Genomic DNA, 56,551 nt, shown 5'->3' with positions numbered 1-56,551 from the left:
CAGCCTCGGCGCGGCCTCCGGCGTGGTGGCCGGCCTGGTCGCGATCACGCCGGCGTGCGGGGCGCTGAGCCCGATCGGCTCGCTGATCCTCGGCGCGGTCGCGGGCGCGCTGTGCGCCTTGGCGGTGGGCCTGAAGTACCGCTTCGGCTATGACGACTCGCTCGATGTCGTCGGGGTCCATCTCGTGGGCGGCCTGGTCGGCACCGTGGGCATCGGGTTCCTGGCGACCGCCGGTGGCCTGTTCTACGGTGACGGTGTTCGATTGCTCGTCGTCCAGGCGAGTATCGCGATCTACGCGATGCTCTGGTCCGGTATCGCCACGCTCATCGTCGGCCTCATCGTCAAGGTGGTCCTGGGATGGCGCGTCGACGAGGAAGAGGAAGTCTCGGGGATCGACTTCGCCGAGCATGGAGAGTCCGCATACGATCTGGCCAACACCGGCGGATCCACCTTCACGACAGGAGCCTGAGCCATGAAGCTCGTGACCGCAGTCATCAAACCGCACAAGTGGGAGGAAGTCCGCGAAGCACTCGCCGCGGCCGGAGTGGCGGGTATGACCGTGACCGAGGCCAGCGGGTACGGCCAGCAGAAGGGCCACACCGAGGTCTACCGGGGAGCGGAGTACGACGTCTCGCTGGTGCCCAAGATCCGCGTGGAGATCGTCATTGACGATATGGAGGCCGAGACGGTCGTCTCGACCATCGCCCAGGCCGCGCAGACCGGCAAGATCGGCGACGGCAAGGTCTGGGTCGTCCCCGTCGACTCCGTCGTGCGAGTCCGCACCGGTGAGACGGATGAGGCCGCGATCTGAGCGCTGATCTCGCAGCGCACCTCGCACGAGGCCGGCGCGAGCGGTCCGACGAGGCCGACCGCCTGCTGACGAGGGTCTTCGGCGAGGCCACCGGGACGAGTTCTCCCGGTGGCCTCGCCCTCGTCGCGGTCGGGGGCTACGGGCGGCGCGAGCTCTCGCCCTACAGCGACCTCGACGTCGTCCTGCTGCACGACGCGGGCGTCGACGAGGCCGAGGTCGCCCGGATCGCTCAGGAGGTCTGGTATCCCCTGTGGGATCGGCGCGTCGTCCTCGATCACGCGGTCCGTTCGGTCGATGAGACGGTCCGCACGGCAGGTGAGGACTACCGGGCGGCGATGGGCATGCTCGATGCTCGCTGTGTCGTCGGCGACGCCGAGGTCGTCGCCTCCGCGCGGGCCCGAGTGCTGGGCGACTGGCGCCGTGAGGCCCGGCGACGGATCGGCGATGTCAGGACGGCCCGCAACGAGCGCATCGACCGATTCGGATGGCTCGCCCACGCGGCCGTGCCGGATCTCAAGGAGTCCGGCGGCGGTCTGCGCGATTCCGTGACATTGCGTGCGCTGCTCGCGACGTGGCTGGTCGACCTCCCGCGCGACGAGGCCGAGTCGCTGCGGGAGCGACTGCTGGATATCCGGGACACACTGCACGAGGTCGCGAGCCGGCGCAGCGACCGGCTGCTGCCCGAGCTCGTCCCCGAGGTCGCCGAGCGGTGGTCGCTCGACCCGGCCACGCTGGACCTGCAGGTGCGCGACATCGGCCGCCGGATCGCGCACCTGGCCTCCGTGACCTGGCGTCGCGTGGACGCGACGGTCGCCCGCGATCCGCACCGCCGCGTCGGCGCCCGGGGACCGGTCATCGAACCGGTCGCATCGGGCGTCGGCGTGCTGGCCGGTGAGGTGGTGGTGACCCGGCAGGCGGATCCCGCGAGCGATCCGGAACTGTTGCTGCGGTTCGCTGCCACGGCGGCGCGCAGATCGCTGCCGATGAACGCCGCGTCCATCGGGCGTCTCGTGCGGCAGCTGGGGGATTGGCCACCGGTCTGGCCGGCCTCCACCCGCCGGTGGATGGTCGAACTGCTGGGGGCCGGGCCCGGCTTGGTCGACGTGTGGGAGGAACTCGATATCGCCGGTCTCATCGAGCCGCTGCTGCCCGAATGGCGCGATATCCGCTTGCGGGGCTCGTCATCGCCGGTCCACCGCTTCACCATCGACCGGCACAGCATCGAGAGCTGCGTGCAGGTGATGCGGTCCAGTCGTGAGGTGGCCCGTCCGGACCTCCTGGTCGTCGCGGCCCTGCTCCACGACATCGGCAAGGGTCGTGCCGGTGACCACAGTGAGGTGGGTGCGCCGATGGCCGAGGCGATCGTCCGTCGTTGGGGCTTCGATGCCGTCGAGAGCACGACGATCGGGCGTCTCGTCCGCTGGCACCTGCTGTTGCCCACCGTCGCGACCCGGCGCGATATCGAGGATCCGCAGACGGCCGTGAATGTCGCCGAGATCGTGCGGACCTCGTCCTTCCTCGATCTGCTCGCCGCGTTGACGGCAGGTGACGCGCTCGCCACGAGCGACCAGGCGTGGAGCCGGTGGAGGAGGGGACTGGTGGAGGGCCTGGTGGGCAAGGTCCGCGCGGTGCTGGCCGGTGCCCCCGATGACGACCTCGTCTCGGCGGGGTGGCCGTCCGGAACGCCGCTGCCCGATCTGTCGGGGGTGGGACCGACCACCCTCGTGGTGTCGACCGAGAACCACCACGACGGCTCGCTGGTGCTCGTCGTCTGCGGCGACCGCACCGGCGTGCTGGGCGATCTCGCCGGTGCCATGTCGTTGGCCGGCCTCTCGATCCGCTCGGTACGCGTGGCGACCGATGGCGCGGGCGCCGCCACCCTGTGGGAGGTGTCGCGGCCCGATCTCGACGCTCAGGTCCTGCGCGAGAGGCTTCGTGCCGTGGTGGACGGCTCGGTCGATCTCGCGCGGCGACTCACCTTCGATCCCGGTGACACGAGACCACGGGTCACCGTCCTCGAGGCGATGGAGCAGACCGCGACGCTGCTGGAGGTGCGGGCGGCGGACCGCCGCGCCCTCCTGTGGGTGGTCTGCCGCGCCATCACCGCGGCGGGATACGGGATCCGATCGGCGCATACCGACACTTACGGGGACGAGGCGCGTGATGTCTTCTACGTCGTCGATCGGTCGTCCCGACCCCTGACAGCCGAGGCCGCGGCGTCGTTGCGGACCCGCGTCACCGCCGCCCTCACCGGCGATCGGTGAGTGTTCCCGCACCTGGACCACACGAGTGCGTGATGGCCCACCGCCCACGCTCCGGCGCCCGGACCGAGCCGAGCCCGGCATACCGGCAGCGACGGGTTCGGCGGCTCGGATACCCTGAAGCCCTATGTTCGATTCGCTCCAAGACCGGCTGCAGTCGGCGTTCAAGACGCTCCGCGGCAAGGGCAAGCTGTCCGAGGCCGACATCGACGAGGTCGCCCGGGAGATCCGGGTCGCGTTGCTCGACGCCGACGTGGCAGTGCCCGTCGTGCGCGCCTTCATCGGCAACGTCAAGGAGCGCGCCCGCGGCGCGGAGGTCAGCCAGGCGCTGAACCCGGCGCAGCAGGTCATCAAGATCGTCAACGAGGAGCTCGTCTCGATCCTGGGTGGGGAGACACGGCGACTGCAGTTCGCCAAGAACCCGCCCACCGTCATCATGCTCGCCGGCCTGCAAGGCGCCGGTAAGACCACGCTCGCCGGCAAGCTCGGCCGCTGGCTCAAGGCGCAGGGCAACTCGCCCATGCTCGTCGCGGCGGATCTGCAGCGTCCCAACGCGGTCAACCAGCTCCAGGTCGTCGGTGGGCAGGCCGGGGTCACGGTCTTCGCCCCTGAACCGGGCAACGGGGTCGGCAACCCCGTGCAAGTCGCCCGCGATGCGATCACCGAGGCCAAGCGGACCCTGCACGATGTCGTCATCGTCGACACCGCCGGACGTCTCGGTATCGATGCCGAGCTGATGAAGCAGGCCTCGGACATCCGCGACGCGGTGAATCCCGACGAGGTCCTCTTCGTCATCGACGCGATGATCGGTCAGGACGCCGTCACCACGGCCGAGGCCTTCGCCGAGGGTGTGGACTTCACCGGTGTCGTGCTGTCCAAGCTCGACGGCGACGCCCGCGGTGGCGCGGCATTGTCGATCCGCTCCATCACCGGCCGCCCGATCATGTTCGCCTCGACGGGCGAGAAGCTCGACGACTTCGATGTCTTCCATCCCGACCGGATGGCCTCGCGCATCCTGGACATGGGCGATGTCCTCACCCTCATCGAGCAGGCCGAGAAGGCCTTCGACGCCGATCAGGCGCAGGCCGCCGCCGAGAAGGTCGCGGGCGGCACCTTCACCCTGGAGGACTTCCTGCAGCAGATGGAAGCCCTGGCGAAGATGGGCTCGATGACCAAGCTGCTGGGCATGATGCCCGGCATGGGCCAGTTCAAGGACCAGCTGGCCAATTTCGACGAGCGCGACATGGACAAGATCAAGGCGATCATCCGTTCCATGACCCCGGCCGAGCGTGAGAACCCCAAGATCATCGACGGCTCCCGGCGAGCCCGGATCTCCAAGGGCTCGGGCACCCAGGTAAGCGATGTCAACCAGCTGGTGACGCGCTTCTTCGAGGCCAGCAAGATGATGCAGAAGATGGCCAAGGGCGGTGGGATGCCGGGCATGCCGGGCATGGGACCGATGCCGGGCATGCCGGGTGTCAGCAAGCGTGCGGGCGCCAAGCAGAAGCCGCAGGCCAAGAAGGGCAAGAAGGGCAAGAAGGTCTCGGGCAACCCCGCCAAGCGTGCGGCGGCCGCGTCCGAGCAGCCCAAGGAACCGGGCAACGGCGCCGGAGCGTTCGGCTTCCCGCAAGGAGGCGCTGACGACTTCGAGCTGCCCAAGGAGCTGCGAGACCTGCTGTGACGGCACCCCGCAATCGCATCCTCATCGGGATCGCGGTGGTGATCGCGGTGGTCGCCGTCATCGGCGGTATCGGGGTCTGGTCGCAGAGCTCGTCCGAACCCCGCGAGGACGCGCCGATCTCGCCGGCCGATGCGTCGCTCATCGCGGACGACACACGTTTCCTCGATCGGCCCGACGACGCGTCGGTCACGGTGGTCGAGTTCATCGACTTCGAGTGCGAGGTCTGTCGCGCGTTCTACCCACATGTCGAGCAGTTGCGCGAGGACTACGAGGGCCGTATCGAGTTCGCGGTTCGCTATTTCCCGATGCCGGGCCATCCGAACTCGGTACCGGCCGCGCTGGCCGCTGAGGCTGCGGGGGAGCAGGACCGCTTCGAGGAGATGTATGCGCGGCTGCTCGAGACGCAGGAGGAATGGCACGGCACCAGTGCTGTCGATCAGACGCCCTATTTCCGCCAGCTGGCTGCGGAGATCGGACTGGATCTCGACGACTACGACGCCGCGGTCGCCGATGACGCCACGGTGATGCGGGTCGCCGCGGACTTCGAGGAAGGACGTGCCCTCGGTGTCGAGGGCACGCCGACCTTCTTCGTCGATGGCGAGGTCGTCGAGTTGACGGCCTTCGAGGATCTCGAACGCGCCGTCGTGGCTGCCCTCGACGACTGATCTCCTCGTCGTGGTGGCGCTTTACCGTCGGCAGTCCTAATGTCAGCACCATGACAGCAGCACCGCTCGTGGTGGTCATGGGCATATCGGGGGTCGGCAAGTCGGCAGTCGGCCATGCGGTGGCCGATCTGGTGGGCATCGAGTACGCCGATGGCGATGATTTTCACCCGCCGGCCAATATCGCCAAGATGTCCGAGGGGATCCCGCTGACCGACGAGGATCGGTGGCCGTGGCTGGAGGACATCGGTCGATGGCTGGCCGATCACGACGAGACCGGTGGCATCATCAGCTGCTCGGCATTGCGTCGCGCCTACCGGGACGTGCTGACCCGGCACGCTCCGCGGACGATCTTCCTGCACCTGGTCGGCGATCACGATCTCATCCGTGAGCGGATGGAGCATCGGGACCACTTCATGCCGGCATCGCTCCTGCAGTCACAGGAGGACACGCTGGAGCAGCTCGCCGCCGACGAGAACGGCGGAGTCTTCGACATCACCCTGCCGCCGGACGACATCGCCCGGGCCTTCCTGCGTCGCTACCGCATCCCTGAGAGGTCAGCATGATCACCGACCTGTTCACCGCCGACCCGGTGACGCCCGCCGCGGGGAGCGTCCAGCTGATCATCGCCGCGTTGATCGGTATCGCCGTCATCGTCGTGCTCATCACCTTCTTCAAGTTCCATCCCTTCCTCGGCCTCATCCTCGGCTCGCTGACGGTGGGAGCGGTGGCCGGTCAGCCGATGGCCGACGTGGTCGAGAGCTTCTCCGGAGGGCTCGGGGACACGGTCGCGAGTGTCGGCACGCTGATCGCGCTCGGTGCGATGTTCGGCAAGCTGCTGGCCGACTCCGGGGGCGCGGACCAGGTGGTGGACACGATCATCGGTCGTTCCAGCGACCGGATGCTGCCCTGGGCGATGGCGGCGATCGGCGCGATCATCGGTCTGCCGATGTTCTTCGAGATCGGTCTCGTGCTGTTGATGCCGGTCATCTTCCTGGTGGCGCGGCGCAGCAACAAGTCGCTCATCGCCCTGGGGCTGCCGGCGCTGGCCGGTCTCTCGGCGATGCACGGCTTCGTGCCACCGCATCCGGGTCCGCTCGCGGCCGTCGACGCCCTCGACGCGGACCTGGGGTTGACCCTCGGTCTGGGCGTGCTCGCGGCGATCCCCACGATCATCGTCGCTGGTCCGCTGTTCGCGAAGGTCGCCGCCCGATGGGTCGATGTTCCGCCGCCGGAGCTCTTCGACAGCAGTGACGAGCGGGGCGGCAAGCGTCCGTCCTTCGCGCTCACCTTGGCGACGGTGCTGTTGCCGGTCGTGCTGATGCTCGGCAAGACGCTCGCGGACGTGGTGGGCCAGGAGGGTGTGCTGAAGTCGGCGCTCGACTTCATCGGCACCCCCTTCGTGGCCCTCTTGTTGGCGGTGCTGGTGGCGATGGCGACCCTGGGGCGTGGTGGCGGCATGTCGTGGGGCGACATCATGGGCAGCATCGAGAAGTCGCTGCCTCCGATCGCGGGGATCGTGCTGATCGTGGGTGCGGGCGGCGGCTTCAAGCAGACTCTCGTGGATACCGGCATCGCGGGTGTGATCGCCGACTGGGTCAGCGACAGCGGGTTCTCGGTGGTCGTGCTGGCATGGGGTGTCGCGGTGCTGATCCGCCTGGCGACGGGCTCGGCGACGGTCGCCACGGTGACGGCTGCCGGCATCATGGCACCGATCGCCGGTGACCTGGCGGCCGGGGAGGTCTCCTTGCTGGTGCTGGCGATCGGTGCGGGCTCGGTGTTCTTCTCGCATGTCAACGACGCCGGTTTCTGGCTGGTCAAGGAGTACTTCAAGCTCTCGGTCGGCCAGACCATCAAGTCGTGGTCGATCATGGAGACCGTGCTCTCGGTGACCGGCCTGATCATCGTCGTCGCCCTCGACCTCGTCGTCTAGGGTCGCCATCGCCCACCGGGGCGGTGACCTACGCACCTCTCGGTTTGGAGGGCAGTGGGTTAGGCACCTCTCGGACGGCTTGAGGGGTGCGTCACTCACCTCTCGGTTCGGGCGCCACTCGGCGCAGGAGTGTGTAGGTCACCGCCCGAGGGCGGGGCGGCTCGGGCCTCTCCGGCCGGAGGGTTCCATCAGACGGGAACCGTCGGTGCCCGGGCGTAGGCTGACCAGGTGCTGATCGGACTCCTGCGCAGGCATCTGCGCCCCTATCGTGGTGCGATCGCCTGGGTCGCGGTCTTCCAGCTGGTGCAGACCCTGGCCACCCTGTATCTGCCGGGCCTCAACGCCGACATCATCGACGACGGTGTCGCCCAGGGTGATGTCGGGTACATCTGGCGGGTCGGCGGGCTGATGCTCGCCGTCACCGTCGTGCAGGTGATCACCAATATCGTCGCGGTCTACATCGGGTCCAAGGTGGCGATGGGCGTCGGACGCGATCTGCGTGCCGGCGTCTACGGGGCCGTCGACGGCTTCGGCGCACGCGAGATGTCGCAGTTCGGCGCGCCGACCCTCATCACCCGCTCCACGAACGACGTCCAGCAGGTGCAGCTCCTGCTGTTCATGGGACTCACGATGCTGCTCGTCGCGCCCATCATGGGGATCGGCGGCATCGTGATGGCGCTCCGTCAGGACGTGCAGCTCTCCGGCGTGCTGGTCATCGTCCTGCCGGTCCTCGTCATCACCCTGTCGCTCATCATCCGTCGGATGCGCCCGCTCTTCCGGCTCATGCAGACCCGGATCGACGGGATCAACGGGATCATGCGCGAGCAGATCACCGGCATCCGCGTCATCCGCGCATTCGTCAAGGAACGCTACGAGACCGAGCGTTTCGGCGACGCCAACACGGCCTACCGCGATGTGGCGATCTCCGCCGGCCGGCTCATGAGCATCTTCTTCCCGTTGCTGATGGGCATCATGAACCTCTCGGTCGTGCTGGCGATCTGGTGGGGAGCCCACCGCATCGAGTCCGGCGACTTGGAGATCGGTGCGCTCACGGCCTTCCAGAACTACCTGATCCAGATCCTGATGTCCGTCATGATGGCCACCTTCATCTTCATGCTGTGGCCCCGCGCCGAGGTCTCCGCCGAGCGCATCACGGAGGTCCTCGACACCGAGCCGGTCATCGACGTGAGCCCCGACATCCCCGCGGTCGCCATCACCGAGGGCAGGCTCGACCTCGACGATGCCTCGTTTCGCTATCCGGGCGCCGAGCACGACGTGGTCCGGCACGCCTCGGTCGTCGTGCGCCCCGGCGAGACCACGGCGATCGTCGGCGGCACGGGCAGCGGCAAGTCGACGGTCCTCGGCCTGATGACCCGGCTCTTCGATGTCACCGGCGGCGCCGTCCTCCTCGATGGTCGCGATCTGCGCGATCTGCGCCCGGCCGATGTCTGGGCGGTGATGGGGCTCGTACCCCAGAAGGCGATGCTGTTCACCGGGACGGTCGCCTCCAACCTGCGGTTCGGGCGCGCGGACGCAACCGACGAGGAGCTGTGGGAGGCGCTCGAGATCGCCCAGGCACGCGACTTCGTCGAACGCATGCCCGGTGGTCTCGAGGCTCCGATCAGCCAGGGCGGCTCGAATGTCTCCGGCGGGCAGCGTCAGCGCCTGGCGATCGCTCGTGCTCTCGTCAAGCGTCCGCTCCTCTATCTCTTCGACGATTCCTTCTCCGCCCTCGACTTCGCCACCGATGCCGCCCTGCGCCGAGCGCTGCGTCCCGTGACGGCCGAGGCGGCGGTGGTGATCGTGGCGCAGCGGATCAGCACCATCCGCGATGCGGACCGGATCGTCGTGATGGACCGAGGCAATGTCGTCGGCACGGGCACGCACACCGAACTGATGGAGGACAACGAGGTGTATCGCGAGATCGTGCTCTCCCAGCTGAGCGAGCAGGAGGCGGCATGAGCCACCAGGCTGGGCCGCCGGCCAAACCGGCCGACTTCCGCGGCACCTTCGCGCGGCTGCTGCGACGACTGTTCGCCGAGCGCGTCGTCGTCTGGGGCATCGTGGCATTCGGGTTCATCGGCACCGCGCTGTCGGTGGTGGGTCCTCGTATCCTCGGACATGCCACCGACCTCGTCTTCGACGGATTCCTCTCCAGCCGTTTTCCCGAGGGAGCCACCAAGGAAGAGGTGGTCGAGCAGCTGCGACAGCAGGGCGACGACCGCCTCGCGCAGCTCATCGGCTCAGTCGATCTGACTCCCGGCCGCGGGATCGACTTCACGGCTCTCGCGTGGGTGCTGCTCGGCGCGGTCGCGCTCTATCTCGTGGCTTCGCTGTTCACCTGGTTCCAAGGTGTACTCGCCACCACCGCGGTCCAGCGCATGGTGGCCGGACTCCGCCGCGATGTCGAGGACCAGGTGCATCACGTGCCGCTGTCCTATCTCGACGGCCAGGAGCGCGGCGAGATCCTGTCGCGCACCACCAATGACATCGACAATGTCGCGCAGTCGCTGCAGCAGACGCTCAGCCAGATGCTCACCAGCCTGCTGATGGTCCTCGGCACTCTCATCATGATGCTGACGATCTCGCCGCTGCTCACCGTCATCGCGGTCGTCACGATCCCGGTGGCCATCGTGGTGACCGGACAGATCATGAAGCGTTCGCAACCCCAGTTCATCGCCCAGTGGACCCAGACCGGTCGCCTCAACGCGCACGTCGAGGAGACGTTCACCGGTCACGAGGTCGTCAAGGTGTTCGGGCGGCGTGAGCGGGCACGCGAGGAGTTCGACGCCAGCAACGGCGCCTTGTTCGATGCCTCCTTCCGAGCACAGTTCATCTCCGGTGTCATCCAGCCGGTGATGATGTTCGTGTCCAACCTGAACTACGTGCTCGTCGCGGTCATCGGGGGAGTCCGCGTGGCATCGGGCACGTTGTCGATCGGCTCGGTGCAGGCGTTCATCCAGTACTCGCGCCAGTTCACTCAGCCGCTGACTCAGGTCGCGGCGATGATCAACCTGCTGCAGTCCGGTCTCGCCTCGGCCGAGCGGGTCTTCGGACTCCTGGACGAGCCTCGCGAACCCACAGAGATCGACGCGCGCGAACCGGTCCAGCCCGTCCGCGGACGCGTCGTCTTCGACGATGTGTCCTTCTCCTATACCGACGAACCGCTCATCGAGCATCTCTCCCTCGTCGCGGAACCGGGCCAGACGATCGCGATCGTCGGGCCGACCGGTGCGGGCAAGACGACGCTGACCAACCTGCTGCTGCGGTTCTACGATCTCGACGCCGGGCGCATCACGCTCGACGGAGTCGACATCGCCGAGCTGCGTCGTGCCGATCTGCGCGATCAGTTCGGTGTGGTGCTGCAGGACACCTGGCTGTTCTCCGGCACCATCGGCGAGAACATCGCGTACGGTGCCGAGGACGCGTCACCGGACGATATCGCCCGTGCCGCCGAGGCCGCCCACGTCGACCACTTCGTGCGGACCCTGCCCGACGGCTATGAGACCCGTATCGACGACGACGGTGGGGGAGTGAGCGCCGGACAGCGCCAGCTGCTGACCATCGCCCGCGCCTTCCTCGCGGACCCGGCGATCCTGATCCTCGACGAGGCCACCAGCTCGGTCGACACGCGCACCGAGACCCTCGTCCAGGAGGCGATGACGCGGCTGCGGAGCGGGCGCACGAGCTTCGTCGTCGCTCATCGACTCTCCACCATCCGCGACGCCGACCACATCGTCGTGATGGAGCACGGGACGATCGTCGAGCAGGGCACCCATGACGAGCTCATCGAGGCCGGCGGGGCGTACCAGCGCCTCTACGCCGCGCAGTTCGCCGCTCCCGCGAGCTGACCCTCGCCCGCGGTGGGCGGTGAGTTGTCACGTACTCGGTCGCCTGAAGTGCGGGATGGCTCACCGCCGTCGGCCCGGTCAGGATTGCGGTGCGTGGTCAACCACCCGGGCCTCCCGGGTGTTGACGGCTCACCGCCAGCCGCCGCTCGCGGTTCGGGCTCCGGGCGTCAGGGGGTGTTTGGAGCCGCCGTGCTCCTCTGGCACAATGGTGCCTTGCGTCCGGTGCCATGCGGTCCCTCTCAACTGCACGGTCCGGCCCCCGACGTCGCGCGGCCTGCCCCACATGCCGTGGCGTCGTCACCGACAGCTCAGATCACAAGGAGACACCACACCCGTGGCAGTCAAGATTCGCCTCAAGCGGATGGGCAAGATCCGCACCCCGTTCTACCGCATCGTCATCGCCGACGCGCGCACCAAGCGCGACGGTCGCGTGATCGAGGAGATCGGCACGTACAACCCCAAGACCGAGCCCTCGACGATCCACGTCGACTCCGAGCGCGCGCAGTACTGGCTCGGCGTCGGCGCTCAGCCGACCGAGGCCGTCACCGCGATCCTCAAGCTGACCGGTGACATCGGCGGGCAGGCGACCCTGAAGCAGCCCGAGCCCAAGCCGAACAAGGCCGACCTGTTCGACGCCGCCCTCAAGGAGCTCCACAGCGAGCCCAAGAAGGGTGCCACGACGGGCAAGAGCAAGCCGAAGGCCGAGGAGAAGGCCGCTGAGCCCGCTGCCGAGGCTCCGGCCGACGAGACCCCGGCTCCCGAGGCCGAGTGATCATGGGTGCGCCCCTGCGGGAGGTCGTCGAGCACCTCGTCGCCAGCATCGTCGAGCATCCCGACGACGTCACGGTCCGCACCAAGCAGACCCGGCGCGGTGACCTGTACGAGGTCCGGGTCCATCCCGATGACCTCGGCAAGGTGATCGGCCGCGGGGGACGCACCGCCACAGCGATCCGCACCGTCAGCTCGGCCATCGCCGGGTCGGGCGGCGCGCGGATCGACTTCGTCGACGTCGACCGCCAGCGCTGACCCGGCCATGCTGGTCGTCATCGGCCGGATCGGCCGAGCGCACGGCGTGCGCGGCGATGTCACCGTCGACGTCCGCACCGACGAGCCCGAGCGACGTTTCGCTCCGGGCTCGTCGGTCGTTTGCGGGGACGGGACCCTGACCGTGGCGTCCGCGCGACCGCATTCTGGACGCTTCATCGTGAAGTTCCAGGAAGTCGCCGACCGCACCGCGGCCGAGGCGTTGCGCGGCAGTGTGCTGGAGGCTCGCATCGATCCCGACGAACTGCCCGACGAAGAGGACGTCTTCTACGACCGTCAGCTCATCGGGCTGGACGCTGTCACCGAGGCGGGAGCGCCGATCGGCGTCGTGACCGATGTCGTGCATCTGCCCGCCCACGACACCCTGGCGATCGACGCGTCCGGACGTGAGGTGCTGGTGCCCTTCGTCGCGGCGCTGGTCCCCGAGGTCGATCTCGACGGCGGCCGTGTGGTCGTCGTGGACGTCCCGGGGCTGCTCGATCCCGACACCGCCGAGGTCTCGCGTCCCGAAGGGGCCTGACCGGCGTGCGCATCGACATCATCACGATCTTTCCCGAGTACCTCGATCCACTCGCCCTGTCGCTGCCGGGGCGAGCTCGCGAGCGAGGGCTGCTCGACATCCAGGTCCACGATCTACGCCAGTGGACGCACGATCGTCACCGCACGGTCGACGACACTCCCTATGGCGGTGGCGCAGGCATGGTCATGCGCCCCGAGCCCTGGGGTGAGGCGCTCGATTCCGTCTGCACCGAGGAGAGCGTGGTCATCGTCCCGACACCCTCGGGCGAGGTCTTCGATCAGGGTCGCGCGGCCGCGCTGAGCACAGAGCGCCACCTGGTCTTCTGCTGCGGACGCTATGAGGGCATCGATCAACGTGTCATCGATGAGATCGCCGATCGCTGGCGACTCGCGGAGCTTTCCCTCGGGGACTTCGTGCTGAACGGGGGAGAGGTCGCCGCGTTGGCGATCACGGAGGCCGTGGTGCGGCTGATCCCGGGGTTCATGGGCAACCCCGACTCCCTGGTCGAGGAGTCGCACGCCGATGGCCTGCTCGAGTACCCCGTCTACACCAAACCCGCCAGCTGGCGCGGGCGCGACGTGCCGGAGGTGCTGCTCTCGGGCCATCACGGCAATGTGGCGCGCTGGCGCCACGAGCAGGCGGTCGAGCGCACCCGAGCGCGCCGCCCGGACCTCGAGCGGTGAGTCACGCACCTCTCGTCGGCTTCGAGGGGTGCGTAGGCCACCACCCAAGGAGGTGAGGGGTGCGTAGGTCACCGCCCAAGGATCCAGGCGTCCTGGTGAACACGCATGAGGGGCGAACTCCCGGGGCAGGCCACCCAGATTTAACCTCAACGCGTTCCGTGTTACCGCGCTGAAACAGCCGCGGCGGGAGTTCGTAACCGCGTCCGATGAGCATCGGTGCAGTGCCAGTCACGGCAGCGCCGCCGTGTCGAGGCTGTACCTTCACCGACACGCAAAGAGGTTGATATGGAACCCGGAACGATCTGGCTGCTGGTCACCGCGGCCCTTGTTCTGTTCATGACCCCCGGACTGGCCTTCTTCTACGGCGGTCTGGTCAAGGCGAAGAGCGTCGTCTCGATGATGATGCTCAGCTTCGGCGCGATGGGCTTGGTCTTCGTGCTGTGGATCCTCTACGGCAACAACCTGGGCACCTTGAGCGGCGAGGGTATCGGCCTCCTGGTCGGCAACCCGTTCTCCGACTTCGGGCTCACCACCACCGCACAGGAGGCCCCGGCGGACCTGGCCGGCATCGCCTTCGGCTCGACCTTCGCGGTCATCACGACGGCGCTGATCTCCGGAGCTGTCGCTGATCGCGCCCGGTTCTTCCCGTGGATGCTGTTCGCTGGCCTCTGGGCGACGATCGTCTACTTCCCCTCCCAAGGCTGGGTCTGGGGCGGCGGCTGGATCGAGCAGTTCGAGGTCGGCGGACGAGCCGTGATGGACTGGGCCGGCGGCACCGTCGTGCACATCAGCGCCGGTGCGGCAGCGCTCGCTCTCGCCATCGTCCTCGGCCAGCGCCGCGTGGGCTTCAGCAAGGAGGACTCGGCACCGCACAATGTCCCGCTGGTGCTGATCGGCGCCGCGGTGCTGTGGTTCGGCTGGTTCGGCTTCAATGCGGGCGCCGCCGAGGACGACGGCTCGGGTGCCATCATCTTCCTGAACACCATCGCGGCTCCGGCTGCCGGCATCATCGGCTTCATCGTGGTCGAGCACTTCAAGGACGGCAAGGCGACCGCGGTCGGCGCCGCCTCGGGTGTCGTCGCGGGCCTGGTCGCGATCACGCCCGCCTGCTTCAATCTCACACCGCTGGCGGCCATCGTGCTCGGTCTCATCGCGGGCGCCGTCTGTGCCTTCGCCATCGACCTGAAGTTCAAGCTCGGCTTCGACGACTCGCTCGACGTGGTCGGACTGCACCTCGTGGCCGGTTTCATCGGCTGCATCTACCTGGGCTTCGTCTCCTGGGAGCCCAATGGCGATGGCGTGGCGCTGCAGGGCGGCGGCTCCGGACTGCTGAACGGCGGCGGCATCGATCAGCTGATCGTGCAGGCTGTGCCGGCCGTGGTCGTGGCGGTCTACTCCTTCGTCATCGCGTACGCGCTCGGCAAGCTGATCGACGCGATGATCGGCTTCCGGGCCAAGGAGGAGGACGAGATCGCCGGCATCGACCTCGCGCTGCACGGCGAGGGATACAAGTTCGACTGACCTCCCAGAGCCCCCGCATACGCTGCGGGTGAAAGAACGATGATGCGTCGTGGTCGCGAGGGCGGCCACGACGCATCATCGCTTCGCGGCTACGGAGCGGTATGCCGATTACCGAGGTCATCGGCTGCTGTGGCAGAATGGACCCTCGGTGCCGACGCCTCTGCCACAGGGGAGACCCGTCGCTTGCAGCACCGTCCAATATCGTTCATCGAATCCGTCGGTGACCTGTGGCATCGATGAGGAGCAGTCATGACCAATGTCGTCGATCAGATCGCTGCCAGCCAGCTGCGCAGCGACATCCCCGAGTTTCGCGCCGGCGACACGCTCAAGGTCCACGTCAACATCGTCGAGGGCAATCGCTCGCGTGTTCAGGTGTTCCAGGGTGTCTGCATCAAGGTGCAGGGCTCGGGCGTCGGACGGACCTTCACCGTCCGCAAGGTGAGCTTCGGTGTCGGCGTGGAGCGTACGTTCCCGCTTCACTCCCCGGTCATCGACAAGATCGAGGTCGCGACGCGCGGTGACGTCCGTCGCGCCAAGCTGTACTACCTGCGTAACCTGCGCGGCAAGGCTGCCAAGATCAAGGAGAAGCGCGAGGACTGACCTCCGCGTTCCCTCCCCGAGACGACCCCGCCGCGGCGGGGTCGTTTCGCGTTCCAGCGCGCCCCCGACAGCGTTGTCTAGGTGCCCGGTACGCTTCATCGAGTGACGACCGAGAAGCGCCAGCTGCCTGTGTGGCAGGAGTCGATCCTGCTGATCGTGACGGCAGTCGTGCTGGCCGTCATCGTCAAGACCTTCTTCGTCCAGGCGTTCTACATCCCCTCCGCCTCGATGGAGCCGGAGATGCAGATCGACGACAAGCTGCTCGTGCAGAAGGTCTCCTACTGGACCGGCGATCCGAAGCGCGGAGACATCATCGTCTTCGACGATCCGGGGGGCTGGCTCGGCTCCGCCGAGTCGGCGGGGCCGGGGAATATCGTCCAGCGCTCGCTCGAGGTCATCGGGTTGTACCCCTCCGGCGGGCATCTCATCAAGCGCGTCGTGGGCGTCGGGGGAGACACGGTCTCCTGCTGCGATGACGAAGGCCGGCTGCAGGTCAACGGCGAATCCATCGACGAGCCGTACCTCGCCGATGCCGAGGCGAATGCCGATCGCACCTTCGAGGTGGAGGTGCCGGAGGGCTATCTGTGGGTCCAGGGCGACAACCGAGGCAACTCCTCGGACTCCCGTTACCACCTCGGTGATCCCGGCGGCGGATTCATCCGCGAGGACGATGTCGTCGGCAAGGCCTGGCTGCGGGTCTGGCCGTTCAGCCGTTTCGGTTTCATCGGAGGGACCGACGCCTTCGAGAAGGTGCCGTGACCACACTGCTCTCCGGGCCCACGATCCGCCGCGATGCCGGCCTGTACGGCTATGAGCGGGCGCTGATCCGCCGTGGGTTGACGCCGATCGCGGGTGTCGACGAGGCGGGCAGAGGAGCCTGTGCGGGGCCGCTGGTGGCCGCCGCGGCCGTGCTCGACAAGCCGATCGACGGCCTGGCCGACTCCAAGCTGCTCACCCCCAAGCGTCGCGAGTCCTGCTTCGAGCTCATCACTCGACGTGCGCGCGCCTGGTCGGTCGTCGTGGTCGAGCCGGGGGAGTGCGATCGCCTGGGGCTGCATCGCGCCAATGTGGCAGCTCTGCGTCGCGCTCTCGCCCGGTTGGAGATCGTCCCCGCCTATGTGCTGACCGACGGATTCAGCGTCGACGGCCTGGGCACACCAGGACTCGCCGTGTGGAAGGGCGACCGGGTCTCCGCGTCGATCGCGGCGGCGTCGATCATCGCCAAGGTGACGCGCGACCGGATCATGGTGGATCTGCACGAGAAGTACCCGCAGTACGAATTCGCGGTGCACAAGGGATACTCGACCGCGCGGCACGAGCAGGCCTTGCGCGAACACGGTCCGTGTGCGGAGCATCGGATGACGTACGTCAACGTTCAAGCGGCGATGACCGCGACAGGAGGGCAGCCATGAGCGAGCGTAGCGAGCGACGTTTCGGGACTATCCCATGCCGCCCTCGACCTATCCTGTCTTTCTTTGAGGTGGTGGCGGCATGAGCGCTGAGGATCTCGAACGCTATGAGACCGAGATGGAGCTTGCGCTGTACCGGGAGTACCGCGATGTCGTGCGGATCTTCAAGTACGTCGTGGAGACCGATCGGCGCTTCTATCTGTGCAATGCGGTCGATGTGAAGGTGCGCTCGGAGACCGGCGACGCCTACTTCGAGGTGACGATGGCCGACGCGTGGGTGTGGGACATCTACCGCCCCGCTCGGTTCGCCAAGAACGTCAAGGTGCTGACCTTCAAGGACGTCAACGTCGAAGAGCTCCAGGACTCGGACTTCAAACTGCCTGAGAGCGACTAGCAGGAGACGGTGTCCTTCTCCTTCCTCCTTCCGGAGTCGCGCGCGTTCCTGAGAGGGCCGGAGACCGGTGACGCGAGCGCGTGGGAGGCCGACCAGGCGGTGCGCCGCCTGCGCGCGGACTATGAGCGCTGGTCCCGTCTGCTCGTGGGCATCGTGGCCTTCGTGGCGGCGGCTGGAGGCGGATGCGTCGCCGTCCTCTTCATCGGGCTGTCCGTCGCCTGGCGGGTCCTTCCTCGCGGGGAGGATCTCGTGATCGGACTCGTGGCATTGCTCGTGGCGCCGTGCGGTGTCGTCGTGCTCGTCCGGTTGCGGCGCACGGGCCGTGTCCTCACACGCGCGGCTGCCGCCTGGATCACGGCGCCTTTCCGATCGGGTGAACGTTCCCCGAGCCTCGGAGGCTGGGTCGCGGCGCGCACGGTGAACCTCGAGCCGCCGATCTTCGCGCGGATCGCGCTGGCGAGCCTCGTGTCGCTCCTTGCGGTCTGTGCCTGGAGTGTCGCGATCGTCTCCTTCGTCTCGCCGCGGGATCTCTCGCTCGGATTCGGTGAGAACGCGGCGTACGGCGCCGCGGCGCTCTATCTCGCGCTGCTGGCGACATTCTGCGGTGGCGGTCTGATCGCCGGCCCCCTGCGCCTGGCGAACGGGCTCGGCGCAGGGGATCCGTTGTGGGTGCGCGTGCGGAGCATGTTCGCGCGCTGACGCACACGGCGGATGGCGGTTCGTCCACAGGATCGACGTGGCGTTCGGTCGTCCACAGATCCGCGGACGGGTCTGGTCCGAGGGCCGCTGCGGCCGCACGATCGCTGCATGACCTACGCACGGAACAAGGCGCTGGGCGCCTATGGGGAACGGCTCGCGTACGACTTCCTCCGAGAAGCGGGCATGGTGGTGCTCGATCGCAACTGGACCTCGCGGTTCGGTGAGATCGACATCGTCGCGCGCGACGGCGACACGCTGGTGATCTGTGAGGTCAAGACCAGGTCGGGAGACGCCTTCGGGACGCCGTTGGAGGCAGTGGGTCCTCGCAAGGCGGCCACGCTACGACGGCTCGCGGCGCACTGGCTCGAGGTCAGCGGGCTGCATCCGCCGGCAGTGCGGATCGACGTGGTCGCGGTGGTGGTCCCGGCACGGGGAGCCCCACGTGTCGAGCGTGTGGCGGGAGTCGCCTGATGGCCGGCGCGACCCGGTCCGTCGCCCTCGACGGCTTACGTGGACGCCCCATCGAGGTCGAGGTCGATGTCTCCTCGGGCATGCCCGGCACGGTCATCGTCGGGCTCGGCGATGCGACGGTCAGCGAGGCCAGAGACCGCGTGCGCTCGGCCGTCGTCAACTCCGGGACCGGCTGGCCCGAGCATCGGGTCACCATCAACCTCGCGCCCTCCTCGCTCCCCAAGAATGGATCCCACTACGATCTGGCGATCGCCGTGGCCGTCTTCATGGCCAAGCGCCTCGTTCCCGCCGAGGGATGCGCCGACACGGTCTTCCTCGGCGAGCTGGCGCTGGACGGCCGTGTCCGCGCCATCCGCGGGGTGCTGCCGGCAGTGTTGGCGGCGGCCGAAGCCGGGGTCGAGCGAGTCGTCGTGCCGGAGGCCAATGCGGCCGAGGCGGGCCTCGTTCCCGGAGTCGAGGTGCTCGGGGTGCGGTCGTTGCGTCACGTGATCGCGGTGCTGACCGGCGAGCAACCCCCGGCGGACGATCCACCGGTCGAGCCGCTGGAGACCACGCAAGAGGCGGGATGGTCGAGCCGTCGGGTCGACCAGCTCGACCTGGCGGATGTCGCCGGACAGGACGACGCTCGACTCGCGACGGTCATCGCGGCGGCAGGCGGCCACCATGTGGCGATGACCGGGCCTCCCGGCATCGGCAAGACGATGCTCGCCCAACGCCTACCGGCCCTGCTGCCCGATCTGGACCTGGCCGCCTCGCTCGATGTCAGCGCGGTCCACTCGGTCGCGGGGGTGCTGCCCGCGGACGCCCCGCTGCTGAGCCGTCCGCCGTTCATCGACCCGCATCACTCGGCCAGCGCTGCGGCGATCGTCGGTGGAGGCAGCCGGCAGATCCGTCCCGGCGCGATGAGTCTCGCGCACCGAGGGATTCTGTTCTTGGATGAGGCTCCGGAGTTCGCGATCAATGTCATCGATGCTCTCCGTCAGCCCCTGGAGAGCGGCACGGTCGTCGTCTCACGAGCCGCGCAGACGGCGGTGTTCCCGGCGCGCTTCCAACTGGTGCTGGCCGCCAATCCCTGTCCGTGCGGCTACAGCGGTTCGGTCGTCGAACGGTGCGAGTGCACTCCGGTGCAGCGCCGCCGATACGGTGACAAGATCAGCGGGCCGGTGCGTGACCGGATCGACCTGCATCGGGTGCTGCGCGCGCCCACCCGCCCGGAGCTCGTCGAGAGCCTGACGTGCCGGCGAACGAGTGCGCAATGGGCGGAAGATGTCGGCTCCGCGCGGGATCGTCAACGGCTGCGTCTGGAGCCGTACGGCGCCCGGCTCAACAGCGAGGTCTCAGGTGTCGTGATCCGCAAGGAGCTCCCACCGACCACCCCCGCCAGGGCCGTGCTCGAGCAGCAGCTCCAGGGCGGCAAGCTCAGTGCTCGAGCGGCCGACCGGGTGCTGCGGGTGGCGTGGACCGTGGCGGATCTGGTCGGCCATGAGCAGCCGGACGATGACGACGTCAGTACCGCGCTCGCCCTGCGGAGGGGCACGTCGATCGGTGGGGCACTGCGTGAGCGACTGCAGGCAGCCTGACATGGGCGACGCGAGCGAACATGTGCGGGAGGCGCGGCTGCTGCTCTCCCTGGCGATCGAGCCCGGTGATCCGCGACTGCCGTCCGCGCTCGAGGCCTCGGGCGGTGCCATCGGACTGCTGGAGCGGCTCAGGTCGCCTACCGCAAGCTGGCCCGAGACGTGGATCAGAGGCCTGCGACGGGCGGAACGTGATCGTGCCGGGGTCGAGAGTGCCGGTCGCGACAACGGGGTGCGATGGGTCACGCCCGAGGACGAGGAGTGGCCGGTGCAGCTGGACGACCTCCAGCACACCGAGGGGACATCGGGCGCGGCAGGCGCACCCCTCGGGCTGTGGTGCCGAGGCACGGGGGACCTTCGGCTCCTCAGCGACCATGCTCTGGCCGTCGTCGGCGCCCGCGACTGCACGACCTACGGTGCCGAGGCCGCGGCGGATATCGCGGCGGTGGGTGCCGATGCCGGATTCAGCATCGTCAGCGGTGCGGCCTTCGGCATCGATGCCTCAGCCCATCGCGGCGGGATCCTGGTGGGCGATCCGGGCATCGCCGTCCTCGCCTGCGGGGCCGACCTGGATTATCCGCGCGCCCACGCCTCCCTCCTCGGACGCATCGCCGAGCGCGGGGTGGTGATCTCGGAGTACCCGCCGGGTGCGCCGGCGGCCCGCTCGCGCTTCCTCGCGCGCAATCGGCTCATCGCGGCCCTGAGCGACGGACTCGTCGTCGTGGAGGCGGCCCGGCGCAGCGGCTCGCTGAACACGCTGCACTGGGCTGATCGGCTGGGTCGGGTCACGATGGCGGTTCCGGGGCCCATCAGCTCAGCGCAGTCGCAGGGCACGCACGAGGCGATCCGCGGCGGCAAAGCCGTTCTCGTCGGCAGCGGCACCGATGTCGTGGCCGAGCTCCTCGGCTTCTCCGCACAGGTCGGCGGTAGCGAGCTGCCCGACCCGGTCGCCGGAGCTGTGCTCGATGCGCTCGATCGGGTCCCGGTTTTTCCCGCGGAACTGGCACGACGGCTGCGCATCGGCACGTCCCATGCACTGCGTGCCTTGAATCGTCTGGAACGTGCTGGACTGGCCTGGCAGGCCGATGCGGGCTGGTGTCGTGTCGAAGCTCAGGGTGAGTTGACCCAGTCGTCCGATCCGTCGGCGTAGAACTGGTGCTTCCAGATCGGGACGGTCGCCTTGACATCGTCGATGAGGTCGGCGATCGCGGCGAAGGCCTCGCTGCGGTGCGGGGCCGACACCGCAGCAGCGATCGCCGCATCGCCGATCGCCAGGCTTCCGGTCCGATGCAGGACCGCCACAGAGACCCCGCGTTCGGCGATCCGCGCCGCCGACGCCTGCAGGCGGGCGACCGCCTCCGGATGCGCCTCGTAGACCAGGCGGGTCACCGACCGGCCGCCGTCGTGATCGCGTACACAGCCCGTGAAGGTCGCCACTGCGCCGTGCCCGGGGGTGCCGACGAGGGCGACGAGCTGGTCGAGCTCGAGGTCGTCGTCCCAGATATCGGCCAGCTGAACGCTCATCGGTCTTCTCCTCGGGGTGGGTGCGGGTCGTCGTCGGTGAGATGTCCGAGCTGCGCCAGGAGATGATGCACCAGGGGCTCGAGGACCTCCAGGCCGTCACGGACCCCTCCAGGCGAGCCCGGCAGGTTCGCGATGAAGGTCCGCCCCGCGACGCCGGCGCGTCCTCGGGACAGCGCCGCGAAGGGTGTCGCCTCGAGGCCACGGGCCCGCATCGCCTCGGCGATTCCAGGCAACGGTCGCTCCAATACGGCGTCGGTGGCCTCGGGAGTCAGATCGTCCACGGTGATCCCGGTCCCGCCGGTCGTCAGCACCACCGCGATGCCGCCGCCGACGGCATCGCGCAGCGCGGTCTCGACCGGAGGCCCGTCGGGCACCACCACCGGATCGCCGCAGGACACCCCCTGCTCGCGGAGCCAGTCGGCGATCACCGGGCCGGTGCGGTCCTCGGCCTCGCCGCGCGCGGCACTGGTGGAGGCCACGACGACGAGGCCGGTGGGCTCACGCATCCCCGGCCTCCCAGTCGTGCGTGCCGCCCTGTTTCGAGATCACCCGGATGCCCTCGATCGAGGCGGCGCGATCGACGGCCTTGACCATGTCGTAGAGCGTCAGTCCCGCCACGCTCACCGCCGTCATCGCCTCCATCTCGACCCCGGTCGGAGCCGTCGTGCGGACGGTGGCGCGGATGACGACCGTATCGGTCTCGGGAAGGAGGTCGATCTCGATCTTCGACAACGGCAGGGGATGACAGAGGGGGATGAGCGTGGGAGTCTGCTTGGCGGCGAGCACACCGGCGATGCGTGCGGTGGCGAGTGCCTCACCCTTGGGGAGTCGGCCGTCGGTGATCTGGTCGACCACATCGGGGCGCGTCACGAAACGGCCTTCGGCCACCGCGGTGCGAGTCGTGGACTCCTTGGCCGAGACATCGACCATATGTGCCGAGCCGTCGTCCCGGTAATGGCTCAGAGCGCTGCGATCCTCCACCACGACACTGTATCGCCGGCCGCTAACTCCTCGATCTCGGCGGGCACGAAGATCAGATGGGTGGCCACAGCGTAGGCGGCCAGCAGATGCGAGCCCGCTCCACCGATCACCCGCGCCTCTCCGTGCTCGTCGAGGGTCCCGCGCCGCACTTGGAGCTTGCCGGGGATCGAGGTCAGCGGCGCAGCCAGAGGCGCTGTGCCACAAGGGCGATCAGGATCGACCTGCCCGCATCGACGTGCGAGCCCAGGACGGATGAACAACTCGAAGGACACCAGCGAACTGACCGGATTGCCCGGGAGGCACAGGATCGGCAGTCCGGCGCGTACGGCGCGACCTTGGGGGCCGCCTGGTTGGAGGGGAACGTGATCGAACCATGCCTCGGCGAGTGGCGAGAGGGCTTGGCGTACGACCTCGTAGGCGCCGGCGCTGACCCCGCCGATCGTGAGGGCGAGGTCGTGGTCGAGGCGATCGAGCAGTTCGTCGAACTCGTCCGGGGAGTCCGAGCAGATGAAGCGATCGACGTGCGCTCCGATCTCGGCGCAGGCAGCGGCGAGCGCCGCGCTGTTCGAGTCCGGGATCTGGCCGTTGGCGATCTCGTCACCGGTGCTGATGATCGCGATCCGCAGAGTCGGCTCGACCTCGACCGACATCAGGCCGGCCCCGGTGAGCGCACCGATGCCCGCCACCGAGATCGAGGTGCCGGCAGGCATGAGGACCGCACCGGCGCGGATGTCATCGCCGCGGGGACGGACGTACTGTCCCCCGGGGGCAGCGGCGTCGAAGGTGACCTCAGGGGCGGAGAAATCGCCGGGCCGGGTTCGCTCGATCGGGATCACGGCGTCGGCGCCCGCGGGAATCGGCGCCCCTGTCATGATCGGGGCGGCTGTGCCGGGCGTCAGGGAGACGGCCGATGCGCCGGCGGCGATGGGCGCCGCGACCGGGAGCGTTACCGGTGCGGTCGTCGCCGACCGCAGGTCCGTACTCCGGACGGCGAATCCGTCCATCTGGGAGTTGTCGAAGGCGGGGACGTCCTCAGGTGCGGCGACATCTCGGGCAAGACGACGGCCGAGCGACTGGGGGAGGGGGCACGAGTCCGCCGGCCGGGCCCGGCGTCTCTGGTCGGCGAGGGTCAGCAGTCGCTCGACCTCGGTGCGATGTGTTTCCAGGCTCACGGTCATGCTCGAACGCTACCGGTCGCGCGACAGTAGCGGCGAAACTACGCACGTGCGTACCCAGAGAGCTATAAAAAACGCATCTGCGTAGAATCATCTGCCATGAGACGTTTTCTGGGTGTCACCGCGGCGTTGGCGCTGATCGGTGGACTGACCGCGTGCGGTGGCGATGGAGACAACGAGGCCTCGAGCGAGGCGGAGACCGAGCAGGTCACGCTGACCGTCTTCGCCGCGGCATCGCTGACCAGTACCTTCACCGAGCTGGGTGAGAGATTCGAAGCCGAGAACGAAGGAGTCTCGGTCGAGTTCAACTTCGCGGGGTCCTCCGATCTGGTGGCGCAGATCCAGAACGGGTCTCCGGCCGATGTCTTCGCTTCGGCCGACGAGAAGAACATGGAGAAGGCGACCGGCGACGACCTGGTGGAGGGCGAGCCGACGTTGTTCGCCGCCAACACGCTGCAGATCGTCACCGCTCCGGGCAATCCGAAGGGCATCGAGGGTTTCGAGGACCTGGCCGCCGAGGACGTCACCCTGGTCATCTGCGCTCCCGAGGTGCCGTGCGGCGCCGCCACCAAGGAGGTCGAGGAGAGCTCGGGTGTCACCCTGAGCCCGTCCAGCGAGGAGTCCGCCGTGACCGACGTGCTCGCCAAGGTCACCTCCGGGGAGGCCGACGCCGGGCTGGTCTACGTCACGGATGCTGTGGGCGCGGGCGACGCGGTGGAGAGCATTTCCTTCCCGGAGGCCGCTGAGGCCGTCAACGACTACCCGATCGCGGTCCTCTCCGGCAGTGAGCACGGCGATGTGGCTCAGCGCTTCGTCGACTTCGTGCTGGGTCCCACGGGCCAGGAGGTGCTCGCCGAGGCGGGCTTCGTGCAGTCTGAGTGACGTGAGATCCCCTCAGTACTCCGGCCTCCCGGCCTGGGTCTATGTCCCCGCGGTGGCGGGAGCGGCCTTCGTGCTGCTCCCGCTGCTCGCGTTGATGGCTCGCGTCGACTGGTCGCAGTTCATCTCTTTGATCACCTCCGAGTCATCGGTCGCAGCCTTGAGGTTGAGCCTGATCACCGCCTCGATCAGCACGGTGGCGTGTCTCGTCCTCGGCGTGCCGATGGCGATCGTGCTCGCCCGGACCCGCTTCGCGGGTCAGTCGGTGTTGCGTTCGCTCGTGCTGCTGCCGATGGTGCTGCCCCCGGTCGTCGGGGGCATCGCCCTGCTCTACACCTTCGGTCGGCGCGGCCTGCTGGGTGAGCACCTGGAGGTCCTCGGTATCCAGATCGCCTTCTCGACCGCGGCGGTGGTGCTCGCTCAGACCTTCGTGTCGCTGCCCTTCCTCGTGGTCAGCCTCGAGGGCACGCTGCGCACGGCGGGCCAACGCTACGACATCGTGGCGGCAACCCTCGGCGCCAAGCCGACCACCGTCTTGCGGCGCGTGACCCTGCCGTTGGTGCTGCCCGGCCTCGCTTCCGGCGCGATCCTGGCCTTCGCGCGGGCGCTGGGGGAGTTCGGCGCCACGATCACCTTCGCGGGCAGCCTGCAGGGTGTGACGCGCACCTTGCCGCTGGAGATCTACCTGCAGCGCGAGGTCGACCCGGACGCCGCGGTGGCGCTGTCGCTGGTTCTCGTGGTGGTGGCGGTGCTCGTCATCGGCCTCGTGCGTGGATCGAGGGGGCAGATGTGACCGATACGCCGGCATTGGAGTGCGAGATTCTCCTCGAGGAGAGGGGAGTGGATCTGCGGCTGGAGGTCGCGGACGGAGAGACCGTCGCGGTGCTCGGTCCCAATGGCGCCGGCAAGTCCACGCTGCTGTCCACGATCGCGGGGACCTTGCGTCCCGATCGGGGCAGCGCGCGCCTCGGCAGCGAGACGCTGTTCGACGTGGACACCGGGGGACGAGGACTATGGCGGCAGCCCCATGCCCGGGGTATCGCGCTGCTGGCACAGGATGCCCTGCTGTTCCCCCATCTGACGGTGACCGAGAATGTCGCCTTCGGGCCTCGCAGCAGGGGCGTGCCGCGACGTGCGGCACGAGAGGCCGCCCGACGCTGGTTGGACGAGGTGGGGGCCGGCGAGTACGCCGGGCGTAAGCCGTCGCAGCTCTCCGGAGGGCAGGCTCAACGCATCTCGGTGGCCCGCGCTCTCGCCGCCGAGCCGCGACTGCTGCTGCTCGACGAGCCGATGGCCGCGCTGGACGTCACCATGGTGCCCTCGGTGCGCCAGATGCTGCGCCGGGTCCTGGCCGACCGGACGTCGGTCATCGTCACGCACGATGTGCTCGATGCGCTGCTCCTGGCCGACCGGGTGGTCGTGTTGGAGGACGGTGGGGTGGCTGAGGAGGGGCCGACCGCCGACGTGCTCGCCCGGCCGCGCAGTACCTTCGGCGCGTCGATCGCCGATGTCAACCTGTGGCCCGGAACCGCCACGAAGGATGGTGTGCGGTCGACGGGCGGGGCCGAGATGCACGGTGCTGCCCACGTCGCGGTGGATCCGGGACGGCCCGCGATCGCCGCCTTCGCGCCACGGGCGGTGGCCCTCTACCTCGAGCCCCCGGTTGGCAGCCCCCGCAACGTGCTCCCGGCAAGGGTCCGCGAGCTGGAGCCACGTGGGGCGACCGTGCGGGTGCGCGTAGACGGCCCCGGGGGTGCCGAGATGAGCGCCGAGGTGACGGCGGGAGCTCTCGCCGAACTGGGCCTGGTGCCGGGAACGGAGGTCTTCGCCGTGGTGAAGGCCACCGAGGTCACGACCTATCCGGCCTAGCGCACCTCTCGTCACGGTGGGCGGTGAGCTGCGCACCTCTCGTCACGGAGGGCGGTGGGCTGCGCACCTCTCGTCACGGAGGGCGGTGAGCTGCGCACCTCTCGACGGTGATGAGACGTGCGCAGCCCACCGCCCACGGTCGGCCGAGCGAGGATCCCGCTCGGACCCTAGACTCAGGCGCCATGACGCAGATCCGCGTGGCCGAGGCGGCGAGATTCCTCGGAGTCAGCGACGACACGGTCCGGCGATTGCTGTCCTCGGGCGCCTTGGAATCGGGTGGGGGATCGCCGGCCTCGGTCGACGGTGCGAGTCTCGGCCGCTACGCACGAGAGCACGCGGTCGTGCCCTCGGACGGACTCGGCGTCGCGCGGTCGGCGCGCAATCGCTTCGTGGGGATCGTCACCGAGGTCGTGAGCGACACGGTGATGTCGCAGGTCGAGCTGCAGTGTGGACCGCATCGCGTGGTCTCGTTGATGAGCACCGAATCGGTGCGCGAACTCGGGCTCGAGCCAGGGGTCGTGGCGGTGGCGGTCGTCAAGGCCACGACGGTCATCGTCGAGACCAGCGACGACGCGCGGTGAGTGCCCGCCGGGGCGCCCTGGTGTCCTGGGTCATACTGGATCCATGGCTGCCTCAGCGATGCTCCCTCACCCCGTGGCGCGTCCGTTGGCCGACCGTCACGGCAGGGTCGCCGACGACCTGCGCATCTCGCTGACCGAGCGATGCAATCTGCGCTGTACCTACTGCATGCCGGCGGAAGGACTGCCGCTCGCTCCCGACGAAGCGTTGATGACGCGGGCCGAGATCGCCCGCCTCACGAGTATCGCCGTCCGTGACCTGGGTGTCAGATCTGTCCGGCTGACCGGCGGGGAGCCGTTGCTGCGCCGCGATCTCATCGAGATCGTCGGCGATCTCGCCGAACTCGATGTCGATCTGAGCCTGACCACCAATGCCGTCGGCCTGGCCTCGCGAGCCCAGGCGCTCGTGGACGCGGGCTTGCAGCGGATCAATGTCTCCCTCGACACCCTGGACCCGACCCACGCGCAGCTGCTCAGCCGGCGCTCGCTGCTGCCGCGTGTACTGGAGGGCATCGACGCCGCTGAAGTGGCGGGTCTCTCGCCGATCAAGGTCAACGCGGTGCTCATGCCGGGTATCAACGACGGCGAGGATGCCGCACAGCTTCTCGAATGGTGTCTCGACCGCGACTTCGAGCTGCGGTTCATCGAGCAGATGCCGCTCGACGCCGACCGGGTGTGGGACGCGCGCACCTTCGTGCCCGCCGCCCGTGTCCGCGAGATCCTCGATGACGCGGGGTATCGGCTGCGTCCGCACCCCGCCCCTCGCGAGGGCGCACCGGCCGAGCGCTTCGAGGTGCTGGGCGAGGACGGAAGCCCCCGCGGGACCATCGGCATCATCGCCTCCATCAGTGAGCCCTTCTGCGCCGACTGCCGGCGCACGCGCCTGACCTCGCAGGGAACCATCCGCCACTGCCTGTTCGCGCGCACCGAGACCGACCTGCTGGGCCCGTTGCGGGAGGGCGCCGACGACGACGCGATCGCCGGCCTGTGGCGTGAGGCGATGTGGGGCAAGCCCGCGGGCCACGGTATCGACGAGCATTTCGAGGCCCCAGAGCGGTCGATGAGCCAGATCGGTGGTTGAGGTGACCCGCATCCGTCTGTTCGCCGCAGCGCGGCATTCTGTGGGGCGTGCCGAGTTCGGGCTCGAGGATCTCGAGCTGACCGATCCCACGACCGTCAGCGCCGTCATCGAGGCACTGAGCGCGTATTCCCCGAGTGCCCGACCGGTCCTCGAGGGATGCTCGGTGCTCGTGGACGGCGAGCGTCGTTCGGGTGCAGGACGCGTCGAGGGCGCACAGACCGTCGATCTGCTTCCGCCGTTCGCGGGCGGCTGAGCTCGGTCATGAGCGAGGACATCGGCGAGCGATGGAGCGCGGTGCTCGGCGAGTACGAGCATCATCTGCTCCGGGAACGCGATCTCTCCGAGCATTCGGTCCGGGCGTATCTGACCGATCTGCGCTCGCTCGCGGTCCACGCCGAACGCCTCACGATCGCCGATCCCGCCGGCCTCGACCTGCGCGCTCTGCGCAGCTGGCTGGCATCGCTCAAGACGCGGGGCGCCGCTCGGACGACTCTGGCGCGGCGGTCGACGGCCGTCCGGGTGTTCACCGCCTGGCTGGTGCGGACGGGGCGTGCCGAGCAGGACGCGGGCGCGCTGCTGGCGTCTCCCAAGGCGCACCGAGAGCTGCCGGTGGCCCTCAGCCAGCAGGACATCCGTGAGGTCATCGATGCCGTCCCGGCCGACGATCCGGTGGGATGGCGCGATCTGGCGATGCTGGAGGTGCTGTATGCCACCGGCATCCGCGTCGGCGAGCTGACCGGTGCCGACCTCGACGATGTCGATCGTGAGCGTCGCGTACTGCGCGTGCTCGGCAAGGGACGCAAGGAGCGAACGGTGCCCTATGGTGTGCCCGCCGCCGAGGCGCTCGAACGGTGGTTGAGCCAGGGGCGGCCCGCGCTCGTCACCGCGGCGAGTGGGCCGGCCCTCTTCCTGGGCGCGCGAGGCGGCCGCATCGACCCGCGCACGGTACGTCAGGTGGTGCACAGCCGTCTCAATGCCGTCGAGGGTGTGCCCGATCTCGGACCGCACGGGCTCCGGCACACCGCGGCGACGCATCTGCTGGAGGGCGGTGCCGACCTGCGCTCGGTGCAGGAGATCCTCGGACACGCCTCCTTGGGCACGACGCAGATCTACACCCATGTGACCAACGAACGCCTGCGCGCCGCCTACCGCCAATCTCACCCCCGAGCGTGAGGTGGGTGCTCGTCAACGCCGTCACCAGGGGGCGAAGCTCCGAGCGTGAGGCGATCGCCTCGAGTGGTGACCACTAAGCGACGAAGGATGTGACTCTGCGGCTGCCATAGCAACCACAGAGTCACATCCTTCGTGGGCCGGGGTCCGGCTGACGTCTCCACACCTTCGAGCGGTGAGTAAGCGTCCATTCCGTTGAGGTGAACGGTTCGTCAGCGTCCTTTCTTGCGCGAGGAAGGACGCCTACTCACCGCCCACTGAGGAGAAAGGGCGCTAACTCACCGCAGGGTCACCCCGCGCCGCCCGCTGACAGCGGATCGACGGGGGTGCCGTCGATGAGGAGCATGAGATGCAGGTGGCAGCCGGTGGACATGCCGGTGGTGCCGACACGGCCGATGACATGGCCTGCCTCGACGCGGTCGCCGGCGCGCGCCTCGCGGCTGCTCAGGTGGCTGTAGGAGGTGACCCGGCCGTCGTCGTGGGCGAGCTCGACCTGTTCTCCATAGGCCCCGCGGTGAGCGGAGAAGGTCACGGTGCCGGCCAGCAGGGCGGGAACCGGGGTTCCGCAGGCGGCCCCGAGGTCCACGCCGTCGTGGAGCTTGACCTCGCCGGTGACCGGGTGGCGGCGCATCCCGAACGGCGATGTGACCGGTCCGCCGAGGAGGTTGACGATGCCCTCGGGCTCCCAGGACGGTGGCGACGGCGGAGGTCCGTCGGGCGAGATCAGCCGCACATCGTCGGCACCGAGCAGGGCCACCGGGTCCAGGTAGTCGTCACCGCGCAACCGGCCGAGATTGAGACAGGTGGTGCGGCACGATGGGTGTCCCGCGAGCAAGGAGCCGATCGGCTGACCGGCCTGTACGGCATCACCGGCGCTGACCGTCGCCCGCACGGGCTGGTAGGTCGACCGCTCGACGCCGTGGTCCACCGTCACGGTGGCGACGCCCGCGACATCGCCGGCGAAGGTCACGGTGCCGGTGGCGACCGCGACGACGGTCTCACCGGCACGCCCCGGAAGATCGACACCGCGGTGGCCGGGGCCGTAGGGGTCGGTAGGAGGTGCGAACTCTCGCTCGACCGAGCGCGTCTGGACCGGCCAGAGCCAGGCCCCGTCGTAGGAGAGGCCGTGCGGAAGGAGCAGGGTGGTGGCGAGGAGCATGGCAGTCATGAGTCGAGTCGACCCGAACGAGGCCCGAAGGAGAAGGCGTCGATCGCGATCTGTGGACGACGCCGGCGACACGGCGGGGTGTGGATTTCGCTCCCGCAGCCGCCTCGGCTAGACTTGCCCCATCGCCTCGAAAGAGGCGAAATTCGCGCGCCCGAAAGTGCATGACGCGTTACGCCGAATGCACCGTCGCAGACCTGGTCCCGCTCAGCGGGTGGCCTGCGTCAGTTCGGACGCCAGGGGCACCGCCGCCGGCGGTGTCGTCAACCAGGCAGAGAGGAAGTACGGCCATGGCCGTCGTCACCATGCGTCAGCTGCTCGAGAGCGGCGTGCACTTCGGACACCAGACCCGTCGTTGGAACCCGAAGATGAAGCGCTTCATCTTCACCGAGCGCAACGGCATCTACATCATCGACCTGCAGCAGTCGCTGGCCTACATCGACGCCGCCTACGAGTTCGTCAAGAGCACCGTCGCTCGCGGCGGCACGGTCCTGTTCGTCGGCACCAAGCGTCAGGCCCAGGAGCCCATCGAGGAGCAGGCCAAGCGCGTCGGCATGCCCTACATCAACCAGCGTTGGCTGGGCGGCATGCTGACCAACTTCTCGACCATCAGCGCGCGTCTGCAGCGCATGAAGGAGCTCGAGGAGATCGACTTCGACGATGTCGCGGGCTCCAACCGCACCAAGAAGGAACTGCTGCAGATGAAGCGCGAGTACGACAAGCTCTCGCGCACGCTCGGCGGTATCCGCGACATGCACCGCACGCCCAATGCGGTCTGGATCGTCGACACCAAGAAGGAGCACCTCGCGGTCGACGAGGCTCGCAAGCTGAATATCCCGATCGTCGCGATCCTGGATACCAACTGCGATCCCGATGACGTCGACTACCCGATCCCGGGCAATGACGACGCCATCCGCTCGGTCGGCCTGCTCACGCGCGTCGTCGCTGACGCCGCTGCCGACGGCCTGATGGCCCGCGGCGGCGCCAAGACGGGCGAGGAGACCCCGGGCTCCGAGCTCGGTGCCGAGGAGCCCCTGGCCGACTGGGAGCGCGAGCTGCTCGAGCAGAAGGACGCCGCGCAGACCGGTCAGGTCTCGCCGGCGAAGGCCGAGGCCGCAGCGCCCGCTGAGACCACCACGGTCGAGGAGGCCAAGGCGGAGACCGCCGAGCCCACGCCGGCCGAGACCGCTGAGGCTGCCGCTCCCGGCGCCGACACGCCGGCCGAGTGACCACCTGACCCGAACGAGAAACGAGACGAAACCCATGGCAATCACTGCTGCCGACGTCAAGAAGCTCCGCGACGCCACCGGCGCGGGCATGATGGACGCGAAGAAGGCCCTCACCGAGGCCGACGGCGACTACGACAAGGCCGTCGAGCTGCTGCGCATCAGCGGCGCGGCCAAGGCCGCCAAGCGTGGCGCTGAGCGTGAGGCTTCGGCCGGTCTGGTCGCGAACTCCGGTGCTGCGATCGTCGAGCTCAACTCCGAGACCGACTTCGTGGCCAAGAACGAGCAGTTCATCGAGCTGGCCGAGCGTCTGGCCGCTGCGGCCGATGCGGCCAAGCCGGCCGACGCCGAGGCGTTCAAGAGCGCGCAGCTCGATGACGGGCAGACCGTCGAGGAGGCGGTGACCTCGCTCGCCGGTGTCATCGGCGAGAAGATCGAGCTCGGTCGCGTCGCTGCCTTCGACGGCAATGTCGCGACCTACATGCACCGTCGTGCGACCGACCTGCCCCCCGCGGTCGGCGTGCTGGTGGAGTTCGAGGGCGACAGCGAGGACGCCGCCCGCGGCGCCGCCATGCAGATCGCCGCGATGCGTCCGCGCTACCTGACCCGCGAGGAGGTGCCGTCCGAGATCGTGGAGAAGGAGCGCGAGATCGCTGAGGCCACCGCCCGCGAGGAGGGCAAGCCCGAGCAGGCGCTGCCCAAGATCATCGAGGGACGCGTCAACGGCTTCTTCAAGGAGACGGTGCTGCTCGACCAGCCCTCGGTGACCGACAACAAGAAGTCGGTCAAGCAGGTCCTCGACGAGGCCGGCGTGGCCATCAAGCGCTTCGCGCACATCGAGGTCGGCGGCTGACGCCTCCACCTCCGCGACAGCGGCCCCCGCAGGAACGTTCCTGCGGGGGCCGCTGCGTTGTGGACCCCTCGAATCCCACCCGGGGCGGTGAGTACGCGTCCGTTCTCGAGAGCCGGCGGTGGGTGAGCGTCGGTCTGCTGCCGGGAATGGACGCTGGTGCACCGCTCGGGTAGGGGTGCCGGAGGACCCGCTCGAGCGATGGCCATCGCGACGACGGAGGCACATCGTGCGTCATGACCGCGACGCTGCGAGCCACGTGGATCGCCCCTACGGTGGTGTGATCACCAGCACAGGGGAGGGGCCGCCATGAGCGACAGTGCACGCCAGACCGAGCACGACGAGCAGGAGGACACCGAGCAGGAGATCGCTCCCGGTGAGCGCGACGAGGCGGTCTCCCAACGGAAGAACTCGATCCGGTGGAGCGGGTTGCTCATCGGCGTGGTCGCCGGCGGCCTGATGTACCTCCTGTTGCCCGGCGACCTGGCGCATGCCGCGAGGACGACGGCCGCCGTCGCCGTGCTGATGGCGATCTGGTGGATGACCGAGGCGATCCCGATCCCGGCCACGGCGCTCGTACCGCTCGTGGTGTTCCCTCTCGTGGTCGGCGATGTCGGTGTCGACGATGTCGGGGCCTCGTACGGCAACAACATCATCTTCCTGTTCATGGGCGGGTTCATGCTCGCGTTGGCCATGCAGCGCTGGAACCTGCACCGGCGGCTCGCACTGTTGACCGTCCGTGCGATGGGCACCAAGCCGACGATGGTGGTGGCGGGCTTCATGATCGCGACGGCGTTCATCAGCCTCTGGGTCTCGAACACCGCGACGGCCGTCATGATGCTGCCGATCGGCATCTCCGTGCTCGTGCTCGTCACCAACCTGGAGAGCGAGGACGAGGACCTCGCCGAGCAGGTCAAGAGCTCGAACTTCGGCACCGCGCTGATGCTCGGCATCGCCTACGCCGCCTCGCTCGGCTCGCTGGGGTCGATCATCAGCACGCCGCCGAACACGTTGCTCGTCGGCTACATGGACTCCAACCACGATGTCCAGATCGGCTTCGCCCAGTGGTTGGCCGTCGGCGGGCCATTGTCGCTGGTCTTCCTGGTGTTCTGCTGGTGGCTGCTGACGAAGGTGCTGTTCAAGCCGGAGATCGATGAGATCCCGGGCGGCCGCGAGATGCTGAGCGACGAGCTGGACAAGCTCGGTCCGATGTCCTCGGGGGAGTGGCGCGTTCTGGCGGTCTTCGTGCTGGCCGCGGTCGGCTGGGTCGCCCTTCCGCTGGTCTTCGACGATCCGCCGCTCGACGACGCGGGTGTCGCGATGGTCGTAGCGCTCCTGTTGTTCATCCTGCCCGCCGGCGCGGCGCGAGGAGTTCGTCTGCTCGACTGGGAGAGCGCCGTGGCATTGCCCTGGGGTGTGCTGTTGCTCTTCGGCGGCGGTCTGGCGCTGTCCGCACAGTTCACCGCCAGCGGTCTCACCGAGTGGATCGGCGAGCAGGCCGGTGGACTCGGCGCCGTCCCGATGGTGCTCGTGGTGCTCATCGTGGCGGCGGGGGTGCTGGCGCTGACGGAGCTGACCAGCAATACGGCGACGGCGGCGACCTTCCTGCCCCTCGCGGGCGGCGTCGCGGTCGGCCTCGGCCTCGATCCGCTGCTGTTGACGATCCCGGTGGCGATCGCCGCGACCTGCGCCTTCATGCTCCCGGTCGCCACGCCTCCCAACGCGATCGCCTTCGGATCGGGCTATGTGACCATCGGGCAGATGATCAAGGGCGGCTTCTGGCTGAACATGTTCGGCATCCTGGCGATCACGCTGACGACGATGACGCTGGCGGTGTGGGTCTTCGGCATCGCCTACTAGTACGGATGATGCGTCGAGGCGTCTCTAGCGACCTCCGCGCACCACGATCGATCCCGCGCCCGCGCGGCCGCCTCCACAGCGCGGGCGGTCGCGTCGGTGCCATCCGATAGGCTCGTGATCATGTCGCGACGCGTTCTCCTCAAGCTCTCCGGTGAGGCCTTCGGTGGCGGAGGCATCGGTATCGACCCCGATGTCGTCGGCGGTATCGCCGGCCAGGTGGCCGAGGCAGTGGCCGAAGGCGTCGAGGTCGCGATCGTCGTCGGCGGTGGCAACTTCTTCCGTGGCGCCGAGCTCAGTCAGCGGGGCATGGAGCGGTCGCGCGCCGACTACATCGGCATGCTCGGCACGGTCATGAACGCCCTCGCATTGCAGGACTTCATCGAGAAGACCGGTATCGAGACCAGGGTGCAGAGCGCCATCCACATGGCGCAGGTCGCCGAGCCGTACATCCCGCGCCGCGCGATCCGGCACCTGGAGAAGGGACGCGTCGTCATCTTCGGTGCCGGCGCCGGTATGCCGTACTTCTCCACCGACACCGTCTCGGCACAGCGCGCCCTCGAGATCAAGGCCGACGCGGTGCTCATGAGCAAGAACGGCGTCGACGGCGTCTACGATGCCGATCCCCGCACCACCCCCGAGGCCCGCAAGTTCGACCACGTCACCTTCGACGAAGCACTCCAGCGCAGCCTCAAGGTCGTCGACGCGGCCGCCTTCGCCCTGTGCATGGAGAACCGTCTGCCGATGCTGGTCTTCGGTATGCACGGCGAGGGCACCATCGCGCGAGCACTGCGCGGTGAGAAGATCGGAACACTCGTCCACGCGGGCTGATCCCCGCCGGACCGACCAAGGAGCAATGACGTGATCGACCAGACCCTGCGCGACGCCGAGTCCAAGATGACCAAGGCCGTCGAGCACACGCGCGAGGAGTTCGCCGCGATCCGCACCGGGCGCGCCCATCCGGCGATGTTCTCGCAGATCACCGCCGAGTACTACGGCACGCCCACGCCGTTGCAGCAGCTCGCCGGATTCCAGGTGCCCGAGGCGCGCACCGTCATCATCAGTCCCTACGACCAGGGAGCCAAGAGCGCCATCGAGAAGGCGATCCGCGACTCCGACCTGGGCGTCAACCCCACCGATGACGGCAAGGTGCTGCGGGTGACGCTGCCCGAGCTCACCGAGGAGCGTCGCAAGGAGTACATCAAGCTCGCCAAGTCCAAGGCCGAGGAGGGACGCGTCGCCGTCCGCGCCGTCCGCCGCGGGGCCAAGCAGGCCTTCGACAAGGCCGAGAAGGACTCCGACATCAGCAAGGACGACAACACCGGCGCGGAGAAGCGTCTCGACGGTCTCACCAAGAAGTACGTCGATCAGATCGACGAGGCGCTCAAGGCCAAGGAAGCAGAGCTCCTTGACGTCTGACTCTCCTCAGCCCAAGCCCAGCCGGGCTGGGCGCAATCTGCCAGCGGCAATCGGCGTCGGGGTCAGCCTCGGCGCCGTCGTCGTGGCATCGTTGTTCTTCGTCAAGGACCTGTTCGTCCTCGTCGTCGCGCTCGCCCTGACCGTGGCTCTGCTCGAGCTGAGCAAGGCGCTGCGCGCCGCGCGGATCACCGTGCCCGTCCTGCCGGTGCTCGTGGGCGGGCTGGTCATGCTCGGGGTCGCCTATTTCGACGACATGGAGACCGCCGCGGCCGTCATGGCCCTCTCGGTCCTGGCGACACTGGTGGTCCGGCTGCCGCGCGGTGCCGAGGGCTTCGTGCGCGACAGCACGGCGGGCGTCTTCTGTCTCGCCTATCTGTTCCTCATGGGCTCCTTCGTCGTGCGCATGCTCGACAATCCGGACGGAGCCTGGCGGATCGTCGCCTTCGTCGTCGCCACGATCGCCTCCGATATCGGCGGGTACGCCGCCGGCGTGCTGTTCGGCAAGCACCCGATGGCTCCCACGATCTCCCCGAAGAAGTCCTGGGAGGGCTTCGCCGGTTCGATGATCACCGGAGTCGTGCTGTCGACCCTGGTCGTCGTCTACGGTCTCGACGGCGAGGTCTGGGTCGGCGTGCTGCTCGGCGCCGCGGCGGTCGTCATGGCGACCGTGGGCGACCTGTGCGAGTCGCTCATCAAGCGCGATATCGGGATCAAGGACATGGGCAATATCCTGCCCGGGCACGGTGGCCTGATGGACCGGCTCGACTCGCTGATCGCCGTCGCGCCGGTGGCCTATCTGGTGCTCTACCTGCTCGTTCCGGTGGCCTGAGAGCCGCTGTGAGCAGATGACGGTGGACGGCGTGGACCGGGCTGACGCCGGCGACGGATGCGCCGGATGAACGGCCTGCGCGATTATGTCGCCACGCGCGGAGCTCTGTCCCTGCTCGCCCTCGACTCGGTATCGAGCGGCTACGACGAGCTGGTGGCCGAGGACGGTGCGCCCCGTGCGGCCTGGCGGCGGCTGCTCGCCGGGCACGAGCCGGATCTCGTCGACCTGCGTCGCGTCGATGCGGAGATCGAGCGCATGCTCTCTGATGACGGCGTCGTCTACGCTCCGCCGGGACAGCGACAGCACCAGTGGCGGCTCGATCCGGTCCCGCTGGTGGTCGATGCGGCCGAGTGGGCGGACCTGGAGAAGGGGCTCGCCCAGCGCGCGGAGCTGTTGAATGCCATCGTCGCCGACCTGTACGCCGAACGCACGGTGCTGAGCCAGGGTCTACTGCCGCCCGAGATCGCGTTCGCCCATCGCGGCTTCGTGCGGTCGCTGGCCCGGCCCGGCCAGAACGATCCGGCGCCGGTGACGATCACCGCGGCCGATCTCTCGAGGGCCGAGACCGGTGAATGGCTCGTGACGGCCGACCGCGTGCAGGCGCCGTCCGGTATCGGTTTCGCGATGGAGAACCGGCGGGTCCTCTCCCGGGTCCTGCCCCAGTTGCACCGCGAGGCCGCCGCCCATCGGCTCGCACCGTTCTTCCAGGCACTGCGTTCGGCGATCCTGCAGGCCGCGCCGGACGGCATCGAGTCGCCGCGCGCGGTGGTGCTCTCACCGGGGCCGATGTCCGAGACCGTCTACGACCAGGCCTCCATCGCGGCAAGCATGGGCTTCCCGCTCGTCGAGGCCGCTGACCTGACCGTGTCATCGGGATGTCTGTGGTTGCGTTCCCTGGACGGACTGCAACGTGTCGACGTGGTCGTGCGCCGCGTCGACGCGGCCTGGAGCGACCCCCTCGAGCTGCGGGGAGACTCGCGCCTGGGCGTGCCAGGGTTGTCAGAGGCCGTTCGCCGTGGCAACGTCCGTCTGGTCAACTCCCTGGGCGCCGGGGTCGCGGAGAACCCCGGACTGATGCCCTTCCTGCCGGACCTGTGCGAGGAGTTGCTCGGCGAGCCGTTGCGGCTCTCGTCGGTCGGCACTCACTGGGGCGGCGCCCCGGGTGGCCGCGATCTGCTCATCGACCGGATGAGCGAGCTGCGGATGACCACACTCGACGGAAGGGGCGTCCCCTCGGATGCGGCCCAACTGCGTCGGCGCATCGAGACCGAGCCCTGGCGGTGGGTCGGGCAGGATGCCCTGCACGCCTCGTCCATGCCGGCGCTGGAGGGCGATCGGCTGACACCGCACACGGTGCGGTGGCGGACCTTCACGATGCGGCACGGCGCCTCCTACCGACCGATGGCCGGCGGCCTGGCCACCGCGCGCAGCACGGTGGGGGAGCAGCAGGTGAGCAAGGATGTCTGGGTCGTGAAACAGGATCCGGCCGATCCCGACCAGGGATTGTCCGAGCTCATGCCCGTCACCGCGCTCCGGACGCCGGCGACGCTGCCGCCGCGAGCGCGGGGAGACATGTACTGGATGGGCCGCTATGTCGTCCGGATTGAGGACACGCTGCGGCTCTGGCTGCCCTGCCACGCACTGGCCATCGACTTCCATCACCGACCCGGCTCGCCGGGGGGCGAGGCACTGGCCGTGCTGCGAACGGCCTTGCGCCGGCTCATGTCGGCATCCGATGCCGTCGTCGACGCCGATGATCTGCGCACCGCGCTGAGCGATGCGGGCCGTCCCGGCTCGGTGGCCCAGTCCGTCGAGCAGCTGACTCTGATCGCGCAGAGCCTCCGCGATCAGGTCTCACCCGATCTGTTCCGGGTGACCGGCGCCCTCGCTCGCGCCCTCGACGCCTCGCGCGAGAGGGCGAGCGACACGCACCTCGGAGAGGACGCCGAGACGATGCTGACCGGGGTGCTCGCCCTGAACGGGGTGAGCGAGAACATGGTGCGAGATGCGGCGTGGCGTGTCCATGAGATCGGCCGCACGATCGAACGCGCGTCACAGCTGACGCAGCTGTTGGAGCCGGCTCTGGGCCGTCGGCGCGGGCCCGAGATCGATCGCGAGGTGTTCGACGCGGTGCTTCAGGTCACCGAGAGCGCTGTGACGCATCGGCGCCGTTACCGCGGTTACGTACGCGTGGCCAATGTCGTCGACCTGCTGGTACTCGACGCGGAGAATCCACGCTCGCTGCGTTTCTCCCTCGAGCGGATCCAGCAGCATCTGTCGGCGCTGCCGGCGTCCTCGGGATCGACTCGGCCCGAGCGTCTCGTCGACGATCTGCTGGCCCTGTTGAGCGACACCGATCTGGCGCACCTCGTGGTGATCGAGGGGGAGTACCGGCCGCGCTTGCGTGAGCTGCTGGTCACGGTGCGGAGCCAGCTGTGGTCGCTGTCGGAAGCCATCGAGAACGTCCATCTCGCCTCCGGCCCGCGGCAGCGGCCGATCGAGCTTCCGCTGGTGATCGAGCCGTGACCCGCTACCAGGTGCAGCATCGGACCTCCTACTCCTATGACGCCCTCGTGACCAGCAGCTACGGCGTGGCGTGGGTGATGCCACGCCGGATGCCCGGTCAGGAGGTCGCCGATGCGACCGTGGCGGTACTGCCTGAGCCCGAGGATCTGGGGATCTCATCGGACTACTACGGCAACGAGGTCCGCTACTTCCACGTCACCTCGTCGCACACCGAGCTGGTGGTCGACGCGCACAGCGTGGTCGACGTCGCGACGGTGGAGCCCCCTCGAGCCCTGCTGGACCGTGCGTGGGAGACGTGCCGCCCGCTCGGCAGCGCCGAACCCCGGGCCTGGCGCGCGGTCGACTTCGCGCTCGAGTCGCCGCTCGTGGAGCACCCCGACTCAGCACGCGAGTACGCCGCGGCCACGTTGTCGCCAGAGCGGCCGGTCGGGGAGGCGGTGAGCGAGCTCGTCCACCGCATCCACGCGGACTTCGCCTACCGTCCCGGCGTGACATCGGTGACCTCGACGGTCGACGAGGTGTTCGCCGCGCAGGCCGGAGTATGCCAGGACTTCACCCATCTGCTCCTCTCCTGTCTGCGTTCACACGGGCTGGCGGCGCGTTATGTGAGCGGCTACCTCGCCACGACACCCCCACCGGGCAGGGACCGCCTCGTCGGCGCGGATGCCTCGCATGCGTGGGCGGCCGTGTGGCTGGGAGACGATCACTGGCTGGCGGTCGATCCCACCAACGACACCCGTGTCGACGATCGTTACGTCACCGTGGCCTGGGGACGGGACTACGGTGACGTCCCGCCGGTCAAGGGCACCGTGTTCACCACGGCGTTCTCCTCCGAACTGAGCGTGTACGTGGACGTCCAGGCCGTTTGAGCCCGCCCGCGGCGTGCGGAGCGGGCAGCGCCCCACCAGACTGGGCCTGTGCGTGCCTTCACCTGTCGGGTCTGCGACAGCGCCCTGTATTTCGAGAACTCCGTCTGCGTCACCTGCGGCAGTCAGCTCGGCTTCTCGCGAGCCGAACGTGCCATCGTCCCGCTCAGCGCCGACGACGGCACGTACACCGACGCGTCGGGACTGCGGTGGACCCGTTGCGCCAACCTGGGATTATCCGGTTGCACGTGGCTCACGGAGGATCCGGAGGGCCTGTGCTTCAGCTGTTCGCTGACGCGCATCCGGCCCAATGACGCCGATCTCGCGGGGCTCAGCGCCTTCGGGATCGCCGAGCAGGCCAAACGGCGTCTCATCGTGGAGCTCGACGATCTGGGACTCCCGATCATCCCTCGCCAGGCCGATCCCGAGAACGGACTGGCCTTCGATCTGCTATCCAGCACGAATGAGGAGGTCACGATCGGTCACGCTGACGGTGTCATCACGATCGACCTGGCTGAGGGGAACGATGCCTACCGCGAGCGACTGCGGGAGCAGCTCGATGAGCCGTACCGGACGATGCTCGGACACTTCCGCCACGAGATCGGGCACTACTACGAGCCCATCCTGATCGACGACGACGAGTTGCGTGCCCGCTATCGAGAGCTGTTCGGGGATGAGCGCGCCGACTACCAGGCGGAGATCGACCGGCACTACGCGCAGGGCCCCCCGGAGGACTGGCCCGAGCGCTACATCAGCGCCTACGCGACGATGCATCCCTTCGAGGACTTCGCCGAGACCTTCGCGCACGTGCTGCACATCACCGACTCGGTCGACACGGCCAGCGCCTACGGGCTCGTCACGGTCGATCCCTCGGCGTTCACGGTCTTCCGCGACCTCGTGACGGGCGTCTGGATCCCGCTGAGCACAGCGCTGAACCAGATCAATCAATCCATGGGCAAGGAGCCGCTGTATCCCTTCGTCCTCGCGCCGGGGGTGCTCGACAAGCTGGAGTTCGTGGCCTCGCTCATCGGCCGTCAGCGCGCGATCGCCGCGGGATAGCTCGTCAACCTCACCTCGCGGGTGGCGGTACGTCGTCAACCTCACCTCGCGGATGGCGGTACGTCGTCAACCTCACCGGCTCACGATGAGGTTGACGCCGTACCGCCCAGGGTGCGGAAGGGTTGATGGTCTACCGCCCAGCGCCGGCGACGACCGCTCGTCAGGATTCGTCCGCACCTGGTCCCGTCTGGGACACTGGGGACATGACCGAGCCGACCCGTGCGCTGCCGCTCGTGCTGACGCCGCCGAAGGGCCGTGGCAAGCCGCCCCGTCACCTCGCCGACCTCGATGCCGCCGAACGCAAGGCCGCCGCCGACGATCTGGGGGAGCCGGCGTTCCGCGTCAAGCAGGTCGCCCACCACTATTTCTCCCGCCTCGAACGAGACTCGGCCAAGATGACGGATCTCCCTGCAGCCAGTCGCGACCGGATCGCCGGGGCCTTGCTGCCCGATCTGCTCGACCAGGTCCGGGTGATGGAGGCCGACGGCGGAACCACCCGCAAGACCCTCTGGCGGCTGTTCGACGGATCACTCGTCGAGTCGGTGCTCATGCGGTACCCGGATCGTGCCACCATCTGCGTGTCCAGCCAGGCCGGCTGCGGCATGGCATGTCCGTTCTGTGCCACGGGCCAGGGCGGATTGCAGCGCAATATGAGCACCGCCGAGATCATCGATCAGGTCGTCGACGGTGCCGCGGCGATGGCGAACGGCCTCGTTCCCGGAGGTCCGGGACGGCTGTCCAATGTCGTCTTCATGGGCATGGGCGAGCCGATGGCGAACTACAAGGCGGTCATCGGCGCGGTTCGCCGCATGGTCGCTCCGGCGCCGGATGGGCTCGGACTCTCCGCACGCAATATCACCGTCAGCACGGTGGGCCTGGTGCCGCGGATGAAGCAGTTGGCCACCGAGGGCATCCCGGTCACGCTCGCGCTCTCCCTGCACGCGCCCGATGACGAGCTGCGCAACGAGCTCGTCCCGATCAACACGCGCTTCTCGGTCGCCGAGGTCGTCGAAGCCGCGTGGGAGTACGCCAAGGTCACCAAGCGCCGGGTCTCCATCGAGTACGCGATGATGCGCGACATCAACGACCAGGCCTGGCGAGCCGACATGCTCGCCGATGTCCTCAGCTCCTATGGCGACTGGGGCTGGGTGCACGTCAACCTCATCCCGCTCAACCCCACGCCGGGCTCGAAGTGGACCGCCTCGCGGCCCGAGGATGAGCGTGAGTTCGTGCGTCGGCTGGTTGCCAAGGGCATCCCCACCACAGTGCGCGACACCCGCGGCTCCGATATCGACGGTGCCTGCGGACAGCTCGCCGCCGCCGACGCCTGAGAGCTGGAGGGAGATCGGGCACATGCGCTGGAGCCGGTCCTTTCTGTCGGCATAGGGGTAATATCGGGATATGACCGTTCCGGCCGAAGTTCTCGACGCGGTTCTCGGCTTGCCCGAGGACGTGCAGGATGAACTCGTGCGCGAGCTTGCGGTTCGACGCCAAGAAGGTGGTCTACCGTCCTATTCCGCATGGGACGACGAGATCGCGATTCGGGTGGACGAGCTGGTGAGCGGTCGCATCGACACGGTTCCGATGTCGCAGGTCAAGGCCGATCTGGCCGCGAATCGGGCCGCTCGAGACGAGTGAAGCTCGACCCAGGGTTCCATCCGGCGGCCCGTTCGGAGCTCATCGCGGAAGTGATGCACCTCAATGACGAACGTCCTGGGCTCGGTGACGAGTTTGCGCGGGCACTTGACACAGTGATCGAGATGATCGCGATGTGGCCGCACGCGGGAGCACTCTGGTCCGATCCGGCGTCGAGCGTCGAAGTGCGGTCTCTCGGTGTCGGACGTTTTCCGTTCCGGGTCTTCTACGTCAACAGGGGTACGCCGTTCACGGTGATCGCGATCGCGCATGCGGCCCGCGAACCTGGTTACTGGGTGACTCGTGCGCACTGAATGCTCCCGACTTCCTCGCCGCCGGTGAGCGTCACCCCGGAACCGAGGCCCTCGCCGTGGACATGACGCCGCTCGCTACGGTGTGGGCATGACGATGATCGAGGTCACGACGCACGAACGCGTCACCGTGCTGACGCTCCAGCGCCCCGAGCGGCGTAATGCCCTGAACCTGGACCTGTGTCGCGAGCTCGACGCAGCCGCGCGGGCCGCGGTCGAGGCCGGCGCCCGCGTGCTCGTGGTGACGGGGGAGGGGACGGCCTTCTGCGCCGGTGCCGACCTCACGGGGGTCTACGGCGATGAGTTCATCGAGGCGCTCTACGGCATGTTGCACGGCCTGACCCGCCTGCCGGTGCCGATCATCGCTGCCGTCAACGGGCCTGCCATCGGCGCGGGCACCCAGCTCGCGATCGCCTGCGATCTGCGGGTCGCCGACGACACCGCGCGCTTCGCCGTGCCGACCGCGAAGAACGGCATGGCGGTCGACGCCTGGACGATCCGGACCCTGGGCAAGCTCGCCGGCATGGGCCCGGCCCGCCGGATGATGCTCGCCGCCGAGACGATCGAGCGGGATGAGGCGCTGTCCTGCGGCCTCGCCGATCGCACCGGCACCCTCGACGATGCGGTCGCGTGGGCGCAGGAGATCGCCGAGCTCGCGCCGCTGACCGTCGCGTACAACAAGCTGGTCCTCAACGGCTCGCGCGCGGACGACGAGCGCATCGAGACCGAGTTCGCTCGTGTCTGGGCGAGTGAGGACGTGCGTGAGGCGGCGCTGGCCCGTACCGAGAAGCGCGCCCCCGTCTTCGAGGGACGCTGATGCACAGCCTCGCCTTCCGAGCACTCGACCGTCACGTGGTCGACGGACGGGCCGACGATCCCGCCCTCGTCACCGCCGAGGGGAGCTGGTCCTTCGCGCAGCTGCTCCACGAATCGGCCTCGCTCGCGGGCGGACTGCGCGAATTGGGTGTCGTCGCCGGCACTCCGCTGGATATCGCCGTCACCGTGGAACGGCCACGAGTCGTCTCGGTGCTCGCGGTAGTGCGGCTGGGCGCCGAGCCGGACTCCGGGGCCCGGTATCGCATCGGCGGCGAGCCGCTCACCGTGACGACGCCGGACGAGAGCTTCGACTACGACCTGGTGCTGAGGGCCGGTCGTGTCGATCCGGCGACCGCCCTCGCACGCGATGCCGAGGGTTACGCCGATCGCCTGCTGGAACGCTACGGCGATCTGCTCGAGCCCCTCATCGCCGGACGCGCGCTCACCTGAGCCGCTGCTCGGTCGGCCGGCGCTACGGGCGGTGGGTGGCCGAGGCCGACGGAGGATGTGCCTCTGCGGCGGCTCTAGCAACCACCGAAACACATCCTCCGTCCCGGCCCGACGGAGGATGTGCCTCCGCGGCGGCTGTGGCAACCGCCGATGCTCATCCTCCGTCGAGGCTCAGGCCCCGATCGGCCGTGGAGATCTGGTCAGTGCGGATCGCTGGTTGCCGGCGCGCCGCGATCGCGCTCGCCTGCTCGTCGGTGGATGATCACCCACCTTCGCTCCGCGGGTGGGTGATGGCTCACCGCCCGGGCGGGAGTGGGTCAGCTGAGGCCGGCGTCGTGCATGCGGATCGCCACCTGCACCCGATTGCTCACACCGAGCTTGGCGAACACATGACCGAGGTGCACCTTCACGGTCGCGACGCTCATGAACAGCTCCTTGGCGATGTCGGCATTCGATGCGCCCCGCGCCACCGCCAGCGCCACCTCCCGCTCCCGCTCGGTCAGCGCCTCGACCGCCGCGCGCTCGGCCGCGGTGGTGCCGTTGGACGCGACATGGCGGATGAGCTGGCCGGTGACGCTGGGCGAGAGGATCGGATCGCCGGCCGCGACCGTGCGGACCGCGTCGACGATCCGCGGCGGCGGAGTGTCCTTCAGCAGGAAGCCACTGGCTCCCGCCGCGAGCGCGCGCACCACATGGTCGTCGGTGTCGAAGGTCGTCAGCACGATGATGTGGGGTGTCGACGGCCGCTGCAGGATCCGCTCGGTCGCCGTGAGCCCGTCCATCACCGGCATCCGGATGTCCATGAGCACGACATCGACCGGGGTCGCGTCCAGGCAGCGTAGTGCCTCGCTGCCGTCGCCCGCCTCGCCGACCACCTCGAGATCGGGTGCGCCGCCGAGCACCATCGCCAGTCCGGTGCGCACCAGCGGATCATCGTCGACCAGGAGGACACGGATGCGCTCGCTCATAGGTCCCCTTGTAAGAAGACGTGCGGGATCGTCGTCGACGGGAGTGCTGCCCGGCGCTCGCGTGGCATCATGCGGGCCACGGTAGCCGGGCGACGACCTCGAAGCGCTGACCGGCGGTGATGCTGTGCTCCAGCGTCCCGCCGGCGAGGCGTACCCGCTCGGCCAGACCCACGAGCCCCAGACCGGCACCCGGCGTGGCCGAGACCGCCGGCGACCCGATGGGGAGGGGATTGCTGACCGTGACGCTCAACGCATCGCCGGGTACGCCGACGAGGGTGACGGTGACGGTCGTGTCCGGGGCGTGCTTGCTGGCATTGGTCAACGACTCCTGCACGATGCGGTACGAGGTCCTGCCGATCGAGTCGGGCACGGAGGGCAGATCGGCCTCACATCGCTCCGCGATATGCATGCCGCTCGCCCGGGCCTCATCGAGGAGCTCGGGGATGTCGCGGGCCGCGGGCTGCGGGCGCTCGGTCGTGTCATCGGTCGCCTCGTCGCGAAGGACCCCGAGCACCTGCCGCAGTTCGATGAGCGCCTGATGGGAGCTGGCCTGGATGATCTCCGCGCTATGCCGCACATCGGCCGGGGGAAGGTCGTCGCGGAAGGCGAGCGCGCCGGCGTGCAGCGAGACCATCGAGATCCGGTGCGCCAGCACGTCGTGCATCTCCCGGGCGATACGGGCACGCTCGGCGGTGCGCGCTTGTGCCACACGAGCCGCCTGCTCGGACTCGGCGGTCTCGGCACGTTCCACGAGCGTCCGCATCAACTCGCGTCGTGAGCCGACGTACATGCCCCAGGCGATCGCGAGAGCGGTGAAGGCGGTGTTGAGCGCCAGGTCCAGCAGCGCCTCGGCACGGGTCTCGGTCATGTCGCTGACGATGCTGAGGGCCATGCCGGCCACGATCATGCCGACACCCACGGGGATGATCTCGCGCCACCGGCGGCGGGTGGCCACCGAGACGAGGGCGAGCATCGACGGACCGCTCAAACTCAAGAAGAAGACCGAGCCGAGGGCGATCAGCAGGGCGATCGTCACCGGGAACCGGCGGCGCCAGTGCAGCAGCACCAGGGACGCCACCCCGACGGCGATATCCAGGGGCAGCGACCAGGTCGACAGCGGGAAGGTCGGGTCGGCGACCTGCGCGATGATGACGACGGCGCTGATCGCGATCACCAGCGCGTAACGCCAGGCCTCGCCCCACAGGGTCAGGGGAGCAGGAGCTGGTCGTGGGGGCACCTTCTCAGCCTACGGTTCCGATCGTCTGGACCCTCTACGACTCTCGGCCAGAAGTCGTAGACCGTTGGTGCGATGTGCTCGCCGGGAGATTCGGACAGGATGGAGCCATGATCACGGTTGAGAACCTGACGAAGACCTACGGGCAGTACCGCGCCGTGGACGACGTCTCCTTCGTGTGCCGACCAGGACAGGTCACCGGCTTCCTCGGCCCGAACGGGGCCGGCAAGTCCACGACGATGCGCATCATCGCCGGACTGACCCCTGCCGACTCGGGGAGCACGACGATCGGTGGCGTCCGCTATCACGACATCCCCAACCCCGGGACCCAGGTGGGCGTGCTGTTGGACGCCTCGGCTCAGCACGGAGGACGTACCGGCCGCGAGGTCCTGACCGTCGGTGCGCGCACGATGGGCCTGCCCTCCTCGCGGGTCGACGAGATGCTGGAGCTGGTGAGCCTCAGCGCCTCGGAGTCCAAGCGACGGCTGCGCGACTACTCCCTCGGCATGCGGCAGCGCCTGGGCATCGCCCACGCCCTGCTCGGGGACCCCAAGATCCTCATCCTCGACGAGCCCGCCAACGGCCTGGACCCGGCCGGCATCCACTGGATGCGCACGCTGCTGCGTACCTACGCCGATCGCGGCGGCACCGTGCTCCTCTCCTCGCACCTCCTGCACGAGGTCGAGATCATCGCCGACGAGCTCATCGTCATCGGGCGAGGGCGGATCGTCGCCGAGGGCACCAAGGAGGAGCTCCTGCACGCGGCCGGCACCTACGTCAAGGCGGTGCCGGAGCACACCGAGCAGCTCCGCTCGGCTCTCGATGCCGCCGGAATCGCCGTCGTCGTCGGTGAGGACGGACTGCAGACGGATGCATCCGCCGACGAGGTCGGACGCGCCGCGGCGGCCGCCCAGGTGGCACTCGCCGAACTCCGCCGGGCCGACGGCGCCGGCCTCGAAGACATGTTCCTCTCGCTCACGTCGGACACCCAGCGCGAGCAGCCCACGACGGGAGTCCAGTCATGACCCAGCCAGCCGTCACCATCGACACTCAGCGTCCCGGCATCCCGTTCGCGCGGTTGAGCCTCGTCGAGTTCCGCAAGTCCTTCGACACCCGCGCCGGCCGCTGGTTCACGATCTCGATCCTCATCCTCGCCTTCGCGGCGATGCTGATCCAGACCTTCCTCGTCCCCGCGGGAGCGGCGCAGGATCTCAACGACATGGCCCTCGTGCAGAACTCGTTGCTCGGCATCTTCGTGGCCATCATCCCGATCCTGCTCGTCACCCAGGAATGGGGACAGCGGACGGCCCTCGTGACCTTCAGCCTGGAGCCGCGCCGTGGTCGGGTCGTGCTCGCCAAACTGGTCGCCTCGGCACTCGTGGTGCTCGGCGTCCTGGTCATCTCGGTACTGATCGCGCTGCTCGGCACCGCCCTCGCCGGTGGCCTGCGCGGGATCGAGGTGGACTGGAACCTCAGCGCGCAGATGCTGCGCAATATCTTCATCGGCAACGCGATCGCGACGCTGCTGGGCTTCGGCATCGCCCTGCTGCTGATGAACACCCCGGCCGCGATCGTGACGTACTTCGTCTACATGTTCGTGGTGCCGACGGTGCTCAATGTCGCGGGAGCCTTCCTGGACTGGTTCGCCGACATCGTCCCGTGGATCGACTTCGCCTCGGCGCAGGAGCCGCTGCTGGACTCCGGCGGCATGTCCGGTGAGGAATGGGCGCAGCTGGCCACCTCGTCTCTGCTCTGGGTGGGGGTCCCCCTCGCCTTCGGCATCTGGAGGTGGCTGCGCACCGAGGTCAAGTAGTCGGGTGCGGGTGCGAGAATGGGCGGCATGCGTCGAACGCGTGTCGCCCTTCTCGGTTCCACCGGCTCCATCGGCACCCAGGCACTCGAGGTCATCGCGGAGAATCGTGATCGCTTCGAGGTCGTCGCGCTCGCCGCGGGGGGCAGCGATCCGGCGCTGCTGGCGCGCCAGGCGCTCGCCTTCGACGTGCCGCTGGTCGCCGTCGCCCGGGGGAGCGCGGCCGAGGACGTACAGCTCGCCCTCTACGCCGAGGCCCAGCGCCGTGGCTGGTCGTCGGGGGACCTACGGATCCCGCGGCTGCTCGTGGGACCGGATGCCGCCACCGAGGCCGCCCGCTCGGAGTGCGAGGTCGTCCTCAACGGCATGACCGGTGCGGTGGGGCTGCGCCCCACGCTCGCGGCGCTCGAGGCCGGGCGCACGCTCGCACTGGCCAACAAGGAATCGCTCATCATCGGCGGTCCGCTGGTCAAGGATCTGGCCGCGCCCGGTCAGCTGGTACCGGTCGACTCCGAGCACTCAGCGCTCGCCCAGGCCTTGCGGGGAGAGCGGATCGAGGACGTCCGACGTCTGCTGGTGACGGCCAGCGGCGGCCCCTTCCGTGGCCGCAGCCGTGCCGAGCTGGCCGACGTCACGCCCGAGCAGGCGATGGCCCACCCCACCTGGGATATGGGTCCCGTCATCACGATCAACTCCGCGACCCTGGTCAACAAGGGACTCGAGGTCATCGAGGCGCATCTGCTCTTCGACATCGGCTTCGATCGCATCGATGTCGTGGTGCACCCGTCCTCGGTGGTCCACTCGATGGTGGAGTTCGTCGACGGATCGACGATGGTGCAGGCCTCGCCTCCGGACATGCGCCTGCCGATCGCGTTGGGACTGGCCTGGCCCGAGCGGCTGCCGGGAGCGGCTGCACCGTGTGACTGGACACAGCCGGTCTCCTGGGAGTTCTTCCCGCTCGACGAGGAGGCCTTCCCCGCCGTCTCGCTGGCTCGCCGCGCCGGCGAGTTCGGTCGCACCGCGCCCGCGGTCCTCAACGCGGCCAACGAGGTCTGCGTCGACGCCTTCGTCGCCGGGCACTTGGACTTCCTCGGCATCGTTGACACTGTGGGCGAGGTGCTCGGGGAGCATCTGTCCGATCCGGACACGGCCCACGACGATGTGACGCTCGAGCGCGTGCTCGCCGCTGACACGGCGGCCCGCGAGCGGGCGACGGACCTGGTGGAGCGACGACGATGACCGCAGTGATCTTCACGCTCGGCGTGGTGGTGTTCCTCCTCGGAGTGGCCGCCTCCATCGCCCTGCACGAGCTGGGTCACATGTGGCCCGCCAAGAAGTTCGGCGTGAAGGTCACCCAGTTCTTCGTCGGCTTCGGCCGCACCGTCTGGTCCTTCAGGCGAGGGGAGACCGAGTACGGCCTCAAGGCCGTCCCGCTCGGCGGATACGTCAAGCTCGTCGGCATGCTCCCGCCGGAGAAGGGCGACCCCGACCACGCCCGCACCTCCAACACGGGCCTGTTCACCCAGCTGGCCCGCGACGCCCGGGAGCTGGAGTACGAGACCGTCACCGTCGAGGACCAGGACCGCCTGTTCTACCGGCGGCCGTGGTGGCAGAAGGTCACCGTGATGGCGGGCGGTCCCACGGTCAACCTGCTCATCGCCGTGGTGCTGTTCTCGATCTCGTTCATGGGCTTCGGGGTGGCCGTTCCCACCACCACGGTGGCGCAGGTCTCCGACTGTGCCATCACGGACGCCGAGGCGGGCCGGGCGTGCACCGACCAGGACCCGGTCACCCCAGCCAAGCTCGCCGGCTTCGAGCCGGGAGACGAGATCACCTCGTTCAACGGCGAACCGATCACCTCCTGGGACCAACTGAGCACCAGCATCCGGGCCAATGGCGACCAGGAGGCGCAGATCGGCTTCCTGCGAGACGGCACCGAGAGCACGGTCTCCGTCCGCACATCGGTGCTGGCCCGGGCCGCGCTCGACGATCCGGGCAAGGTGGAGGATGTCGGCTTCCTCGGCGTGGTCCCTTTGCAGACGGTCGAGCGACAGGGGCCGGGCTTCGTCATCGAGGAGACCGGTCGCGTCATCGGCCTGACGGCGCGTGCCGTGGTCAACCTGCCGGTGCGCATGGTCGATGTCGTCCAGGCCGCCTTCGGTGCTGAACGAGGCCAGGACACGCCGATCAGCATCGTCGGTGCCAGCCGGGTGGCGGGCGAACTCGTCACCACCGACCAGCCGACCCTCGCGGTTGCCGCGCAACGGCTCATCATGCTGCTCGCCGGGCTCAATCTCTTCCTCTGGCTGTTCAACCTGATCCCGCTGCTCCCGCTCGACGGCGGACACATCGCCGGTGCCCTGTGGGAGGCGATCCGCAGGGGCTGGGCGCGCCTGCGCGGACGCCCCGATCCGGGCTATGTGGACGTCGCCAAGATGCTGCCCGTGGCCTACGCGGTTGGCTCGCTCCTTATCATCATGGGTGTGGTCCTGATCTTCGCTGACATCGTCAATCCGGTGAGGCTGTCATGACGAGTACTCCCGTCTCCCTGGGCATGCCCGAGGCTCCCGCGCCCGTGCTCGCCCCCCGCCGAGCGTCGCGCAAGATCAACGTCGGCACCGTCGAAGTGGGCGGCGACGCCCCGATCTCGGTGCAGTCGATGACCACCACGCTGACCTCCGACGTCAACTCGACGCTCCAGCAGATCGCCGAGCTCACGGCCGCCGGCTGCGACATCGTCCGCGTGGCGTGCCCGAGCCAGGACGATGCCGAGGCGCTGCCCGCGATCGCTCGCAAGTCGCAGATCCCGGTCATCGCCGATATCCACTTCCAGCCCAAGTATGTGTTCGCGGCGATCGACGCCGGGTGTGCCGCCGTGCGCGTCAACCCGGGCAACATCCGCAAGTTCGATGATCAGGTCGGCGCCATCGCCAAAGCCGCCTCCGATGCCGGTGTCTCCCTGCGCATCGGGGTGAACGCCGGGTCCCTCGACAAGCGCTTGCTGGAGAAGTACGGCAAGGCCACGCCCGAGGCCCTCGTCGAGTCCGCGGTGTGGGAGGCCTCGCTGTTCGAGGAGCACGACTTCCACGACTTCAAGATCTCGGTCAAGCACAACGACCCGGTCGTCATGGTCAAGGCCTATGAGCTGCTCGCCGAACGGGGCGACTGGCCGCTACATCTGGGCGTCACCGAGGCCGGTCCGGCCTTCCAGGGCACGATCAAGAGCGCGACGGCGTTCGGCGCGCTGCTCAGCAAGGGCATCGGCGACACCATCCGCGTCTCGTTGTCCGCACCGCCGGTCGAGGAGGTCAAGGTCGGACTGCAGATCCTGGAGTCCCTGAACCTGCGGCCGCGCCGGCTGGAGATCGTCTCGTGCCCGTCGTGCGGACGAGCCCAGGTCGACGTCTACAAGCTCGCCGACGAGGTCACCGCCGGTCTCGACGGACTCGAGGTGCCGCTGCGCGTGGCTGTCATGGGCTGTGTCGTCAACGGTCCGGGCGAGGCGCGAGAAGCCGATCTCGGCGTCGCCTCCGGCAACGGCAAGGGCCAGATCTTCGTCAAGGGCGAGGTCATCAAGACCGTGCCGGAGAGCAAGATCGTCGAGACCCTCATCGAGGAGGCCATGCGTATCGCCGAGGGCATGGAGCCCGAGGACGGCGCCGCGGCCGCCGTCACGGTGAGCTGACACCTTCGCGCGCCGTTGTCGCGACTCGGCTAGGCTCCGAGCCATGACCGAGGTGGCTGCGGGCGCATCCTACGTCCGTTCTCTGTCGCGCCACGACCTTCCCGACCTGCTCGGGCTGCTGGATCGCGACCCCTTGGCCAATGTGTTCGTGCGTCACAGGGTCGCGTCCGCCGGCATCGATCAGCGCTGGCTCGGGGCTCAGATCTGGGGGTACTTCGAGCGCGAGCGCCTCGTGTCGGCCTGTCACGTCGGTGCCAATGTCGTGCCGGTGGAGGCCACCGAGGAGGCTGTGGAGGCCTTCGCCGAGCGGCTCGTCCGGCGCGACGCGCGTTCTCGCTCGCTCGTCGGGCCGGCCGAGGTCGTCGTGCCCCTCTGGAGGCGCCTGCGGCCCACCTGGGGCGAGGCGCGTTCCGAGCGGCTCGACCAGCCCTTCCTCGTGCTCGACGGCGACAGCCCGCTGGAGGCGGACCATCGCGTGCGGCCGGTCGCGGTCGACGAGCTCGATGTCCTCTTTCCCGCCAGCGTCGCGATGTTCACCGAGGAGGTCGGCGTGGACCCGACCATCGGCGATCGCGGAGGCTACCGTGCGCGGGTGGCGCAGCTCATCGCGGAGGGATGCGCCTACGCGATCATCGAAGGCGACCAGGTCGTGTTCAAGACCGAGGTCGGCGCCCACACCCACGCCGCCTGCCAGTTGCAGGGGGTGTGGGTCTCGCCTCGCCGACGAGGCGAGGGGGTCTCCGAGCGTGCCCTCGCCGGGGTGGTCTACCGCGCGCGACGCAGCTTCGCCCCGGCTGTCACGCTGTACGTCAACGACTACAACACTCCCGCCCGGCGCCTCTACGAACGCGTCGGATTCCGCCAGGTGTCGACCTTCGCCACCGTCCTGATGTGAGAGGAACGAGCATGCGCAAGGACACGATGGGTCTCGTCGCCCTGCTGGCGGGCGCCGGTGTCGTGCACTTCGTGAAGCCGGAACCGTTCGCGCGGATCGTGCCCGAGGTGTTGCCCGCGAAGACCGAGCTGGTCTACGCATCGGGAGCCGCGGAGCTGGTGTGCGCGGGTCTGCTGGCCCTGCCGCGGACGCGCCGGTTCGGCGGCCTGGCGGCGGCCGGCCTGCTGGCGGCGGTCTTCCCGGCCAACGTGCAGATGGCCGTCGATGTCGTCCGCAGCCCACGGGCCTCCACCGCGTTCAAGATCGGGACGGTCGCGCGACTCCCACTGCAGTGGCCGCTCATCCGCGCCGCGCTTCGCGCCCGTTCCTGACCTCCTCGAGCGGTGACCTACGCACGCCTCCCGTCATCGAGCGGTGACCTACGCACCCCTCCGAGGAGGTGAGAGGTGCCGGACGCACCGCTGCACGTGGCGAGAGGTGCGTAGGTCACCGCTCCGGGGCGCGATGCGGTCGGGGGAGCGGGCGGCGCGGTCGCTACCCTCGTGCCATGCGCATGTCACGGCTCTTCGTCCGCACGCTCCGCGACGACCCCGCCGACGCCGAGGTCCCGAGCCACAAGCTCCTCGTCCGTGCCGGCTACGTGCGTCGCGTCGCGCCGGGCATCTACTCCTGGCTGCCGCTCGGCCTGCGCGTGCTCGCGAAGGTCGAGGCGATCGTGCGCGAGGAGATGGAGGCGATCGGCGCGCAGGAGGTGCGCTTCCCGGCGCTCCTGCCGCGCGAACCCTATGAGGCGTCGAATCGGTGGACCGAATACGGACCCAATCTGTTCCGGCTGCAGGATCGACGTGGGACCGACCTGCTCCTCGGCCCGACACATGAGGAGATGTTCACCCTGCTGGTCAAGGACCTGTACTCCTCGTACAAGGACCTGCCGCTGAGCCTCTATCAGATCCAGACCAAGTATCGCGACGAAGCCCGTCCCCGCGCGGGCATCCTGCGTGGACGCGAGTTCATCATGAAGGACTCGTACTCCTTCGATATCGACGATGCCGGTCTGGAGCGGTCGTACCAGGCGCACCGGGCCGCTTACGTCCGTATCTTCGACCGGCTCGGCTTCGAGTACGCGGTCGTGCACGCCGACTCCGGCGCGATGGGCGGGTCGGCGAGTGAGGAGTTCCTGGTGGTCGCCGACACGGGGGAGGACACCTTCGTGCGATCTCCGGGCGGGTACGCCGCGAATGTCGAGGCGGTGACGACCGTGGTCCCTGCCCCGCAGCCCTACGACGACGCGCCGGCCGCCCACGCGGAGGTCACCCCTGACACCCCGACCATCGAGACCCTCGTCGATCATCTGAACGAGCGGTTCCCTCGTGACGACCGTGCCTGGACGGCGGCCGACACGCTCAAGAACGTGCTGGTCATGCTGCGATATCCCGACGGCGCCTCCGAGCCGCTCGCGATCGGCATCCCCGGCGATCGCGAGGTCGACATGAAGCGACTGGAAAGCCAGGTCGCTCCGGCCGATATCGAGCCCTTCGGCGATGCCGACTTCGAGCGCTACCCCGATCTGGTGAAGGGCTACATCGGGCCGGGCGTCCTCGGTGCCGAGGGAGCCACGGGTATCCGCTACCTCGTCGACCCCCGGGTCGTCGAGGGGACCCGCTGGGTCACCGGCGCGAACACGCCCGGCTCGCATGTGATCGATCTGGTCGCCGGTCGCGACTTCACCGCGGACGGCACGATCGAGGCCGCCGAGGTCAAGGCGGGGGATCCGGCTCCGGACGGCAGCGGACCCCTGGAGCTGGCCCGCGGCATCGAGATGGGCCACGTCTTCCAGCTCGGCCGCAAGTATGCCGAGGCGCTGGGCCTGAAGGTCCTCGACGAGAACGGCAAGCTGGTCACGGTGGCGATGGGGTCGTACGGTTTCGGTGTCTCGCGCGCTGTGGCGGCCGTGATCGAGAACTCCTATGACGACAAGGGGATCGTCTGGCCCGCGGCCATCGCGCCCTTCGACGTCCACCTGGTCGTCGCCGGCAAGGATCCCGCGCAGTTCGAGGCGGCAGATGACCTGGTGGCGCAGCTGGAGGCCGCCGGGCTCGAGGTGCTCTACGACGATCGCCCCAAGGTGTCGCCGGGGGTGAAGTTCAAGGATGCCGAGCTGATCGGCGTCCCGACCATCGTCGTCGTGGGCAAGGGTCTGGCCGACGGTGTCGTCGAGGTCAAGGACCGCGCCACCGGCGACCGTCGCGACGTACCCCTGGCCGACCTCGTCGCCACCTTGGCCTGACCCTCCCTCCCTGAGACCTCCGGTCCCAGATCTGGCCAGTTGTGGCCCGTTTCGAGCACCTGGAACGGGCCACAACTGGCCAGATCTGGGACGGGGCGCAGGACGGTTCAGTCGAGGCCGGGGAAGGGTTCGGGGGACGCGCCCCACGAGACGGCTCGCACAGCGGTGGTGCGCAGCTCGCGCACCACTCGCTCGCGCTCCTCGCCGTCGACCTCGCCGGTCAGAGCGGCGATTGAGGCGCACAGCCGCTGTTCGAGCCGCGCGGCGACGTCCTGCGCGTCCTCGGGCGAGCCGAGCTCGCCGACCTCGTAGCTGACGAGGGGGCCGGGAGGTTCGATATCGGCATCGGCCAGCACCGACACGAGGGCATCGCGAAGATCGCTGTGCGCCTCGTACGCCGCGGTGGCGGCCGCGCGCAGCGCATCGAAGCGCGCGGCGATCACGGGATAGAGCCAGACCGCTTCCATCTCGAGCTCCAGCCAGACCCGCCAGCGCAAGGCCTCCGCCTCGTTCATCAGGCGCCCTCCCAGGTCGCTGAGAGCTGGTCGAGACCGGCAGCCATCGAGGCCAGCACCCGCACGACATCGGGTGACGTCGCGGCGAGTGCGTCGGCGGCACGATGATCCGCCGCCTCGCCGAGCGCGGTCGAGAGGGCCCCCGCCTCGGTCGCGCCAGTGGGCGTTCCTCCGAGCTGGACGATGTGTTGTTCGAGCACCTCGGCGACGTCCTCGGCACCGGAGGTTCCCCGCGCGATCGAGAGCACCCGCTGCTGATCGACGAGGACGGCGCGGACCAAGCTGACGTCGGCATGGACCGGCCGCGGACGAGGCTTGACGCCGACGCCGCGCACCACGTCATCGAGGCGGCCGGTGGCCCCGAGGGCCACGACGGCACCGGCGGCGATTCCGCCTCCCAAGAGCACACGTCGGCTGGTCACGGTCGCAGCCTAGTGGACCGTCCGGGACCGCTACGATGGTGCCACGTAGGACCGTCGTGGCCATCGAACTGAATAGGGGCGTCTCCGGCATGACCGAGCGAAGCGAGTCGATCGAGGGAAGCGGCGCCTCCGAGCCCACCGCCCCGGCCATCGCGGGGGAGGGACCGTATGAGCGAGCTTGAGAGGATCGTCGCGCCGGTGGTCGCCGATCTCGGGCTCGACCTGGAGTCGGTCGAGGTCGTCGGCCAGGGCAAGCACCGGCGCCTGGTGATCGCCGTCGACCGTGACGGGGGCGTCGGCATCGATGCGATCGCTCAGGCCACCCGGGCGGTGTCGGCGGCCCTGGACGCCA

The 56,551-nt window shown here is 68.8% G+C and carries 61 protein-coding genes (2 of these 61 only partly in view); 52 read left to right on the top strand and 9 right to left on the bottom strand.

The features are described 5' to 3' along the window. The 22 genes from JL108_RS04995 to dprA form a co-directional block, all read left to right on the top strand. Window positions 1-469, top strand: partial view of an ammonium transporter gene (locus tag JL108_RS04995; RefSeq protein ID WP_307837195.1) — the 3' portion only. 851 nt of this gene lie to the left of the window's left edge; the window shows 469 of its 1,320 coding nt (coding positions 852-1,320); its start codon lies off the left edge, out of view; its stop codon occupies window positions 467-469. Between the two features lie 3 nt (window positions 470-472). Further along, entirely contained in the window at window positions 473-811 is a 339-nt protein-coding gene (locus JL108_RS04990) for a P-II family nitrogen regulator (RefSeq protein WP_143911582.1), read from the top strand. Continuing rightward, window positions 808-3,075 carry a [protein-PII] uridylyltransferase gene (locus tag JL108_RS04985; protein ID WP_205197354.1) on the top strand — a complete coding sequence of 756 codons (2,268 nt, stop codon included), beginning with the start codon at window positions 808-810 and terminating at the stop codon, window positions 3,073-3,075. Before JL108_RS04990 ends, JL108_RS04985 begins: the two co-directional genes overlap by 4 nt. 124 nt (window positions 3,076-3,199) lie before the next feature. After that, complete coding sequence (gene ffh / locus JL108_RS04980) at window positions 3,200-4,753, top strand: signal recognition particle protein (protein ID WP_205197342.1); 1,554 nt, start codon at window positions 3,200-3,202, stop codon at window positions 4,751-4,753. Beyond that, window positions 4,750-5,418, top strand: coding sequence for a thioredoxin domain-containing protein (locus JL108_RS19765; protein WP_205197341.1), 669 nt, complete (start codon window positions 4,750-4,752; stop codon window positions 5,416-5,418). The genes ffh and JL108_RS19765 overlap by 4 nt, the downstream gene beginning before the upstream one ends. Before the next feature lie 50 nt (window positions 5,419-5,468). Continuing rightward, entirely contained in the window at window positions 5,469-5,981 is a 513-nt protein-coding gene (locus JL108_RS04970) for a gluconokinase (protein WP_205197340.1), read from the top strand. Beyond that, a complete protein-coding gene (locus JL108_RS04965; RefSeq protein ID WP_143911578.1) occupies window positions 5,978-7,348 on the top strand; it encodes a GntP family permease in 1,371 nt (456 codons plus the stop codon). The genes JL108_RS04970 and JL108_RS04965 overlap by 4 nt, the downstream gene beginning before the upstream one ends. A gap of 228 nt (window positions 7,349-7,576) precedes the next feature. Further along, window positions 7,577-9,310 (top strand): ABC transporter ATP-binding protein, encoded by a 1,734-nt coding sequence (locus tag JL108_RS04960; RefSeq protein WP_205197339.1) that lies wholly within the window; start codon window positions 7,577-7,579, stop codon window positions 9,308-9,310. Further along, the gene (locus JL108_RS04955; protein ID WP_205197338.1) at window positions 9,307-11,199 is read left to right on the top strand and encodes an ABC transporter ATP-binding protein; all 1,893 of its coding nucleotides are present in this window, start codon (window positions 9,307-9,309) and stop codon (window positions 11,197-11,199) included. Before JL108_RS04960 ends, JL108_RS04955 begins: the two co-directional genes overlap by 4 nt. Before the next feature lie 334 nt (window positions 11,200-11,533). Then, the gene (rpsP, locus tag JL108_RS04950; RefSeq protein ID WP_143911575.1) at window positions 11,534-11,971 is read left to right on the top strand and encodes a 30S ribosomal protein S16; all 438 of its coding nucleotides are present in this window, start codon (window positions 11,534-11,536) and stop codon (window positions 11,969-11,971) included. Window positions 11,972-11,973: 2 nt separating this feature from the next. Beyond that, window positions 11,974-12,225, top strand: a complete 252-nt coding sequence (locus JL108_RS04945; RefSeq protein ID WP_143911574.1) for an RNA-binding protein — start codon at window positions 11,974-11,976, stop codon at window positions 12,223-12,225. Window positions 12,226-12,232: 7 nt separating this feature from the next. Further along, a complete protein-coding gene (gene rimM, locus JL108_RS04940) occupies window positions 12,233-12,763 on the top strand; it encodes a ribosome maturation factor RimM (RefSeq protein WP_205197337.1) in 531 nt (176 codons plus the stop codon). Between the two features lie 5 nt (window positions 12,764-12,768). Further along, window positions 12,769-13,446, top strand: a complete 678-nt coding sequence (trmD, locus tag JL108_RS04935; protein ID WP_205197336.1) for a tRNA (guanosine(37)-N1)-methyltransferase TrmD — start codon at window positions 12,769-12,771, stop codon at window positions 13,444-13,446. A gap of 285 nt (window positions 13,447-13,731) precedes the next feature. Further along, a complete protein-coding gene (locus tag JL108_RS04930; protein ID WP_205197335.1) occupies window positions 13,732-14,967 on the top strand; it encodes an ammonium transporter in 1,236 nt (411 codons plus the stop codon). A 249-nt stretch (window positions 14,968-15,216) separates the two neighbouring features. Next, window positions 15,217-15,567 carry a 50S ribosomal protein L19 gene (gene rplS / locus JL108_RS04925; protein ID WP_143911570.1) on the top strand — a complete coding sequence of 117 codons (351 nt, stop codon included), beginning with the start codon at window positions 15,217-15,219 and terminating at the stop codon, window positions 15,565-15,567. 102 nt (window positions 15,568-15,669) lie between these two features. Next, complete coding sequence (lepB, locus tag JL108_RS04920) at window positions 15,670-16,326, top strand: signal peptidase I (protein ID WP_246065046.1); 657 nt, start codon at window positions 15,670-15,672, stop codon at window positions 16,324-16,326. Further along, window positions 16,323-16,979: a ribonuclease HII gene (locus tag JL108_RS04915; protein ID WP_143911569.1), complete on the top strand. Its 657-nt coding sequence runs from the start codon at window positions 16,323-16,325 to the stop codon at window positions 16,977-16,979. The genes lepB and JL108_RS04915 overlap by 4 nt, the downstream gene beginning before the upstream one ends. A gap of 79 nt (window positions 16,980-17,058) precedes the next feature. Continuing rightward, entirely contained in the window at window positions 17,059-17,370 is a 312-nt protein-coding gene (locus tag JL108_RS04910) for a DUF2469 domain-containing protein (RefSeq protein ID WP_087624844.1), read from the top strand. A gap of 9 nt (window positions 17,371-17,379) precedes the next feature. After that, a complete protein-coding gene (locus JL108_RS04905) occupies window positions 17,380-18,069 on the top strand; it encodes a hypothetical protein (RefSeq protein WP_205197334.1) in 690 nt (229 codons plus the stop codon). A gap of 108 nt (window positions 18,070-18,177) precedes the next feature. Further along, entirely contained in the window at window positions 18,178-18,540 is a 363-nt protein-coding gene (locus JL108_RS04900) for a YraN family protein (protein ID WP_143911567.1), read from the top strand. Then, window positions 18,540-20,120 carry a YifB family Mg chelatase-like AAA ATPase gene (locus JL108_RS04895; protein ID WP_205197333.1) on the top strand — a complete coding sequence of 527 codons (1,581 nt, stop codon included), beginning with the start codon at window positions 18,540-18,542 and terminating at the stop codon, window positions 20,118-20,120. Before JL108_RS04900 ends, JL108_RS04895 begins: the two co-directional genes overlap by 1 nt. Before the next feature lies 1 nt (window position 20,121). After that, window positions 20,122-21,267 carry a DNA-processing protein DprA gene (dprA, locus tag JL108_RS04890; RefSeq protein WP_205197332.1) on the top strand — a complete coding sequence of 382 codons (1,146 nt, stop codon included), beginning with the start codon at window positions 20,122-20,124 and terminating at the stop codon, window positions 21,265-21,267. Here the strand turns inward: dprA and JL108_RS04885 are convergent. The 4 genes from JL108_RS04885 to glp are packed head-to-tail and all read right to left on the bottom strand — an operon-like array spanning window position 21,228 to window position 23,800. After that, the gene (locus JL108_RS04885; protein ID WP_143911564.1) at window positions 21,228-21,641 is read right to left on the bottom strand and encodes a molybdenum cofactor biosynthesis protein MoaE; all 414 of its coding nucleotides are present in this window, start codon (window positions 21,639-21,641) and stop codon (window positions 21,228-21,230) included. The genes dprA and JL108_RS04885 overlap by 40 nt on opposite strands. Beyond that, on the bottom strand, window positions 21,638-22,147 hold the full coding sequence (locus JL108_RS04880; RefSeq protein ID WP_205197331.1) for a molybdenum cofactor biosynthesis protein B: 510 nt from the start codon (window positions 22,145-22,147) through the stop codon (window positions 21,638-21,640). Before JL108_RS04880 ends, JL108_RS04885 begins: the two co-directional genes overlap by 4 nt. After that, entirely contained in the window at window positions 22,140-22,571 is a 432-nt protein-coding gene (moaC, locus tag JL108_RS04875) for a cyclic pyranopterin monophosphate synthase MoaC (protein ID WP_240190677.1), read from the bottom strand. Before moaC ends, JL108_RS04880 begins: the two co-directional genes overlap by 8 nt. A gap of 29 nt (window positions 22,572-22,600) precedes the next feature. After that, complete coding sequence (gene glp / locus JL108_RS04870; protein WP_205197330.1) at window positions 22,601-23,800, bottom strand: gephyrin-like molybdotransferase Glp; 1,200 nt, start codon at window positions 23,798-23,800, stop codon at window positions 22,601-22,603. Window positions 23,801-23,896: 96 nt separating this feature from the next. On the opposite strand from glp, the gene modA reads away from it, so the two are divergent. The 7 genes from modA to JL108_RS04835 all read left to right on the top strand — a co-directional run bounded on the left by modA (window position 23,897) and on the right by JL108_RS04835 (window position 29,377). Continuing rightward, on the top strand, window positions 23,897-24,679 hold the full coding sequence (gene modA, locus JL108_RS04865; protein WP_205197329.1) for a molybdate ABC transporter substrate-binding protein: 783 nt from the start codon (window positions 23,897-23,899) through the stop codon (window positions 24,677-24,679). 1 nt (window position 24,680) lies between these two features. Continuing rightward, entirely contained in the window at window positions 24,681-25,469 is a 789-nt protein-coding gene (locus tag JL108_RS04860) for an ABC transporter permease (RefSeq protein ID WP_307837194.1), read from the top strand. Beyond that, entirely contained in the window at window positions 25,466-26,545 is a 1,080-nt protein-coding gene (locus JL108_RS04855) for an ATP-binding cassette domain-containing protein (RefSeq protein WP_307837193.1), read from the top strand. Before JL108_RS04860 ends, JL108_RS04855 begins: the two co-directional genes overlap by 4 nt. Window positions 26,546-26,727: 182 nt before the next feature. After that, complete coding sequence (locus JL108_RS04850; protein WP_205197328.1) at window positions 26,728-27,126, top strand: molybdopterin-binding protein; 399 nt, start codon at window positions 26,728-26,730, stop codon at window positions 27,124-27,126. A 43-nt stretch (window positions 27,127-27,169) separates the two neighbouring features. After that, on the top strand, window positions 27,170-28,204 hold the full coding sequence (gene moaA / locus JL108_RS04845; RefSeq protein ID WP_240190651.1) for a GTP 3',8-cyclase MoaA: 1,035 nt from the start codon (window positions 27,170-27,172) through the stop codon (window positions 28,202-28,204). Window position 28,205: 1 nt separating this feature from the next. Continuing rightward, window positions 28,206-28,457: a MoaD/ThiS family protein gene (locus tag JL108_RS04840; protein WP_205197327.1), complete on the top strand. Its 252-nt coding sequence runs from the start codon at window positions 28,206-28,208 to the stop codon at window positions 28,455-28,457. 8 nt (window positions 28,458-28,465) lie between these two features. Beyond that, a complete protein-coding gene (locus JL108_RS04835; RefSeq protein ID WP_205197326.1) occupies window positions 28,466-29,377 on the top strand; it encodes a tyrosine recombinase XerC in 912 nt (303 codons plus the stop codon). A gap of 286 nt (window positions 29,378-29,663) precedes the next feature. Here the strand turns inward: JL108_RS04835 and JL108_RS04830 are convergent, their stop codons facing one another. Beyond that, complete coding sequence (locus JL108_RS04830; RefSeq protein WP_205197325.1) at window positions 29,664-30,542, bottom strand: peptidoglycan DD-metalloendopeptidase family protein; 879 nt, start codon at window positions 30,540-30,542, stop codon at window positions 29,664-29,666. Between the two features lie 287 nt (window positions 30,543-30,829). Between JL108_RS04830 and rpsB the strand changes: the two genes are divergently transcribed. From rpsB to JL108_RS04760, 14 genes are all read left to right on the top strand, one after another. Then, entirely contained in the window at window positions 30,830-31,768 is a 939-nt protein-coding gene (gene rpsB / locus JL108_RS04825; protein WP_143911554.1) for a 30S ribosomal protein S2, read from the top strand. Between the two features lie 34 nt (window positions 31,769-31,802). After that, entirely contained in the window at window positions 31,803-32,618 is an 816-nt protein-coding gene (gene tsf, locus JL108_RS04820) for a translation elongation factor Ts (protein ID WP_205197324.1), read from the top strand. Between the two features lie 306 nt (window positions 32,619-32,924). Next, a complete protein-coding gene (locus JL108_RS04815; protein ID WP_205197323.1) occupies window positions 32,925-34,475 on the top strand; it encodes a DASS family sodium-coupled anion symporter in 1,551 nt (516 codons plus the stop codon). 114 nt (window positions 34,476-34,589) lie between these two features. After that, window positions 34,590-35,303, top strand: coding sequence for a UMP kinase (pyrH, locus tag JL108_RS04810; RefSeq protein ID WP_221933564.1), 714 nt, complete (start codon window positions 34,590-34,592; stop codon window positions 35,301-35,303). A gap of 66 nt (window positions 35,304-35,369) precedes the next feature. Then, window positions 35,370-35,891: a ribosome recycling factor gene (frr, locus tag JL108_RS04805; RefSeq protein WP_240190674.1), complete on the top strand. Its 522-nt coding sequence runs from the start codon at window positions 35,370-35,372 to the stop codon at window positions 35,889-35,891. Then, window positions 35,881-36,720, top strand: coding sequence for a phosphatidate cytidylyltransferase (locus JL108_RS04800; protein WP_205197322.1), 840 nt, complete (start codon window positions 35,881-35,883; stop codon window positions 36,718-36,720). Before frr ends, JL108_RS04800 begins: the two co-directional genes overlap by 11 nt. 66 nt (window positions 36,721-36,786) lie before the next feature. Further along, on the top strand, window positions 36,787-39,246 hold the full coding sequence (locus tag JL108_RS04795; protein ID WP_205197321.1) for a circularly permuted type 2 ATP-grasp protein: 2,460 nt from the start codon (window positions 36,787-36,789) through the stop codon (window positions 39,244-39,246). Beyond that, complete coding sequence (locus JL108_RS19755) at window positions 39,243-40,115, top strand: transglutaminase family protein (protein WP_307837192.1); 873 nt, start codon at window positions 39,243-39,245, stop codon at window positions 40,113-40,115. Before JL108_RS04795 ends, JL108_RS19755 begins: the two co-directional genes overlap by 4 nt. A gap of 48 nt (window positions 40,116-40,163) precedes the next feature. Beyond that, window positions 40,164-41,171, top strand: a complete 1,008-nt coding sequence (locus JL108_RS04785) for a putative zinc-binding metallopeptidase (RefSeq protein ID WP_205197320.1) — start codon at window positions 40,164-40,166, stop codon at window positions 41,169-41,171. Window positions 41,172-41,374: 203 nt separating this feature from the next. Beyond that, entirely contained in the window at window positions 41,375-42,502 is a 1,128-nt protein-coding gene (rlmN, locus tag JL108_RS04780; protein WP_205197319.1) for a 23S rRNA (adenine(2503)-C(2))-methyltransferase RlmN, read from the top strand. Window positions 42,503-42,572: 70 nt separating this feature from the next. Further along, a complete protein-coding gene (locus JL108_RS04775; protein WP_205197318.1) occupies window positions 42,573-42,809 on the top strand; it encodes a hypothetical protein in 237 nt (78 codons plus the stop codon). 122 nt (window positions 42,810-42,931) lie between these two features. Further along, window positions 42,932-43,120: a hypothetical protein gene (locus tag JL108_RS04770; RefSeq protein ID WP_205197317.1), complete on the top strand. Its 189-nt coding sequence runs from the start codon at window positions 42,932-42,934 to the stop codon at window positions 43,118-43,120. A gap of 88 nt (window positions 43,121-43,208) precedes the next feature. Next, window positions 43,209-43,934, top strand: coding sequence for an enoyl-CoA hydratase (locus JL108_RS04765; protein ID WP_205197316.1), 726 nt, complete (start codon window positions 43,209-43,211; stop codon window positions 43,932-43,934). Next, window positions 43,934-44,383: an acyl-CoA synthetase gene (locus JL108_RS04760; protein WP_205197315.1), complete on the top strand. Its 450-nt coding sequence runs from the start codon at window positions 43,934-43,936 to the stop codon at window positions 44,381-44,383. Before JL108_RS04765 ends, JL108_RS04760 begins: the two co-directional genes overlap by 1 nt. 317 nt (window positions 44,384-44,700) lie before the next feature. Here the strand turns inward: JL108_RS04760 and JL108_RS04755 are convergent, their stop codons facing one another. Together JL108_RS04755 and JL108_RS04750 are read right to left on the bottom strand one after the other, a co-directional pair. Further along, the gene (locus JL108_RS04755) at window positions 44,701-45,351 is read right to left on the bottom strand and encodes a response regulator transcription factor (RefSeq protein ID WP_205197314.1); all 651 of its coding nucleotides are present in this window, start codon (window positions 45,349-45,351) and stop codon (window positions 44,701-44,703) included. Window positions 45,352-45,418: 67 nt separating this feature from the next. Next, entirely contained in the window at window positions 45,419-46,588 is a 1,170-nt protein-coding gene (locus tag JL108_RS04750; protein ID WP_205197313.1) for a sensor histidine kinase, read from the bottom strand. A gap of 107 nt (window positions 46,589-46,695) precedes the next feature. Here JL108_RS04750 and JL108_RS04745 point away from each other — a divergent pair, with 107 nt between their 5' ends. The 8 genes from JL108_RS04745 (at window position 46,696) to JL108_RS04710 (ending at window position 55,262) form a co-directional block, all read left to right on the top strand. Continuing rightward, window positions 46,696-47,610, top strand: a complete 915-nt coding sequence (locus tag JL108_RS04745) for an ATP-binding cassette domain-containing protein (RefSeq protein WP_143911541.1) — start codon at window positions 46,696-46,698, stop codon at window positions 47,608-47,610. Further along, entirely contained in the window at window positions 47,607-48,398 is a 792-nt protein-coding gene (locus JL108_RS04740; protein WP_143911540.1) for an ABC transporter permease subunit, read from the top strand. Before JL108_RS04745 ends, JL108_RS04740 begins: the two co-directional genes overlap by 4 nt. A 27-nt stretch (window positions 48,399-48,425) precedes the next feature. Next, complete coding sequence (dxr, locus tag JL108_RS04735) at window positions 48,426-49,634, top strand: 1-deoxy-D-xylulose-5-phosphate reductoisomerase (protein ID WP_205197312.1); 1,209 nt, start codon at window positions 48,426-48,428, stop codon at window positions 49,632-49,634. After that, window positions 49,631-50,926, top strand: a complete 1,296-nt coding sequence (locus JL108_RS04730; RefSeq protein ID WP_205197311.1) for an RIP metalloprotease — start codon at window positions 49,631-49,633, stop codon at window positions 50,924-50,926. Before dxr ends, JL108_RS04730 begins: the two co-directional genes overlap by 4 nt. Continuing rightward, window positions 50,923-52,080 (top strand): flavodoxin-dependent (E)-4-hydroxy-3-methylbut-2-enyl-diphosphate synthase, encoded by a 1,158-nt coding sequence (gene ispG, locus JL108_RS04725; RefSeq protein ID WP_143911538.1) that lies wholly within the window; start codon window positions 50,923-50,925, stop codon window positions 52,078-52,080. The genes JL108_RS04730 and ispG overlap by 4 nt, the downstream gene beginning before the upstream one ends. Window positions 52,081-52,123: 43 nt before the next feature. After that, window positions 52,124-52,975: a DUF4081 domain-containing GNAT family N-acetyltransferase gene (locus JL108_RS04720; protein ID WP_205197310.1), complete on the top strand. Its 852-nt coding sequence runs from the start codon at window positions 52,124-52,126 to the stop codon at window positions 52,973-52,975. A gap of 11 nt (window positions 52,976-52,986) precedes the next feature. Further along, on the top strand, window positions 52,987-53,346 hold the full coding sequence (locus tag JL108_RS04715) for a hypothetical protein (RefSeq protein ID WP_205197309.1): 360 nt from the start codon (window positions 52,987-52,989) through the stop codon (window positions 53,344-53,346). A gap of 182 nt (window positions 53,347-53,528) precedes the next feature. Further along, window positions 53,529-55,262, top strand: coding sequence for a proline--tRNA ligase (locus JL108_RS04710; RefSeq protein ID WP_205197350.1), 1,734 nt, complete (start codon window positions 53,529-53,531; stop codon window positions 55,260-55,262). Window positions 55,263-55,369: 107 nt separating this feature from the next. On the opposite strand, the gene JL108_RS04705 is transcribed toward JL108_RS04710, so the two are convergent. After that, window positions 55,370-55,777, bottom strand: a complete 408-nt coding sequence (locus tag JL108_RS04705) for a DUF4439 domain-containing protein (RefSeq protein WP_143911534.1) — start codon at window positions 55,775-55,777, stop codon at window positions 55,370-55,372. Next, window positions 55,777-56,199, bottom strand: coding sequence for a hypothetical protein (locus tag JL108_RS04700; protein ID WP_205197308.1), 423 nt, complete (start codon window positions 56,197-56,199; stop codon window positions 55,777-55,779). Before JL108_RS04700 ends, JL108_RS04705 begins: the two co-directional genes overlap by 1 nt. Before the next feature lie 168 nt (window positions 56,200-56,367). Between JL108_RS04700 and rimP the strand changes: the two genes are divergently transcribed. Then, window positions 56,368-56,551, top strand: partial view of a ribosome maturation factor RimP gene (gene rimP / locus JL108_RS04695; RefSeq protein ID WP_205197307.1) — the 5' portion only. 266 nt of this gene lie beyond the right edge of the window; 184 of the gene's 450 nt are visible here — the first part of the coding sequence; its start codon is at window positions 56,368-56,370; the stop codon falls past the right edge of the window.

It is taken from the genome of Aeromicrobium sp. YIM 150415, assembly GCF_016918125.1.
Classification (GTDB): Bacteria; Actinomycetota; Actinomycetes; order Propionibacteriales; family Nocardioidaceae; genus Aeromicrobium; species Aeromicrobium piscarium.
The sequence above is the reverse complement of the archived record's forward strand: the minus strand, read 5'-3'. Positions and strand labels throughout refer to the sequence as shown.

Bases quoted from the DNA above. Each gene is read 5' to 3' on its own strand.
- JL108_RS04990 (WP_143911582.1), top strand. From the start codon at position 473: ATGAAGCTCGTGACCGCAGTCATCAAACCGCACAAGTGGGAGGAAGTC.
- ffh (WP_205197342.1), top strand. From the start codon at position 3,200: ATGTTCGATTCGCTCCAAGACCGGCTGCAGTCGGCGTTCAAGACGCTC.
- JL108_RS04970 (WP_205197340.1), top strand. From the start codon at position 5,469: ATGACAGCAGCACCGCTCGTGGTGGTCATGGGCATATCGGGGGTCGGC.
- JL108_RS04965 (WP_143911578.1), top strand. From the start codon at position 5,978: ATGATCACCGACCTGTTCACCGCCGACCCGGTGACGCCCGCCGCGGGG.
- JL108_RS04955 (WP_205197338.1), top strand. From the start codon at position 9,307: ATGAGCCACCAGGCTGGGCCGCCGGCCAAACCGGCCGACTTCCGCGGC.
- JL108_RS04945 (WP_143911574.1), top strand. From the start codon at position 11,974: ATGGGTGCGCCCCTGCGGGAGGTCGTCGAGCACCTCGTCGCCAGCATC.
- rimM (WP_205197337.1), top strand. From the start codon at position 12,233: ATGCTGGTCGTCATCGGCCGGATCGGCCGAGCGCACGGCGTGCGCGGC.
- JL108_RS04930 (WP_205197335.1), top strand. From the start codon at position 13,732: ATGGAACCCGGAACGATCTGGCTGCTGGTCACCGCGGCCCTTGTTCTG.
- rplS (WP_143911570.1), top strand. From the start codon at position 15,217: ATGACCAATGTCGTCGATCAGATCGCTGCCAGCCAGCTGCGCAGCGAC.
- JL108_RS04910 (WP_087624844.1), top strand. From the start codon at position 17,059: ATGAGCGCTGAGGATCTCGAACGCTATGAGACCGAGATGGAGCTTGCG.
- JL108_RS04900 (WP_143911567.1), top strand. From the start codon at position 18,178: ATGACCTACGCACGGAACAAGGCGCTGGGCGCCTATGGGGAACGGCTC.
- JL108_RS04895 (WP_205197333.1), top strand. From the start codon at position 18,540: ATGGCCGGCGCGACCCGGTCCGTCGCCCTCGACGGCTTACGTGGACGC.
- dprA (WP_205197332.1), top strand. From the start codon at position 20,122: ATGGGCGACGCGAGCGAACATGTGCGGGAGGCGCGGCTGCTGCTCTCC.
- JL108_RS04885 (WP_143911564.1), bottom strand. From the start codon at position 21,641: ATGAGCGTTCAGCTGGCCGATATCTGGGACGACGACCTCGAGCTCGAC.
- JL108_RS04880 (WP_205197331.1), bottom strand. From the start codon at position 22,147: ATGCGTGAGCCCACCGGCCTCGTCGTCGTGGCCTCCACCAGTGCCGCG.
- moaC (WP_240190677.1), bottom strand. From the start codon at position 22,571: ATGGTCGATGTCTCGGCCAAGGAGTCCACGACTCGCACCGCGGTGGCC.
- glp (WP_205197330.1), bottom strand. From the start codon at position 23,800: ATGACCGTGAGCCTGGAAACACATCGCACCGAGGTCGAGCGACTGCTG.
- modA (WP_205197329.1), top strand. From the start codon at position 23,897: ATGAGACGTTTTCTGGGTGTCACCGCGGCGTTGGCGCTGATCGGTGGA.
- JL108_RS04850 (WP_205197328.1), top strand. From the start codon at position 26,728: ATGACGCAGATCCGCGTGGCCGAGGCGGCGAGATTCCTCGGAGTCAGC.
- moaA (WP_240190651.1), top strand. From the start codon at position 27,170: ATGGCTGCCTCAGCGATGCTCCCTCACCCCGTGGCGCGTCCGTTGGCC.
- JL108_RS04835 (WP_205197326.1), top strand. From the start codon at position 28,466: ATGAGCGAGGACATCGGCGAGCGATGGAGCGCGGTGCTCGGCGAGTAC.
- JL108_RS04830 (WP_205197325.1), bottom strand. From the start codon at position 30,542: ATGACTGCCATGCTCCTCGCCACCACCCTGCTCCTTCCGCACGGCCTC.
- rpsB (WP_143911554.1), top strand. From the start codon at position 30,830: ATGGCCGTCGTCACCATGCGTCAGCTGCTCGAGAGCGGCGTGCACTTC.
- tsf (WP_205197324.1), top strand. From the start codon at position 31,803: ATGGCAATCACTGCTGCCGACGTCAAGAAGCTCCGCGACGCCACCGGC.
- JL108_RS04815 (WP_205197323.1), top strand. From the start codon at position 32,925: ATGAGCGACAGTGCACGCCAGACCGAGCACGACGAGCAGGAGGACACC.
- frr (WP_240190674.1), top strand. From the start codon at position 35,370: ATGACCAAGGCCGTCGAGCACACGCGCGAGGAGTTCGCCGCGATCCGC.
- JL108_RS04795 (WP_205197321.1), top strand. From the start codon at position 36,787: ATGAACGGCCTGCGCGATTATGTCGCCACGCGCGGAGCTCTGTCCCTG.
- rlmN (WP_205197319.1), top strand. From the start codon at position 41,375: ATGACCGAGCCGACCCGTGCGCTGCCGCTCGTGCTGACGCCGCCGAAG.
- JL108_RS04775 (WP_205197318.1), top strand. From the start codon at position 42,573: ATGACCGTTCCGGCCGAAGTTCTCGACGCGGTTCTCGGCTTGCCCGAG.
- JL108_RS04770 (WP_205197317.1), top strand. From the start codon at position 42,932: ATGATCGCGATGTGGCCGCACGCGGGAGCACTCTGGTCCGATCCGGCG.
- JL108_RS04765 (WP_205197316.1), top strand. From the start codon at position 43,209: ATGACGATGATCGAGGTCACGACGCACGAACGCGTCACCGTGCTGACG.
- JL108_RS04760 (WP_205197315.1), top strand. From the start codon at position 43,934: ATGCACAGCCTCGCCTTCCGAGCACTCGACCGTCACGTGGTCGACGGA.
- JL108_RS04755 (WP_205197314.1), bottom strand. From the start codon at position 45,351: ATGAGCGAGCGCATCCGTGTCCTCCTGGTCGACGATGATCCGCTGGTG.
- JL108_RS04745 (WP_143911541.1), top strand. From the start codon at position 46,696: ATGATCACGGTTGAGAACCTGACGAAGACCTACGGGCAGTACCGCGCC.
- JL108_RS04740 (WP_143911540.1), top strand. From the start codon at position 47,607: ATGACCCAGCCAGCCGTCACCATCGACACTCAGCGTCCCGGCATCCCG.
- dxr (WP_205197312.1), top strand. From the start codon at position 48,426: ATGCGTCGAACGCGTGTCGCCCTTCTCGGTTCCACCGGCTCCATCGGC.
- JL108_RS04730 (WP_205197311.1), top strand. From the start codon at position 49,631: ATGACCGCAGTGATCTTCACGCTCGGCGTGGTGGTGTTCCTCCTCGGA.
- ispG (WP_143911538.1), top strand. From the start codon at position 50,923: ATGACGAGTACTCCCGTCTCCCTGGGCATGCCCGAGGCTCCCGCGCCC.
- JL108_RS04720 (WP_205197310.1), top strand. From the start codon at position 52,124: ATGACCGAGGTGGCTGCGGGCGCATCCTACGTCCGTTCTCTGTCGCGC.
- JL108_RS04715 (WP_205197309.1), top strand. From the start codon at position 52,987: ATGCGCAAGGACACGATGGGTCTCGTCGCCCTGCTGGCGGGCGCCGGT.
- JL108_RS04710 (WP_205197350.1), top strand. From the start codon at position 53,529: ATGTCACGGCTCTTCGTCCGCACGCTCCGCGACGACCCCGCCGACGCC.
- JL108_RS04705 (WP_143911534.1), bottom strand. From the start codon at position 55,777: ATGAACGAGGCGGAGGCCTTGCGCTGGCGGGTCTGGCTGGAGCTCGAG.